Source organism: Pseudescherichia vulneris NBRC 102420, from assembly GCF_000759795.1.
GTDB classification, from domain to species: Bacteria; Pseudomonadota; Gammaproteobacteria; order Enterobacterales; family Enterobacteriaceae; genus Pseudescherichia; species Pseudescherichia vulneris.
The window spans coordinates 113,181-169,382 of record NZ_BBMZ01000015.1 but is presented as its reverse complement, the minus strand read 5'-3'; the positions used below and the strand labels follow the sequence as shown (position 1 = coordinate 169,382).

Annotated in this window: 56 protein-coding genes and 1 pseudogene (2 of these 57 running past the window's edge); 30 read left to right on the top strand and 27 right to left on the bottom strand. The window is 56.8% G+C overall.

Going from position 1 to position 56,202, the window contains the following annotated elements; genetic code table 11:
• The 4 genes in view from astB to EV102420_RS14485 are tightly spaced (each overlapping or abutting the next) and all read right to left on the bottom strand, a layout consistent with a single transcriptional unit that may run on beyond the window.
• A protein-coding gene (gene astB / locus EV102420_RS14500; RefSeq protein ID WP_042392984.1) for an N-succinylarginine dihydrolase crosses the window boundary here: on the bottom strand, positions 1-1,053 show its 5' portion. 273 nt of this gene lie to the left of the window's left edge; only the first 1,053 of its 1,326 coding nucleotides appear in the window; its start codon is at positions 1,051-1,053; its stop codon lies beyond the left edge, outside the window.
• Positions 1,050-2,528, bottom strand: coding sequence for a succinylglutamate-semialdehyde dehydrogenase (gene astD / locus EV102420_RS14495; RefSeq protein ID WP_042392980.1), 1,479 nt, complete (start codon positions 2,526-2,528; stop codon positions 1,050-1,052). Before astD ends, astB begins: the two co-directional genes overlap by 4 nt.
• Complete coding sequence (gene astA, locus EV102420_RS14490) at positions 2,525-3,559, bottom strand: arginine N-succinyltransferase (RefSeq protein WP_042392977.1); 1,035 nt, start codon at positions 3,557-3,559, stop codon at positions 2,525-2,527. The genes astD and astA overlap by 4 nt, the downstream gene beginning before the upstream one ends.
• On the bottom strand, positions 3,556-4,776 hold the full coding sequence (locus EV102420_RS14485) for an aspartate aminotransferase family protein (RefSeq protein ID WP_042392974.1): 1,221 nt from the start codon (positions 4,774-4,776) through the stop codon (positions 3,556-3,558). The genes astA and EV102420_RS14485 overlap by 4 nt, the downstream gene beginning before the upstream one ends.
• 409 nt (positions 4,777-5,185) lie before the next feature.
• Here EV102420_RS14485 and xthA point away from each other — a divergent pair, with 409 nt between their 5' ends.
• Positions 5,186-5,992: an exodeoxyribonuclease III gene (gene xthA / locus EV102420_RS14480; RefSeq protein WP_042392971.1), complete on the top strand. Its 807-nt coding sequence runs from the start codon at positions 5,186-5,188 to the stop codon at positions 5,990-5,992.
• 60 nt (positions 5,993-6,052) lie between these two features.
• Here xthA and EV102420_RS14475 read toward each other — a convergent pair whose 3' ends face one another.
• A complete protein-coding gene (locus tag EV102420_RS14475; RefSeq protein WP_042392970.1) occupies positions 6,053-6,322 on the bottom strand; it encodes a YnjH family protein in 270 nt (89 codons plus the stop codon).
• Positions 6,323-6,549: 227 nt separating this feature from the next.
• Between EV102420_RS14475 and gdhA the strand changes: the two genes are divergently transcribed.
• Positions 6,550-7,893 (top strand): NADP-specific glutamate dehydrogenase, encoded by a 1,344-nt coding sequence (gdhA, locus tag EV102420_RS14470; RefSeq protein ID WP_042392967.1) that lies wholly within the window; start codon positions 6,550-6,552, stop codon positions 7,891-7,893.
• Here the strand turns inward: gdhA and EV102420_RS14465 are convergent.
• From EV102420_RS14465 to EV102420_RS14455, 3 genes are read right to left on the bottom strand one after another with little or no spacing between them, the layout of a single operon-like run.
• Positions 7,890-9,824, bottom strand: coding sequence for a DNA topoisomerase III (locus EV102420_RS14465; RefSeq protein WP_042392964.1), 1,935 nt, complete (start codon positions 9,822-9,824; stop codon positions 7,890-7,892). The two genes, gdhA and EV102420_RS14465, sit on opposite strands and share 4 nt — an antisense overlap.
• Positions 9,824-10,867, bottom strand: coding sequence for a selenide, water dikinase SelD (selD, locus tag EV102420_RS14460; protein WP_042392961.1), 1,044 nt, complete (start codon positions 10,865-10,867; stop codon positions 9,824-9,826). Before selD ends, EV102420_RS14465 begins: the two co-directional genes overlap by 1 nt.
• 53 nt (positions 10,868-10,920) lie before the next feature.
• Positions 10,921-11,472 carry an NAD(P)H nitroreductase gene (locus EV102420_RS14455; protein WP_042392959.1) on the bottom strand — a complete coding sequence of 184 codons (552 nt, stop codon included), beginning with the start codon at positions 11,470-11,472 and terminating at the stop codon, positions 10,921-10,923.
• A gap of 163 nt (positions 11,473-11,635) precedes the next feature.
• Between EV102420_RS14455 and sppA the strand changes: the two genes are divergently transcribed.
• The 3 genes from sppA to pncA are packed head-to-tail and all read left to right on the top strand — an operon-like array spanning position 11,636 to position 15,213.
• Positions 11,636-13,489 (top strand): signal peptide peptidase SppA, encoded by a 1,854-nt coding sequence (sppA, locus tag EV102420_RS14450; protein WP_042392956.1) that lies wholly within the window; start codon positions 11,636-11,638, stop codon positions 13,487-13,489.
• Between the two features lie 55 nt (positions 13,490-13,544).
• Positions 13,545-14,561, top strand: coding sequence for an asparaginase (ansA, locus tag EV102420_RS14445; RefSeq protein WP_042392953.1), 1,017 nt, complete (start codon positions 13,545-13,547; stop codon positions 14,559-14,561).
• A 10-nt stretch (positions 14,562-14,571) separates the two neighbouring features.
• Complete coding sequence (gene pncA / locus EV102420_RS14440) at positions 14,572-15,213, top strand: bifunctional nicotinamidase/pyrazinamidase (RefSeq protein ID WP_042392948.1); 642 nt, start codon at positions 14,572-14,574, stop codon at positions 15,211-15,213.
• Between the two features lie 44 nt (positions 15,214-15,257).
• Here pncA and EV102420_RS14435 read toward each other — a convergent pair whose 3' ends face one another.
• The gene (locus tag EV102420_RS14435) at positions 15,258-15,530 is read right to left on the bottom strand and encodes a YeaC family protein (RefSeq protein ID WP_042392945.1); all 273 of its coding nucleotides are present in this window, start codon (positions 15,528-15,530) and stop codon (positions 15,258-15,260) included.
• 41 nt (positions 15,531-15,571) lie between these two features.
• A complete protein-coding gene (gene msrB / locus EV102420_RS14430; protein ID WP_042392943.1) occupies positions 15,572-15,985 on the bottom strand; it encodes a peptide-methionine (R)-S-oxide reductase MsrB in 414 nt (137 codons plus the stop codon).
• Positions 15,986-16,326: 341 nt separating this feature from the next.
• On the opposite strand from msrB, the gene gapA reads away from it, so the two are divergent.
• Together gapA and EV102420_RS14420 are read left to right on the top strand one after the other, a co-directional pair.
• Positions 16,327-17,322 carry a glyceraldehyde-3-phosphate dehydrogenase gene (gapA, locus tag EV102420_RS14425; protein WP_042392940.1) on the top strand — a complete coding sequence of 332 codons (996 nt, stop codon included), beginning with the start codon at positions 16,327-16,329 and terminating at the stop codon, positions 17,320-17,322.
• Between the two features lie 74 nt (positions 17,323-17,396).
• Complete coding sequence (locus tag EV102420_RS14420; protein ID WP_042392936.1) at positions 17,397-18,281, top strand: D-hexose-6-phosphate mutarotase; 885 nt, start codon at positions 17,397-17,399, stop codon at positions 18,279-18,281.
• Between the two features lie 45 nt (positions 18,282-18,326).
• Here the strand turns inward: EV102420_RS14420 and EV102420_RS14415 are convergent, their stop codons facing one another.
• Together EV102420_RS14415 and EV102420_RS14410 are read right to left on the bottom strand one after the other, a co-directional pair.
• Positions 18,327-19,181 carry an aldo/keto reductase gene (locus tag EV102420_RS14415; protein ID WP_042392935.1) on the bottom strand — a complete coding sequence of 285 codons (855 nt, stop codon included), beginning with the start codon at positions 19,179-19,181 and terminating at the stop codon, positions 18,327-18,329.
• Between the two features lie 122 nt (positions 19,182-19,303).
• On the bottom strand, positions 19,304-20,050 hold the full coding sequence (locus EV102420_RS14410; protein ID WP_042392932.1) for a MipA/OmpV family protein: 747 nt from the start codon (positions 20,048-20,050) through the stop codon (positions 19,304-19,306).
• A 444-nt stretch (positions 20,051-20,494) separates the two neighbouring features.
• On the opposite strand from EV102420_RS14410, the gene yeaG reads away from it, so the two are divergent.
• Positions 20,495-22,429 (top strand): protein kinase YeaG, encoded by a 1,935-nt coding sequence (gene yeaG, locus EV102420_RS14405; RefSeq protein ID WP_042392928.1) that lies wholly within the window; start codon positions 20,495-20,497, stop codon positions 22,427-22,429.
• A 126-nt stretch (positions 22,430-22,555) separates the two neighbouring features.
• Positions 22,556-23,839, top strand: coding sequence for a YeaH/YhbH family protein (locus tag EV102420_RS14400; protein ID WP_042392925.1), 1,284 nt, complete (start codon positions 22,556-22,558; stop codon positions 23,837-23,839).
• 1,160 nt (positions 23,840-24,999) lie between these two features.
• Here the strand turns inward: EV102420_RS14400 and yoaI are convergent.
• Positions 25,000-25,152, bottom strand: coding sequence for a small membrane protein YoaI (yoaI, locus tag EV102420_RS22510; RefSeq protein ID WP_165570667.1), 153 nt, complete (start codon positions 25,150-25,152; stop codon positions 25,000-25,002).
• A gap of 134 nt (positions 25,153-25,286) precedes the next feature.
• Between yoaI and EV102420_RS14390 the strand changes: the two genes are divergently transcribed.
• Positions 25,287-25,733, top strand: coding sequence for a DUF441 domain-containing protein (locus EV102420_RS14390; RefSeq protein ID WP_042392920.1), 447 nt, complete (start codon positions 25,287-25,289; stop codon positions 25,731-25,733).
• On the opposite strand, the gene EV102420_RS14385 is transcribed toward EV102420_RS14390, so the two are convergent.
• Genes EV102420_RS14385 through EV102420_RS14370 form a run of 4 tightly spaced genes read right to left on the bottom strand, consistent with a single transcriptional unit; the run spans position 25,716 to position 28,818 of the window.
• Positions 25,716-26,408, bottom strand: a complete 693-nt coding sequence (locus EV102420_RS14385) for an amino acid ABC transporter permease (RefSeq protein WP_042392918.1) — start codon at positions 26,406-26,408, stop codon at positions 25,716-25,718. The genes EV102420_RS14390 and EV102420_RS14385 overlap by 18 nt on opposite strands.
• Entirely contained in the window at positions 26,398-27,171 is a 774-nt protein-coding gene (locus tag EV102420_RS14380; RefSeq protein ID WP_042392915.1) for an amino acid ABC transporter permease, read from the bottom strand. Before EV102420_RS14380 ends, EV102420_RS14385 begins: the two co-directional genes overlap by 11 nt.
• Complete coding sequence (locus EV102420_RS14375; RefSeq protein WP_042392913.1) at positions 27,171-27,992, bottom strand: amino acid ABC transporter ATP-binding protein; 822 nt, start codon at positions 27,990-27,992, stop codon at positions 27,171-27,173. Before EV102420_RS14375 ends, EV102420_RS14380 begins: the two co-directional genes overlap by 1 nt.
• Position 27,993: 1 nt before the next feature.
• Positions 27,994-28,818, bottom strand: coding sequence for an ABC transporter substrate-binding protein (locus EV102420_RS14370; RefSeq protein WP_042392910.1), 825 nt, complete (start codon positions 28,816-28,818; stop codon positions 27,994-27,996).
• A gap of 192 nt (positions 28,819-29,010) precedes the next feature.
• Between EV102420_RS14370 and EV102420_RS14365 the strand changes: the two genes are divergently transcribed.
• Positions 29,011-30,198: a CynX/NimT family MFS transporter gene (locus tag EV102420_RS14365; protein WP_042392907.1), complete on the top strand. Its 1,188-nt coding sequence runs from the start codon at positions 29,011-29,013 to the stop codon at positions 30,196-30,198.
• Positions 30,199-30,216: 18 nt separating this feature from the next.
• On the opposite strand, the gene EV102420_RS14360 is transcribed toward EV102420_RS14365, so the two are convergent.
• On the bottom strand, positions 30,217-30,924 hold the full coding sequence (locus EV102420_RS14360) for a CTP synthase C-terminal region-related (seleno)protein (protein ID WP_042392904.1): 708 nt from the start codon (positions 30,922-30,924) through the stop codon (positions 30,217-30,219).
• Positions 30,925-31,090: 166 nt separating this feature from the next.
• Between EV102420_RS14360 and EV102420_RS14355 the strand changes: the two genes are divergently transcribed.
• A complete protein-coding gene (locus EV102420_RS14355; protein WP_042392902.1) occupies positions 31,091-31,588 on the top strand; it encodes a 2-thiouracil desulfurase family protein in 498 nt (165 codons plus the stop codon).
• Here the strand turns inward: EV102420_RS14355 and EV102420_RS14350 are convergent.
• Positions 31,585-31,890, bottom strand: coding sequence for a hypothetical protein (locus EV102420_RS14350; protein WP_042392899.1), 306 nt, complete (start codon positions 31,888-31,890; stop codon positions 31,585-31,587). The two genes, EV102420_RS14355 and EV102420_RS14350, sit on opposite strands and share 4 nt — an antisense overlap.
• Positions 31,891-32,138: 248 nt before the next feature.
• Between EV102420_RS14350 and EV102420_RS14345 the strand changes: the two genes are divergently transcribed.
• Together EV102420_RS14345 and EV102420_RS14340 are read left to right on the top strand one after the other, a co-directional pair.
• Complete coding sequence (locus tag EV102420_RS14345; RefSeq protein WP_042392897.1) at positions 32,139-33,167, top strand: GGDEF domain-containing protein; 1,029 nt, start codon at positions 32,139-32,141, stop codon at positions 33,165-33,167.
• Positions 33,168-33,412: 245 nt separating this feature from the next.
• On the top strand, positions 33,413-35,227 hold the full coding sequence (locus EV102420_RS14340) for a sensor domain-containing diguanylate cyclase (RefSeq protein WP_042392895.1): 1,815 nt from the start codon (positions 33,413-33,415) through the stop codon (positions 35,225-35,227).
• Here EV102420_RS14340 and EV102420_RS14335 read toward each other — a convergent pair.
• The gene (locus EV102420_RS14335) at positions 35,224-35,850 is read right to left on the bottom strand and encodes a LysE family translocator (RefSeq protein WP_042392893.1); all 627 of its coding nucleotides are present in this window, start codon (positions 35,848-35,850) and stop codon (positions 35,224-35,226) included. The genes EV102420_RS14340 and EV102420_RS14335 overlap by 4 nt on opposite strands.
• Before the next feature lie 193 nt (positions 35,851-36,043).
• On the opposite strand from EV102420_RS14335, the gene yncL reads away from it, so the two are divergent.
• On the top strand, positions 36,044-36,136 hold the full coding sequence (yncL, locus tag EV102420_RS21490) for a stress response membrane protein YncL (protein WP_072015273.1): 93 nt from the start codon (positions 36,044-36,046) through the stop codon (positions 36,134-36,136).
• Positions 36,137-36,206: 70 nt separating this feature from the next.
• Here the strand turns inward: yncL and EV102420_RS14330 are convergent, their stop codons facing one another.
• Positions 36,207-36,764 (bottom strand): histidine phosphatase family protein, encoded by a 558-nt coding sequence (locus EV102420_RS14330; RefSeq protein ID WP_042392892.1) that lies wholly within the window; start codon positions 36,762-36,764, stop codon positions 36,207-36,209.
• Positions 36,765-36,939: 175 nt separating this feature from the next.
• Here EV102420_RS14330 and EV102420_RS14325 point away from each other — a divergent pair, with 175 nt between their 5' ends.
• Positions 36,940-37,404 carry a DUF2243 domain-containing protein gene (locus EV102420_RS14325; protein ID WP_042392891.1) on the top strand — a complete coding sequence of 155 codons (465 nt, stop codon included), beginning with the start codon at positions 36,940-36,942 and terminating at the stop codon, positions 37,402-37,404.
• 12 nt (positions 37,405-37,416) lie between these two features.
• Positions 37,417-38,208: a cytochrome c oxidase assembly protein gene (locus EV102420_RS14320; protein ID WP_042393009.1), complete on the top strand. Its 792-nt coding sequence runs from the start codon at positions 37,417-37,419 to the stop codon at positions 38,206-38,208.
• 31 nt (positions 38,209-38,239) lie between these two features.
• Here EV102420_RS14320 and EV102420_RS14315 read toward each other — a convergent pair whose 3' ends face one another.
• Positions 38,240-38,710 (bottom strand): lysozyme inhibitor LprI family protein, encoded by a 471-nt coding sequence (locus tag EV102420_RS14315; protein WP_052512369.1) that lies wholly within the window; start codon positions 38,708-38,710, stop codon positions 38,240-38,242.
• 269 nt (positions 38,711-38,979) lie between these two features.
• Between EV102420_RS14315 and EV102420_RS14310 the strand changes: the two genes are divergently transcribed.
• Complete coding sequence (locus EV102420_RS14310; RefSeq protein ID WP_042392889.1) at positions 38,980-39,375, top strand: hypothetical protein; 396 nt, start codon at positions 38,980-38,982, stop codon at positions 39,373-39,375.
• A gap of 66 nt (positions 39,376-39,441) precedes the next feature.
• Here EV102420_RS14310 and icd read toward each other — a convergent pair whose 3' ends face one another.
• A complete protein-coding gene (gene icd / locus EV102420_RS14305; RefSeq protein WP_042392888.1) occupies positions 39,442-40,692 on the bottom strand; it encodes an NADP-dependent isocitrate dehydrogenase in 1,251 nt (416 codons plus the stop codon).
• Between the two features lie 120 nt (positions 40,693-40,812).
• On the opposite strand from icd, the gene rluE reads away from it, so the two are divergent.
• The 8 genes from rluE to EV102420_RS14265 all read left to right on the top strand — a co-directional run bounded on the left by rluE (position 40,813) and on the right by EV102420_RS14265 (position 48,632).
• On the top strand, positions 40,813-41,466 hold the full coding sequence (rluE, locus tag EV102420_RS14300; protein WP_042392887.1) for a 23S rRNA pseudouridine(2457) synthase RluE: 654 nt from the start codon (positions 40,813-40,815) through the stop codon (positions 41,464-41,466).
• Between the two features lie 10 nt (positions 41,467-41,476).
• A complete protein-coding gene (locus EV102420_RS14295; protein WP_042392884.1) occupies positions 41,477-41,935 on the top strand; it encodes an NUDIX hydrolase in 459 nt (152 codons plus the stop codon).
• 55 nt (positions 41,936-41,990) lie between these two features.
• Positions 41,991-43,097, top strand: coding sequence for a tRNA 2-thiouridine(34) synthase MnmA (mnmA, locus tag EV102420_RS14290; RefSeq protein ID WP_042392882.1), 1,107 nt, complete (start codon positions 41,991-41,993; stop codon positions 43,095-43,097).
• Positions 43,098-43,150: 53 nt separating this feature from the next.
• The gene (gene hflD, locus EV102420_RS14285; protein ID WP_042392879.1) at positions 43,151-43,780 is read left to right on the top strand and encodes a high frequency lysogenization protein HflD; all 630 of its coding nucleotides are present in this window, start codon (positions 43,151-43,153) and stop codon (positions 43,778-43,780) included.
• 19 nt (positions 43,781-43,799) lie between these two features.
• Positions 43,800-45,170 (top strand): adenylosuccinate lyase, encoded by a 1,371-nt coding sequence (gene purB / locus EV102420_RS14280; protein WP_042392877.1) that lies wholly within the window; start codon positions 43,800-43,802, stop codon positions 45,168-45,170.
• A gap of 137 nt (positions 45,171-45,307) precedes the next feature.
• A complete protein-coding gene (phoP, locus tag EV102420_RS14275) occupies positions 45,308-45,982 on the top strand; it encodes a two-component system response regulator PhoP (protein WP_042392876.1) in 675 nt (224 codons plus the stop codon).
• Positions 45,979-47,442 carry a two-component system sensor histidine kinase PhoQ gene (gene phoQ / locus EV102420_RS14270; RefSeq protein WP_042392873.1) on the top strand — a complete coding sequence of 488 codons (1,464 nt, stop codon included), beginning with the start codon at positions 45,979-45,981 and terminating at the stop codon, positions 47,440-47,442. The genes phoP and phoQ overlap by 4 nt, the downstream gene beginning before the upstream one ends.
• Before the next feature lie 68 nt (positions 47,443-47,510).
• A complete protein-coding gene (locus tag EV102420_RS14265) occupies positions 47,511-48,632 on the top strand; it encodes a ribosomal protein uL16 3-hydroxylase (RefSeq protein ID WP_042392870.1) in 1,122 nt (373 codons plus the stop codon).
• Between the two features lie 326 nt (positions 48,633-48,958).
• Here the strand turns inward: EV102420_RS14265 and EV102420_RS14260 are convergent, their stop codons facing one another.
• Both EV102420_RS14260 and pepT read right to left on the bottom strand, forming a co-directional pair.
• A complete protein-coding gene (locus EV102420_RS14260; protein WP_042392868.1) occupies positions 48,959-49,450 on the bottom strand; it encodes an REP-associated tyrosine transposase in 492 nt (163 codons plus the stop codon).
• Between the two features lie 6 nt (positions 49,451-49,456).
• Positions 49,457-50,683: pseudogene (gene pepT / locus EV102420_RS14255) on the bottom strand (peptidase T).
• A gap of 317 nt (positions 50,684-51,000) precedes the next feature.
• On the opposite strand from pepT, the gene potA reads away from it, so the two are divergent.
• The 4 genes from potA to potD are packed head-to-tail and all read left to right on the top strand — an operon-like array spanning position 51,001 to position 54,772.
• Positions 51,001-52,080: a spermidine/putrescine ABC transporter ATP-binding protein PotA gene (gene potA / locus EV102420_RS14250; RefSeq protein WP_042392866.1), complete on the top strand. Its 1,080-nt coding sequence runs from the start codon at positions 51,001-51,003 to the stop codon at positions 52,078-52,080.
• Positions 52,064-52,921: a spermidine/putrescine ABC transporter permease PotB gene (gene potB / locus EV102420_RS14245; RefSeq protein WP_042392864.1), complete on the top strand. Its 858-nt coding sequence runs from the start codon at positions 52,064-52,066 to the stop codon at positions 52,919-52,921. The genes potA and potB overlap by 17 nt, the downstream gene beginning before the upstream one ends.
• Entirely contained in the window at positions 52,918-53,724 is an 807-nt protein-coding gene (gene potC, locus EV102420_RS14240; RefSeq protein WP_042392862.1) for a spermidine/putrescine ABC transporter permease PotC, read from the top strand. The genes potB and potC overlap by 4 nt, the downstream gene beginning before the upstream one ends.
• Before the next feature lies 1 nt (position 53,725).
• Positions 53,726-54,772 carry a spermidine/putrescine ABC transporter substrate-binding protein PotD gene (gene potD / locus EV102420_RS14235; RefSeq protein WP_042392860.1) on the top strand — a complete coding sequence of 349 codons (1,047 nt, stop codon included), beginning with the start codon at positions 53,726-53,728 and terminating at the stop codon, positions 54,770-54,772.
• Between the two features lie 52 nt (positions 54,773-54,824).
• Here potD and cobB read toward each other — a convergent pair whose 3' ends face one another.
• Both cobB and nagK read right to left on the bottom strand, forming a co-directional pair.
• On the bottom strand, positions 54,825-55,646 hold the full coding sequence (gene cobB, locus EV102420_RS14230) for a Sir2 family NAD+-dependent deacetylase (protein ID WP_042392858.1): 822 nt from the start codon (positions 55,644-55,646) through the stop codon (positions 54,825-54,827).
• A 15-nt stretch (positions 55,647-55,661) separates the two neighbouring features.
• On the bottom strand, positions 55,662-56,202 hold the 3' portion of the coding sequence (gene nagK, locus EV102420_RS14225; protein WP_042392856.1) for an N-acetylglucosamine kinase. Its footprint extends 371 nt past the window's final position; 541 of the gene's 912 nt are visible here — the last part of the coding sequence; the start codon falls outside the window, past its right edge; its stop codon occupies positions 55,662-55,664.

Genomic DNA, 56,202 nt, shown 5'->3' with positions numbered 1-56,202 from the left:
GAACACCTTCAGATCGCGGATCGGATTATCCTCTGCCAACAGGCCGTTGAGGTAACGCCAGACGCCTGCATGCTCCTGCGACTCCTGGGGCACAACCAGCACCATTGAGCCATCCTCCCGGCTCAGGAGCTGGCTGTTAAACAGGTAGGTCGCCACGGCATCCTTCACCGATACCACCTCCTCCGGCACCTGAATTGCTTGAAATTCGGATACCCGCTCCGCCAGATGACTCAGCAGCCCGCACTGCTTAACAAACGCGCGTTCGTGGCAGAACAGCACCTGGCGGTTGCTTACCGCAATCACATCGTTGTGAAACACCCCCTCGTCAATGACCGTGGGGTTTTGCTGGGCGAACATCACCCGATCCGGATGAACCTGGTTAAGGCGCGCCACCGCCTGGCTCGCCTCCAGGGTCTGACGCGCAGGATAGCGCTCGGGTGCGGCGTGACCATGCTCCTCACGCCCGTAGATAAAGAGCTGTAGACCCGGCTCACCGTATTCGCCGCCGAGACGGTTATGGTTTGCCGCCCCCTCGTCGCCAAAGCGCGCCACCTGCGGCAGCGCCGGATGCACGGCGAAGCGTGCCTCGTCACGGAAAATAGCCCGCAACAGCGCCTCGGTGGTGGGCGCTTCGCTTGAACGGTGGAACTTGTTGTTCAGGTTAGCGACGGTAAGATGGACCCTGCCGTCCATGGCGTCGGCAGAGGGGCAGACCGTCGCCGCATTGGCGACCCACATGGATGAGGCCGAGCTGGCCGCTGAGAGCAGCTCCGGCGTCTGCGTGGCCGCTTTAGCTACCACCTGCTCATCGCTGCCGCTGAATCCCAGCTGGCGCAGCACCGCGACGTTGGGCCGCTCCTGAGGTGGGATCACCGCCTGAGGAAAGCCCGCGTCGCTGAGCGCCTTCATCTTCAGCAGGCCCTGTTTCGCCGCCAGCTTCGGGTTCGACACCTGATTACGGTGCTTTGTCGACGCCTCGTTACCAAACGAAAGCCCGGCATAGTGGTGGGTCAGCCCCACCAGGCCGTCAAAGTTTACCTCGTGCGCCTTCATGCTCCCTCCTCTGGCGAAAAGTGCAGCCCTGGGCTGAGCGTCTCTGGCAGGATCAAGCTGGGTGACTCCAGGCTCGCCATCGGCCACGCACAGTAGTCGGCGGCGTACCAGGCGCTGGGGCGATGATTGCCCGACGCCCCGATACCGCCAAAGGGTGCGGTGCTTGCCGCGCCGGTTAGCGGCTTATTCCAGTTAACGATCCCAGCCCGCGCCGCCAGCAGCAGCGCGTCAAATTTTTTGCGATCCGCCGAGACCAGACCGCAGGCCAGCCCGTAGCGGGTGGCATTCGCCAGCGTAACCGCCTCTTCCCAGCTATCGTAGCGCCAGACGCCCAGCAGCGGGCCAAAGACCTCTTCATCCGGCACGTCCGCGACGCCGGTGAGATCGATAATGCCGGGACTGAGCAGCGACGTTCCGGCCTTGAGACGCTTCGGTGCCAGCAGGGTTCTGCCACCGCGTGCCTCATGGGCCTGCCAGGCCTGGTAAACCTGCTCAGCGGCCTGCTCAGAGATCAGCCCGCCAATAAACGGCTGCGGCTCGGCGTTCCAGCTACCGGGTACGATACGGCCTGCTACCTCGACCAGGCGGGCAAGGAAGGCATCACCCTCCGCGCCGCGCTTCACCAGCAGGCGACGGGCGCAGGTACAGCGCTGGCCCGCGGTAATAAACGCTGACTGGATGGTCAGATGCACAGCGGCATCGCGATCCGCGATGTCATCCACGATCAGAGGATTGTTTCCCCCCATCTCAAGGGCGAGGATCTTCTCCGGCTGTCCGGCCAGCTGACGATGCAGCTGGTAGCCGGTGCTGGCGCTGCCGGTAAAGAGCAGGCCGTCAAGATCCGGCAGGTTGCTCAGGGCCTGGCCGGTTTCGCGCCCACCCTGTACCAGGTTGAGCACGCCAGCGGGAAGGCCCGCCTGCTCCCAGAGCTTGACCACCGCCTCGCCACTGTGCGGCGTCAGTTCGCTGGGCTTAAACACCAGCGTATTGCCCGCCAGCAGGGCGGGAATGATATGCCCGTTGGGGAGATGCCCCGGGAAGTTATAGGGCCCAAAAACGGCCAGCACGCCGTGGGGTCGATGGCGCAGGGTTGCCGCACCGTCTGCCATTTCCGTCTGCTGCTCGCCGGTTCGCACATGCCAGGCCTTTACGGAGATGGCGGCTTTGTTAATCATGGCCCCCACTTCGGTCGCCGCCTCCCAGCGTGGCTTGCCCGTCTCACGAGCGATGATTTCCGTCAGCGCGCCTTTATTCTCCTCCAGCAGCGCGGCAAATCTCTCCACCACGGCCTGACGGGCAGCAAAAGGCTGCGACGCCCAGCCGGGAAACGCGGTGCGGGCGGCCCGGCATGCCTGGGTCACCTGCTCGGCATCGGCATCGTTCCCCTGCCAGAGCCGATCGCCATTTACCGGATCCTGCTTCTCACGCCGAACGCCCTGACCGGTCACCCAGTCGCCGTTAATCCATAAGCTCATACTGTTTTCTCCTCGGCGCAAAGACGTACCAGGCGCACGGTGTCGCCCGGCTGGCATTTAAGCGCGTCCATCTGGGCGGCGCTCAGCACCAGCCGCTCGGTATCCGGATTAGCGGTCACCAGCATGACGCGAAACTGCTGATACTGCTCGTTAGCCACCATGCAGAGCGGCCACTCCCCTGGCGCGGGCTGCCCTTCGGCGACCTCCACCAGGCGGCTTTTGCGAATGGCGCGCACCCGGTCAATATCACACTCCAGCGTCGGCCCGCCGTCGAAAATGTCGATATAGTTGCGGTAGCGGAAACCCTCTTTCTCCAGCACGGCGCGCGCCGGGGCGGTTTGCGGATGCACTTCCCCAATCACCGCCTGGGCTTCTGCCGACAGGAACTGGGTATAGATCGGATGCTTGGGCATCAGCTCGGCAATAAACGCCTTCTGCCCGATACCGCACAGGCGATCGGCCCGGCTGAAGGACATCGAAAAGAAGGTTTTGCCCAGGCTGTCCCAAAACGGCGAGTAGCCATCCTCGCTGATCACGCCGCGCATCTCCGCCACCACCTTTTCGTTGAAGCGGTCGCGAAACGCAGCCATGAACATAAAGCGCGATTTAGAGAGTAGATAGCCGTTGCCCTCCTTTCGCCACTCGGGATCGAGAAACAGGGTGCACAGTTCGCTGCTGCCGGTATGGTCGTTGCTTAAAAACAGCGTAGGCAGCGCGTTGTAGACGTTGAGCTCTTTGGAGGCATGCACCAGGGTTCCGACGCGGTAGTTGTACCAAGGATCGTTCAGGCCGACCGCAACCTCAATGGCGCACACCCCAGCCACCGTGCCGCTGTCGGTATCTTCCAGCACAAACAGATAGCCCTGCTCGCTTTTTGGCAGTTCGCCCAGCCATGTCTGTCGCGCCCGCGTAATACGCGCCGCCAGCGTGGCCTCGTCGGCAGGCAGCGAGGTTAGCCCGCCGCCGGTTTTTCCCGCCAGCTGCATCAGGGCGGGTAGATCGCTATGCTCAATCGGACGGATCACCATCATGTTGCGTACCCCGCTAGAAATCGTTCGCAGGCGCGGGAGAAACGTTCCATACCCGTGCGGATCTCCTCCTCACTGATATTCAACGCCGGGGCGAAGCGCACCACGTTGCCCCCGGCGATCAGCACCATTGCGCCCTCTTCGGCGGCTAGCTGGGCTATCTGCTTGGCTTTACCGGCCCAGGCGGGATCCAGCTCGCAGCCAATGAGCAGGCCGATGCCGCGGATCTCTTTGAATAGCGCTAAACGGGCATTGATAGCCTGAAGTTGCTCGACGAATGCCTGCTGGCGCTGCTTCACGCCGTCCAGGAAGGCTTTGTTATTGACGTTATCCAGCAGCTCTCCCGCCACGGCAGCAGCCAGCGGATTGCCGCCGTAGGTGGTGCCGTGCGTGCCGACGGTCATCACGCTGGCGTACTCGTCCCGCGTCAGCATCGCGCCAATCGGGAAACCGCCCCCGAGGGCCTTAGCCGTGGTCAACACGTCGGGCGTCACGCCGTAGTGCATATAGGCATACAGCTCGCCGGTGCGCCCTACACCCGTCTGCACTTCGTCGAAAATCAGTAGCGCGTTATGGCGATCGCACAGCTCACGCAGCGCCTGTAAAAACTCTGGTTTCGCAGGCACTGCGCCGCCTTCGCCCTGAATAGGTTCAACGAGCACGGCGCAGGTATCATCGTTAATTAACGCCTGCGCGGAGGCGATGTCGTTGAACACCGCATGGTGGATATCCGGCGGCAGCGGAGCGAAATCCTGTGAGTAGGCAGGCTGCCCCCCCGCGCTGACGGTAAACAGCGTCCGGCCGTGGAAAGCATTTTTAAAAGCCACGATGCCGCTCTTCTGCGCACCATGGCGATCGTGCGCGTATTTACGCGCCAGCTTGAGCGCCGCCTCGTTGGCCTCCGCGCCGGAGTTACAGAAGAAGACCCGATCGGCAAAGGTGGCGTCGATAAGGCGTTTTGCCAGCCGCAGCGCCGGCTCGTTGGTGTAGCCGTTTCCGGTATGCCAGAACCGGGCCGCCTGCTCGCTCAGGGCGCGACACAGCCCTGGATGGGCATGGCCTAAGGCGTTAACGGCAATGCCGCCAGCAAAATCGATATACTCTTTCCCCTGCTGATCCCACAGGCGGGAACCCTCACCGCGAACGGGAATAAAAGGCGCAGGGGCGTAAACCGGCAGCATCCACTCATCGAAACTCTCACGCGTAACGGGCAAAGACATAGCCACCTCATCAGGTAAATGAAACGTTGTTAATATGTTAATTATTGTGAACATCGGCCCTGTGAATGTAGATTGCACGCATCGTGCCAGCCAGCGATAAAAATGCATAACGCCGGAGCGGCAACGAAATATCAATAAGTTACAGCAGAGCGCTATGCATTTAAATTGCATATAAAGTGAATAATATTGGTAAGAAGGCCGATAGCGGTGTCTGCGGGCAGCAGATTTATGCAGGTATAAAATTTAATTCTGGAAGTGTGATCGCAAGCGAAACTTACCACCGTTGCGTGCCCCGGTGCGGTGCAGACCGCCCTTTTTTAGGGCGTAATACGCATAAAAAATCCGGGGCGGATACGCTGCGATTTTTCTGTTAACATCTGGGCTTACTTATTGCTATGTGGCAGACAATATGAAATTTGTTTCTTTTAATATCAACGGGCTGCGTGCGCGCCCCCATCAGCTGGCGGCCATCGTAGAGAAACACCAGCCGGACGTGATTGGCCTGCAGGAGACAAAGGTTCACGACGACATGTTCCCGCTCGAAGAGGTTGCGAAGCTGGGCTACAACGTCTTTTATCACGGCCAGAAAGGGCATTACGGCGTGGCGCTGCTCACCAAAGAGACCCCTGTCTCGGTACGCCGTGGCTTCCCCGGTGACGACGGCGAAGCTCAGCGTCGGATCATCATGGCGGAGATCCCCTCGGCACTCGGCAATATCACGGTGATCAACGGCTACTTCCCACAGGGCGAGAGCCGCGACCATCCGACAAAATTCCCGGCCAAAGCGAAGTTTTACGCCGATCTGCAGAGCTATCTGGATAACGAGTTGCAGAAGGACAGCCCGGTGCTGATCATGGGCGATATGAATATTAGCCCTACGGATCTCGATATCGGCATTGGTGAAGAGAGCCGCAAACGCTGGCTGCGCGGCGGCAAATGCTCGTTCCTGCCGGAAGAGCGTGAGTGGCTGGGTCGCCTGCTGGAGTGGGGGCTGGTGGATACCTTCCGCCACGCGAACCCGGAAACGCAGGATCGCTACTCCTGGTTCGACTACCGCTCAAAAGGGTTCGATGACAACCGCGGGCTGCGTATCGATCTGCTGCTGGCCAGCCAGTCACTGGCGAGCCGTTGCCAGGAGACGGGCATCGATTACGATATCCGCAGCATGGAGAAACCCTCCGACCATGCGCCGGTATGGGCCAGCTTTACGATCTGAGTTGGACAACGGTAACGCCGGGTGGCGGCTACGCCTTACCCGGCCTACGGATCGCTACACCTACTCCCGTACCCGCCGCCAGACCAGCGGATTAGTGCTCAGCGTGCGCTCGTCGCGCTGGCACTGTAGCAGGACGCCTTCCGCCTTGATCACTGCCCCTTCAGAATAGTTCCGATCTTCATAGATACAGCACAGATTACAGGGCTGCGGGCGCTGCCCACCTGAGCTAAACACTTCCGGCGGGACGTTAACTTCCACATCGGGGCGGATGCGGTCGGCCTGTGCACCAGCGGATAACAGTCCAAGCAGAGCAATCACGTAACGGTTCATCGACGAATTTCCTTTTTTGTGCTGATTATCACTATAACGGTAAACCGTGCCGGTTCCTTTAATTTATCTGCCCATCGTTTTTAGTTATGACTCAGGCCCGCTTATAAATTTCCCTTAGCGGGTTAACTTTTCGCTTGCCTGGCAAAGCGGTGCGGGTGGTATAGTCGAAAACGATGCTAAAACGCTCACACAACGCACATAATTTATTATAAGAGGAACTTATCTCTATGGATCAGGCACGCTCTCTGGAATCATTTCTAACCCATGTCCAACGCCGCGACCCGCATCAAAGCGAGTTTGCTCAGGCCGTTCGCGAGGTGATGACTACCCTCTGGCCTTTCCTTGAGGCAAACCCGCGCTATCGTCAGATGTCGCTGCTTGAACGCCTGGTAGAGCCGGAGCGCGTGATCCAGTTCCGCGTCGTATGGGTTGATGATAAGAATCAGGTGCAGGTGAACCGCGCCTGGCGCGTGCAGTTTAACTCAGCCATCGGCCCGTTTAAGGGCGGTATGCGCTTCCACCCTTCGGTGAACCTGTCGATTCTGAAATTCCTCGGTTTTGAGCAGACCTTTAAAAACGCCCTCACCACTCTGCCGATGGGTGGTGGCAAAGGCGGCAGCGATTTCGATCCCAAGGGCAAAAGCGAAGGCGAAGTGATGCGATTCTGCCAGGCGCTGATGACCGAGCTATACCGTCACCTGGGGCCAGATACCGACGTCCCTGCAGGCGACATCGGCGTCGGTGGTCGTGAGGTGGGCTTTATGGCGGGGATGATGAAAAAGCTCTCCAACAACAGCGCCTGCGTCTTTACCGGCAAAGGGCTCTCTTTCGGCGGCAGCCTGATCCGCCCTGAGGCGACCGGCTACGGCCTGGTGTACTTCACCGAAGCGATGCTCAAGCGTCACGACCTGAGCTTCGAAGGGATGCGCGTGGCGGTCTCTGGATCCGGCAACGTCGCGCAGTACGCTATCGAAAAAGCGATGGAGTTTGGTGCCCGCGTGGTGACCGCCTCCGACTCCGGCGGCACCGTGGTAGATGAAGCTGGCTTCACGGCGGAGAAGCTGGCGCGCCTGTGCGAAATCAAAGCCAGCCGCGATGGCCGCCTGGCCGACTATGCCCGCGAGTTTGGTCTGGTCTGGCTGGAAGGCAAACAGCCGTGGTCCGTGCCGGTGGATATCGCCCTGCCGTGCGCGACCCAGAACGAGCTGGACGTTGATGCGGCCCGCCAGCTGATCGCCAACGGCGTGAAGGCGGTGGCGGAAGGCGCGAATATGCCTACCACCATCGACGCCACCGATCTGTTCCTTGAGGCGGGCGTGCTCTTTGCGCCGGGTAAAGCGGCCAATGCGGGCGGGGTCGCCACCTCCGGCCTGGAGATGGCGCAAAACGCCGCGCGTCTGGGCTGGAAGGCAGAGAAAGTGGACGCCCGCCTGCACCATATCATGCTGGATATTCACAACGCCTGCGTGGAGTACGGCGGGGAAGGCAAACAGACCCACTACGTGCGTGGAGCAAACATTGCCGGGTTTGTGAAGGTGGCCGACGCGATGATCGGCCAGGGTGTGATTTAAGTTTCGGCTTGCCCGGTGGTGCTACGCTTACCGGGCCTACGGCGTGTGAACTTCTTCTTATCGCCGCCGCCCGGCGCAACAATCCCTTTAAACTGGCGAACTGGCGTGCTGCGTGCCTGGTCGATCAGCTGATAGAGCGTGCCCACCAGCGGCTGCATAAAGTCCTGGTAGCGGCACTGCTTCTCGCTGATCTGCGTCAGGACCGACTCCCAGTGAGCGGTCATGTCCGGCCTGGCGGCCATCTCCGGCAGGGAGTGGATCAGCGCCCGCCCCGCGTCGGTAGAGAGAATGCTCCGCCCCTTCTTGTGCAGGAAACCGCGCTTAAAGAGCAGCTCAATAATCCCGGCGCGGGTCGCTTCCGTTCCCAGGCCATCGGTAGCGCGCAGGATCTTCTTCAGATCCTTATCCTGCACGAAGCGCGCAATCCCGGTCATCGCCGAGAGTAACGTCGCATCGGTAAAGGGCCGCGGCGGCTGCGTCTGACGCTCAACCACCTCACCCTTCTCGCACAGCAGCTCATCGCCCTTCTTCACCACCGGCAACGGCGTGCCGTCGTTCTCTTCATCACGCTCTTTGCTGCCGAGCAAGGTTCGCCACCCGGCCTGAGCCAGAAAGCGCGCCTTCGCCAGGAACTTACCGTTGGCGATATCCAGCTCGATCTCGCACTTGCGGAACACCGCGTCCGGACAGAACTGCATCAGATACTGGCGGGCAATCAGGCCATAAACCTTCGCTTCATTGTCGTGCAGGTTTACCGTGCTGCTGCGCGCCGTGGGGATAATAGCATGGTGGGCATCGACCTTTTTATCGTCCCAACAGCGGTTACGCCGATCCATATCCACCACCGGCTGCGGCAGCAGATCCGCGGCATGGACGCCAATGGCCTTCATGACGGAATGGCGTCCGGCGAAGTGCTCCTCCGGCAGATAGCGGCTGTCGGAGCGCGGATAGGTGATCAGCTTATGGGTCTCGTAAAGCTTCTGGCAGATATCCAGCACGTTCTGCGCGCTCAGCCCGAAACGCTTTGCCGCCTCGATCTGTAACGAAGAGAGCGAGAACGGCAGCGGCGCGGGTTCCGACTCCTGCTTGTCGTTATAGCGGGTGACGTGAGCGGGCTGGCCGGAGATGCGTTTAACCACGTGCTCCGCCAGGGTCCGGTTGAGCAGACGCCCCTCCTCATCCTGATGCGGCTCGCAGGCCTCGCTCGGCTGCCAGAGCGCGGTAAAGCGCTCCTCTTTCGGCGTAACGATATGCGCCTTTACCTCAAAGAAATCTTTGGCGACAAAGTTCTCAATCTCTTCATCGCGGCGCACCACCAGCCCCAGCACCGGGGTTTGCACGCGCCCTACCGAGAGCACGCCCTGGTAGCCCGCGTTGCGCCCCAGCAGCGTCCAGGCGCGGGTCATATTGATGCCGTAAAGCCAGTCAGCCCTTGCCCGCGCCAGCGCCGAGACGCAGAGCGGAATAAACTCGCTGTTGGCGCGCAGGCGGCCAATGGCCCGCTCTACCGCCTGCGGGTTGAGATCGTTAATCAAACAGCGCTGGACCCGCTGGCGCTTCTCCGCCGGAAGCTGGAGGTAGTCGAGCACCTCATCCACCAGCAGCTGGCCTTCGCGATCCGGGTCACCGGCGTGGATAATCTCGCTGGCCTCGCCGAGCAGACGCTTGATCACGTTGATCTGCTTGGTGACCGAAGCGCGCGGCTGCAGCTGCCACTTCTCGGGCACGATAGGCAGATCCGCCAGGTTCCAGCGGGCGTAGCGACTGTCATAGACATCCGGCTGCGCCTGCTCAAGCAGGTGACCGATGCACCAGGTCACCACCTGGCCGTTGCCACACTCGATATAGCCGTCGCCCTTGCGGTGCGGCTTGGGCAGCACATCGGCAATGGCGCGGCCCAGGCTCGGTTTTTCGGCAATAAACAACCGCATTAAACAATCTCAATCATAGGGCGACCGGCACGGGCCGTCACCAGCTCGCCGATGGCGCTCAGGGAGAGGTCCAACTCGGCGGCGGTGGCTTTCACCTCCGCCTCCGCCTCCGGCGAGACGGCCAGCAGCAAACCGCCGGAGGTTTGCGGATCGCAGAGAAGATCCCGCCACGCCTCTGGCATCGGCCCCATCAGGTGACCGTAGCTGGCAAAGTTGCGCTGCGTACCGCCCGGTACCGCGCCCTTGGCAATATACGCTTCTACGCCGGGCAGCTTGGGCACTGCCTCATAGCGTACCTGCGCCTGCACGCCCGCCCCCTGGCACACCTCGCTCAGATGGCCGAGCAGTCCAAAGCCGGTGACGTCGGTCATGGCTTTCACGCCAGGGATGTTAGCAAAGGCCGCGCCAGCGATGTTCATCTGGCACATGACGTCCCGGGCCAGCCCCTGGTGCTCCGGTTGCAGCAGCGATTTTTTCTCGGCGGTGGTCAGAACGCCAATCCCTAGCGGCTTGGTCAGGAACAGCTTGCACCCGGCCTCGGCGGTGCTGTTTTTCTTCACCCGTGCGGTCGGCACCACGCCGGTGACCGCCAGGCCAAAAATTGGCTCCGGGGCGTCAATGGAGTGGCCCCCGGCCAGCGCAATTCCCGCCTGCTGGCAGGCAAAGCGTCCGCCCTCGATCACCTTCCGGGCGATCTCCGGCGGCAGCGTGGCGATCGGCCAGCCGAGGATCGCGATCGCCATGATCGGCTTACCGCCCATGGCATAGATGTCGCTGATGGCGTTAGTGGCGGCGATGCGGCCAAAGTCGAAAGGATTATCCACGATCGGCATAAAGAAATCGGTGGTGCTGATGACGGAGGTCCCGTTGCCGAGATCGTACACCGCCGCGTCATCCCGCGTCTCATTGCCTACCAGCAGGTTCGGATCGACAAATTTCGCCTGCTCGCTGTGCAGAATGGTCTCCAGCACCTTTGGCGAAATTTTGCACCCGCAGCCTGCCCCGTGGCTGTACTGTGTTAAACGAATAGCCTGCTCGCTCATGGACATCTCCTGTCAATACGGTTCCTGACTCATTAATAGCGCTATGGTAGCGCTTAGAAATAGCGGACGAAAGGGGATGTGTCCGGGATGCTCACCGTGGTAGCGGCTTTTAGCTGCGGCGTGCCAAGGTAGAGGAAGCCCACGATCTGATCCTGCTCGCGGCACGCTAGCGCTTCGCGCACCACCGGGCTGTCGGTCAACGGCCCGCTGCGCCAGATGCCGTTAAAGCCCTGCGCCTGCGCCGCCATCTGCATCGCCATGACCGCGCAGCCTGCGGAGAGAAGCTGCTCCCAGCGCGGCACCTTCGGATGCGCTTCACAGTGTGCGACCACCGCAATGATGAGCGGAGCACGAAATGGCGCGCTGCGAGCCTTGTCGATACCCTTCTCATCCTGCCCGGCCGCGGTGGCCGCCCGGGTCAGCAGTTGGCTAAAGCGCTCGCGCCCTTCCCCCTCCACGATGAAAAAGCGCCACGGCTGCAACGTACCGTGGTCCGGCGCACGCATGCCGGCGCGCAAAATATTTTCCAGCATCTCGCCTGCCGGTGCAGGTTCAGCCAGCCGGGAGGCGCTACGACGGTTAACGAGCAGTTCAAGTGCGTCCATTAGTTAACTCCTGTCATCAAATTTGGGCATAAAATTAACATGCGCGGGAACTTTGTTACAGCGTCGAGGGTGATTCCTGCTGACAAGAGGCCGTCGGGTAATTAGGATAACCGCACATTCCCGCACGGGGTGCGGTGGTTGTTAAACAGGTTAGGGAGAAGACATGCGAACCCTTTGGCGTATTATTGCCGGATTCTTTAAATGGACGTGGCGAGCGCTCAATTTTGTGCGCGAACTGGTGTTCAACATTTTTTTCATCTTGTTGATTCTGGTAGGCGTCGGCATCTGGATGCAGCTGAGCTCTGGCCCGGCTGAGCATACCAGTCGGGGGGCATTGCTTCTTGATATCACGGGCGTGGTAGTGGATAAGCCCTCCAGCAGCAGCAAGCTCAGCGCGCTGGGTCGCCAACTGTTTGGCGCGAGCTCAGACCGCATGCAGGAGAACTCCCTGTTTGATATTGTGGAGACCATCCGTCAGGCACAGGCCGACCGCAATATTACCGGGATTGTCCTCGATCTGAAAAACTTTGCCGGAGGCGATCAGCCCTCTATGCAGTACATCGGTAAGGCGCTGAAGGCGTTCCGCGACAGCGGCAAGCCGGTCTATGCCATCGGGGATAACTACAGCCAGGGGCAGTACTATCTTGCCAGCTTTGCCAATAAAGTGTGGCTCTCGCCGCAGGGCGTGGTGGATCTGCACGGCTTTGCCACCAACGGTCTCTACTACAAGTCCCTGCTCGACAAGCTGAAGGTCTCGACCCACGTTTTCCGCGTCGGTACCTATAAGTCCGCCGTTGAGCCGTTTATCCGTGACGATATGTCCCCCGCCGCGCGCGAAGCGGACAGCCGCTGGATTGGCGAGCTGTGGCAGAACTATCTGGGCACGATTGCCGCTAACCGCCAGATTACCCCGCAGCAGGTCTTCCCTGGCGCGCAGGGCGTGCTGGATGGCCTGAGCAAAGTCGGCGGCGATACCGCTAAATATGCGCTGGACAACAAGCTGGTGGATACGCTGGGCAGCAGCGCCGATGCGGAAAAAGTGCTGGTTAAACAGTTTGGCTGGAGCGATGAGGATAAAAACTATCGCGCCATCAGCATGTATGACTATCCGCTGAAAAAACCGAGCGAGGTGGGCAGCAGCGTGGCGGTGATCTTTGCCAACGGCGCCATCATGGACGGGGAAGAGACGGCGGGCAACGTCGGGGGCGACACGACGGCCTCGCAGATCCGCGACGCCCGTATCGATCCTAATGTTAAAGCCATCGTGCTGCGGGTTAACAGCCCTGGCGGCAGCGTCAGTGCCTCGGAAGTGATCCGCGCCGAACTGGCCGCAGCGAAAGCGGCGGGCAAACCGGTGGTGGTCTCCATGGGCGGTATGGCAGCATCGGGCGGCTACTGGATCTCGACTCCGGCCAACTACATCGTGGCTAACCCCAGCACGCTCACCGGCTCCATCGGTATCTTCGGGGTGATCAATACCGTTGAGAAGAGCCTTGATGAGCTGGGCGTCCACACCGACGGCGTGGCGACCTCCCCGCTGGCGGATGTCTCGGTCACTAAAGCCCTGCCGCCACAGGTGCAGCAGCTGATGCAGCTGAGCATCGAAAATGGCTATCAGCGCTTTATCTCCCTGGTTGCGCAGGCGCGTAAATCGACGCCGGAGCAGGTAGACAAGATTGCTCAGGGCCACGTCTGGACCGGTGAGGATGCGAAAAACAACGGTCTGGTGGATGCGCTGGGTGACTTTGACGATGCCGTGGCGAAAGCCGCCGAGCTGGCGAAGCTGAAGCAGTGGCATATCGAGTACTACCAGGACGAGCCGACCCTCCTGGCCCGCATGATGGACGGCTTCTCCGGTGAGATCCGCGCCATGCTGCCGCAGGCCTTGCAGGCGTATCTGCCTGCCCCGCTGGCCGCGGCGGCGGATACGGTAAAAGCCGAGACCGATAAGCTGGCGGTGTTTAACGATCCGCAAAGCCGCTACGCGTTTTGCCTGACCTGCGCCAACATTCGATAACACATCTCCCCCCGCCATCGGGGGGATTTTCTTTGTGGTACAAGAACTGACAACCATGCAAAAAAAATCAATTTACGTCGCCTACACCGGCGGGACCATTGGTATGCAGCGCTCGGAGCAGGGCTACATTCCGGTCTCTGGTCATCTGCAACGCCAGCTGGCGCTGATGCCTGAGTTCCATCGCCCGGAGATGCCGGACTTTACGATCCACGAATACGATCCACTGATGGACTCGTCGGATATGACCCCAGAAGACTGGCAGCATATCGCGGACGATATTAAAGCTAACTACGATCGCTACGACGGCTTTGTCATTCTGCACGGCACCGACACCATGGCTTTCACCGCCTCGGCGCTGTCGTTCATGCTGGAGAACCTTGGCAAGCCGGTAATTGTGACAGGGTCACAAATACCTCTCGCTGAACTGCGCTCGGACGGGCAGATTAACCTGCTCAATGCCCTCTACGTGGCGGCGAACTTCCCGATTAACGAAGTGACGCTGTTCTTCAACAACCGTCTGTTTCGCGGCAACCGCACCACCAAGGCCCACGCGGACGGCTTTAACGCCTTTGACTCCCCTAACCTACAGCCGCTGCTGGAGGCCGGGATCCATATTCGCCGCCTCGGCAACCCTGGCGCGCCAGGCTGCAACGGCGAGCTGATTGTTCACCGCATCACCCCCCAGCCAATCGGCGTGGTCACGATCTATCCAGGGATTTCGGCCGACGTGGTGCGCAACTTCCTGCGTCAGCCGGTGAAGGCGTTGATCCTGCGCTCCTACGGCGTAGGCAACGCGCCGCAGAACGGCGAGTTTCTCCGAGAGCTGGAGGCGGCCAGCGCGCGCGGCATTGTGGTGGTGAATCTCACCCAGTGCATGTCTGGCAAGGTGAATATGGGCGGCTATGCCACGGGTAACGCCCTGGCGCATGCGGGGGTCATCGGCGGTGCGGACATGACGGTTGAAGCGACCCTGACTAAGCTACACTGGCTGTTGAGCCAGGATCTGGACGCCGACGCCATTCGTCAGGCTATGACCCAGAACCTGCGCGGCGAGCTAACCCCGGACGAATAAGGAGCCTGTGATGACGCAACGAGCACTCTTGCTGGTGGATATACAGAACGATTTCTGCGCCGGTGGTGCGCTGGCGGTGCCGGAGGGCGATAGCGTAGTGGACGTGGCTAATGCGCTGATTGACTGGTGTAAAGCCCGTGGCGATGCGGTGGTAGCCAGTCAGGACTGGCACCCGGCCGATCACGGCAGCTTCGCCAGCCAACACGGTGTAGAGCCCTATACTCAGGGAATGCTGGACGATCTACCGCAAACTTTCTGGCCCGATCACTGCGTACAGGGAAGCGAAGGGGCTGAACTGCATCCCCTGCTTCAGCAGAAAGCCATCGACGCGGTTTTTCACAAGGGTGAAAACCGGACCATCGACAGCTACAGCGCCTTTTTCGACAATGGCCATAAGCAGAAGACCGGCCTGGATGCCTGGCTACGCATGCGCGGCATCACCGAGCTTATCGTGCTGGGTCTGGCAACGGACTACTGCGTGAAGTTTACCGTGCTGGATGCCCTACAGCTGGGCTATCAGGTCAATCTGATTACCGACGGCTGCCGGGGAGTCAATATTGGCAAGCAGGATAGCGCCCAGGCGTTTATGGACATGGCGTCCGAAGGGGCGACGCTCTATACGCTGGCAGATTGGGTAGAGACGCACGCCTAATTATTGCCCGGTGGCGCTACGCTTACCGGGCGTTTACCAACGCATTACTTGAATGTCGCGATCGGTTTGGGCGCGATGCCAAACTCCTCTTTCAGCTGCTGTTTGCTCTTCGTCACCATCTGACCGTTGGTATCGATAGTCATATGCTGCGCATCGGTATTGTGACATGCCTGCCAGAGCATGACCAACTGCAGGCTGTTCTCTTTCTGTTCCGGGGTCAGCGCTACGCCATCAGGCCATTTCCCCGTCTCAACCGCGGTTGCCAAACGCTGATACACCTCAGGCGTCATGCTGGCAACAAGCTCATTAATTTCCATCGTTCACCCGCTCTCGTGGAATAATTTGCTGAATCGATTCTTTAGCCCTTAATCTGCTCGCCATCGGCCTCATCGTTGAAGCTCAGAGAGGCTGAATTTACGCAGAAACGCTCCCCGGTCGGCTGCGGGCCATCAGGGAAAACATGGCCTAAATGGGCGTCACAATTGCCGCAGCGGATCTCAATTCGCTGCATGCCATGTGAGTAATCGTTAAGATAACGGATCGCATTTTCACTCACCGGCTCATAGAAACTCGGCCAGCCGCAGCCGGAGTCATATTTGCTCTGGGAGTTGAACAGGGCAGCATCGCATACCAGGCAGTGGTAAACGCCTTCGCGCTTGTTATGCAACAGCTTACCGCTGAACGGCGGCTCTGTACCGTGGTTTTGCGTCACATAAAACTGCATTTCAGTAAGGCTGTTTTTCAGGTCATCCTGAGAGGATTCATTAGCCATATGCTTGCTTCTCGCTATAGGTTCATTTACATCTTTTGTCTGATTCTAACAAAACATTAACAGTGGCGTCCTGACTTTTGTTCTAAACTTAGGCGGTGCGAAAATGTAGCGGAGGAATTGTGATCTATTTCACGTTTTTATCCTGCATGCCCTTTAAAATCCACGCCGGCGACCCCATACGGGTTGTAGCTGATTGGAATAGTGAGACGACGTCGCCGCGCAAAGGTTATGCACAGGATTGATTTGTCGCAATGATTGACACGATTCCGCTTGACGCTGCGTAAGGTTTTTGTAATTTTACAGCCAACCTTTTATTCACTAACAAATAGCTGGTGGAATATATGACTATCAAAGTAGGTATCAACGGTTTTGGCCGTATCGGTCGCATTGTTTTCCGTGCTGCTCAGGAACGTTCTGACATCGAAATCGTTGGCATCAACGATCTGTTAGACGCTGACTACATGGCGTACATGCTGAAGTATGACTCAACTCACGGTCGTTTCAACGGCACCGTTGAAGTCAAAGACGGCCATCTGGTTGTTAACGGCAAAACCATCCGTGTTACCGCTGAAAAAGACCCGGCTAACCTGAAATGGGACGAAATCGGCGTTGACGTTGTTGCTGAAGCTACCGGTATCTTCCTGACCGACGAGACTGCTCGTAAGCACATCACTGCTGGCGCGAAAAAAGTTGTTCTGACCGGTCCGTCTAAAGACAACACCCCGATGTTTGTTAAAGGCGCTAACTTTGACAAATACGAAGGTCAGGACATCGTTTCTAACGCATCCTGCACCACCAACTGCCTGGCACCGCTGGCGAAAGTTATCAACGACAACTTCGGCATCATCGAAGGCCTGATGACTACCGTTCACGCGACTACCGCTACCCAGAAAACCGTTGATGGCCCGTCTCACAAAGACTGGCGCGGCGGCCGTGGCGCATCCCAGAACATCATCCCGTCCTCTACCGGTGCTGCTAAAGCAGTAGGTAAAGTACTGCCAGAACTGAACGGCAAACTGACTGGTATGGCGTTCCGCGTTCCGACTCCGAACGTATCCGTTGTTGACCTGACCGTGCGTCTGGAAAAAGCAGCGTCTTACGAAGAGATCAAGAAAGCTATCAAAGCCGCTTCTGAAGGCGACATGAAAGGCGTTCTGGGTTACACCGAAGACGACGTTGTGTCCACCGACTTCAACGGCGAAATCTGCACTTCCGTGTTCGATGCCAAAGCAGGTATCGCACTGAACGACAACTTCGTTAAACTGGTTTCCTGGTACGACAACGAAACCGGCTACTCTAACAAAGTACTGGACCTGATTGCTCACATCTCCAAATAAGATGTGACACTCAACTTAAGAGCGACTTCGGTCGCTCTTTTTTTTGGCTTAAGACAGAGGATTGAGAAACGAATATGATTAATAAAATTTTTGCTCTTCCGGTAGTCGAAAACATTACCCCGGTGATTTCCCGCCGTCAGCTGGACGAGCTGGAGTTGATTGTCATCGATCACCCGCAGGTGAAAGCCTCTTTTGCCCTGCAGGGCGCGCATCTGCTGTCGTTTAAACCGGCAGGCGAAGAGGACGTGCTGTGGCTGAGCGACAATACGCCGTTCAAAAATGGCGTGGCGCTGCGCGGTGGCGTTCCGGTGTGCTGGCCGTGGTTTGGCCCGGCGCAGCAGCAGGGTCTGCCCGCTCACGGTATCGCCCGCATCCTGCCGTGGACGCTTACCGCCCATAACGAAGATGAGAACGGCGTGGTGCTGACCTTTGAACTGCAAAGCAACGACGCAACCCGTCAATACTGGCCGCACGATTTCACCCTCTTTGCCCGCTTTAAGCTCTGCCAGACCTGTGAGATTGAGCTGGAAGCCCACGGTGAGTTTGAGACCACCTCCGCCCTGCACACCTACTTTAACGTGGGCGACATCAGTGCGGTGAAGGTGAGCGGGCTGGGCGATCGCTTTATCGACAAGGTAAACAACGCTCAGGAAGATGTCCTGGCCGACGGCGTGCAGACCTTCCCGGACCGTACCGACCGTGTTTATCTGAACCCGGAAGCGTGCAGCGTGATCCACGACGGCGCGCTGAATCGCACAATTGACGTGATCCATCACCATCACAGCAACGTGGTAGGCTGGAACCCAGGCCCGGCGCTCTCTGTCAGCATGGCCGACATGCCGGACGACGGTTATAAGACCTTTGTTTGCGTGGAGTCGGCCTGCGTAACCGTTCCGCAGAAAACCACCGAAGAGAAGCCGTCCCGCCTGGCGCAAACCATTCGCGTGAACAAGCGTTAATCAGTCAACACGCTATGCCCTCTCACCCAGAGAGGGCAATTTTCTCTACACCACATCCAGCGGCGTTTTGTGTCCCGGTGCCGGAAAGGCATGATCGAGTCGGTTCAGCTCATCTTCGCTCAGGGTTAACTCAAGCGCGGCAGCGTTCTCCTTCACATGCGCCACGCTCGCGGCCTTCGGGATCGCCATCACGCCTTGATGACGAATAACCCACGCCAGCAGCACCTGTGCGGCGCTTACGCCATGTCCGTGGGCGATCTCGCGAACGGTAGCGTTTTCCAGCAGGCCATCGCGCAGGCGTCCAGCCTGAGCCAGCGGACAGTAGGCCATCACCGGCAGAGCGTGCTGCTGGCACCAGGGCAGCAGATCGAACTCAATGCCACGGGAAGCGAGATGATACAGCACCTGATTGGTAGCGCAGGCTTGACCACCTTCAACGCGCCACAGCTGTTGCATATCGCTATAGTCCAAATTGGAGACGCCCCAGCGGCGAATTTTACCCTGGCGGATCAGGGTCTCCATCGCCTCTACCGTTTCGGCCAGAGAGTAGTTACCCCGCCAGTGCAGCAGATAGAGATCGAGATAGTCGGTGCCGAGACGGCGCAGGCTGGCTTCGCAGGCGGCAATCGCCTTTTGGCCCCCCGCATTCCACGGGTAGACTTTCGACACCAAAAACACCTCGTCGCGCCTGCCCATAATTGCTTCGCCTACCACCACCTCTGCACCACCGTCGGCGTACATTTCAGCGGTGTCGATAAGGGTCAGGCCGAGATCGATCCCTGCCCGAAGCGCTGCCACCTCGTTTTGTCGCTGACGGGGGTTCTCACCCATATACCACGAGCCCTGCCCGATCGCGGCCAGCGGCTGGCTGTCGGCAAACTGCACACGTTTTTCTGTCATGGTTTCCTCCGGGGTTTATTCTCCTGAAATGATTGACCTACCGTAAAACAAACAGGGCGCAAGCGCCCTGTTGATATGTCTGGATCGTGCACATGAAATGCACAATGCTTTGAGTATAAGCGTTAGAAGCTGTAAGTCACCCCGGTAGAGAAGACCCCGGCCCAGGACTTATCAACCATCGGGCTGTCTTTGATCTCATCACCCAGACGGGTATAGCGACCGATACCATATACGCTCCAGCTATCGTTCAGCTGGTAGCTGGCGCTCAGCTCCAGGTAAGGACTCCAGTCGCTGTCCGGATCGTAGGTACGCAGACCGCTGCTACGAGACTCATGTCCCGAAACGCCGTAGTAGTATTCGTTCTGGTTTTCGCTGCTCCACTCAGCACCAATCCCCGGTGTCAGCGTCAGGCCACCGTTGGTGTAGCGGTAGAGCCAGGCCAGATCCCAGCTGATACCGTTGCTGTTATCCAGCGTGTCGCCAGCCAGCGAGGTGCGTAAAAAACCGTACTGGGTGTTATGCACATAAGACAGACCCGCCATCAGCGTAGATTTACGCTTATCGAGCTGGCGCAGCTGCCAGTCATCGCTGTCTTTCGGCCGGAAGTGGAACGGATTGTAGTAAGCCGTAACGGAGAGCTTATCGCTCTCATCATTCCAGAGATAGTAGCCGCCGCCAAGGCCGTGGAACCAGAAGTTCTCGCCTTCGTAGTTGATCACCGGGACGGGGGCGACATCGCGATCGTAATCTTTATAAGGCGTCTCAAGCACACCGACACCCGCGCCAATCGACCAGGGGCCCGCTGCGTTTGCCGTTGCGGCACATGATGCGATAAATACACCAAGCGCCAGAAATTTGAGTTTGGTCACAATCCTTTCCTTCCTGTAGTCAAATAATCAGCGGGAGCAGTGTAACCGCCCGCCTCCGTCATCCCAAATTTTTTCACTGATTATTATATAACTGAACGCAACAGCATGCTTTTTTAGCATGACAACCTGCTTACGGATAGATGACAGAGAGATGAATCGTCTGCACCGCCCCTTATCTATAAAGAAAATAAATTCAGATGAGTTATTGATATGTCATTGAAATTAGATTGGCGTCCAATGCAAGTTTTGCAAATGCCATCTACGCTTAATTTTAAGAAGGTGTATCGCGGGCGCGTTAACTGCTGGCGTTCACAACCTGGCATAAGGGTTGCTGCATTCCGGTGCTGAAGTAGAGCTAGCGTCGTTCAGCTTATCTCTTCCGGGAGCCTCCACTATTCATATGAACGGCTCTTTTCTTGTGCTAAAACGAAAGGACGGCATGCCATGAATATATTCGATCACTATCGCCAGCGTTATGAAGCTGCCAAGGACGAAGAGTTCACCCTGCAGGAGTTTCTCACCATTTGCCGCCAGGATCGCAGCGCCTATGCAAACGCGGCAGAACGGCTACTGATGGCTATCGGCGAGCCCGTGATGGTAGATACTGCTCTGGAGCCCAGGCTTTCCCGTCTATTTTCGAATCGGGTTGTCGCACGTTACCCAGCGTTTGAAGAGTTTTATGGCATGGAGGATGCCATTGAGCAGATTGTTTCCTATCTGAAACACGCCGCACAGGGGCTGGAAGAGAAGAAACAGATCCTTTACCTGCTGGGACCGGTCGGGGGTGGTAAATCCTCCCTTGCTGAACGCCTCAAGGCCCTGATGCAACGCGTGCCCATCTACGTGCTGAGCGCCAACGGCGAGCGTAGCCCGGTTAACGATCACCCTCTGTGCCTGTTTAACCCGCAGGAAGATGCGCAGATCCTTGAGAAAGAGTACGGCGTTCCGCGCCGCTATCTCGGCACGATCATGTCCCCGTGGGCGGCTAAGCGCCTGCATGAGTTTGGCGGCGACATCACCAAGTTTCGCGTCGTGAAGGTATGGCCATCCATTCTGGAACAGATCGCCATTGCGAAAACCGAGCCCGGCGATGAGAACAACCAGGATATCTCCGCGCTGGTGGGTAAAGTCGATATCCGCAAACTGGAAAACCACGCCCAGAACGATCCCGACGCCTACGGCTACTCCGGCGCGCTGTGCCGTGCCAACCAGGGCGTCATGGAGTTCGTCGAGATGTTTAAAGCGCCTATAAAGGTGCTGCATCCGCTGCTGACGGCAACCCAGGAGGGGAACTATAACGGTACGGAGGGGATCTCCGCCCTGCCGTTCAACGGGATTATCCTGGCGCACTCGAACGAATCCGAGTGGGTGACGTTCCGTAACAACAAGAACAACGAAGCCTTCCTTGACCGCGTCTACATTGTGAAGGTGCCCTACTGCCTGCGCATCTCGGAAGAGATCAAAATTTACGAGAAGCTGCTTAACCACAGCGAGCTGACACATGCGCCTTGCGCGCCGGGAACCCTGGAGACGCTCTCCCGCTTCTCTATTCTCTCGCGCCTGAAAGAGCCGGAAAACTCCAGCATCTACTCCAAAATGCGCGTCTATGACGGTGAGAGCCTGAAAGACACCGATCCGAAAGCGAAGTCCTATCAGGAGTACCGGGACTACGCCGGAGTAGATGAAGGGATGAACGGTCTGTCGACGCGCTTCGCGTTTAAAATCCTCTCTCGGGTCTTTAACTTTGACCACGCAGAGGTTGCCGCCAACCCGGTTCACCTCTTCTACGTGCTGGAGCAGCAGATTGAGCGCGAGCAGTTCCCGCAGGAGCAGGCTGAACGCTATCTTGAGTTCCTCAAAGGCTACCTGATCCCGAAATATGCCGAATTTATCGGCAAAGAGATCCAGACGGCCTACCTGGAATCCTACTCCGAGTACGGTCAGAACATTTTTGACCGCTACGTGACCTATGCGGATTTCTGGATCCAGGATCAGGAGTATCGCGATCCGGATACCGGCCAGCTGTTTGACCGTGAATCCCTGAACGCCGAGCTGGAAAAAATCGAGAAGCCTGCCGGGATCAGTAACCCGAAAGACTTCCGCAACGAGATCGTCAACTTTGTGCTGCGCGCCCGCGCCAATAACAGCGGTCGCAATCCGAACTGGACCAGCTACGAAAAACTGCGCACGGTTATCGAGAAGAAAATGTTCTCGAACACCGAGGAGCTGCTGCCGGTAATTTCGTTTAACGCGAAGACCTCTACGGATGAGCAGAAGAAGCATGACGATTTTGTCGACCGGATGATGGAAAAAGGTTACACCCGCAAACAGGTGCGCTTGCTGTGCGAATGGTATCTGCGCGTTCGTAAATCGTCCTGATAGCCCGGAGCCCGGCGGCGCGTTGCTTGCCGGGCCTACAAAAGATGCGAACCGTAGGCCGGATAAGCGCAGCGCATCTGGCTTTACGCCGCAGCATAAAGTTGGCAAATGCAGTACGGGGGGCTTATGACCTGGTTCATCGACCGGCGTCTTAACGGCAAAAACAAGAGCACGGTTAACCGCCAACGTTTCTTGCGCCGTTATAAATCGCAAATCAAGCAGTCGATCTCCGAGGCGATCAACAAGCGCTCGGTGACCGACGTAGAGAGCGGCGAGTCCGTCTCGATTCCTTCAGAAGATATTAGCGAACCGATGTTCCACCAGGGGCGCGGTGGCCTGCGCAACCGTGTACATCCGGGGAACGATCACTTTGTGCAGAATGACCGTATCGAACGTCCTCAGGGTGGTGGCGGCGGTGGAGGCAGCGGCCAGGGTCAGGCCAGCCAGGATGGTGAGGGCCAGGACGAGTTTGTCTTTCAGATTTCGAAAGATGAGTACCTTGACCTACTGTTTGAAGATCTGGCCCTGCCGAATCTGAAAAAGAATCAGCATCGGCAGCTTAACGAATACAAAACGCACCGCTCGGGTTACACCTCCAACGGGGTGCCAGCCAACATCAGCGTAGTACGCTCGCTGCAAAACTCGCTGGCACGCCGGACGGCGATGACGGCGGGTAAACGACGCGAGCTGCGGGCGCTGGAGGAGGATCTTACTACCGTCTCTAAGAGCGAGCCGGCACAGCTGCTCGAAGAGGAGCGGCTGCGCAAGGAGATTGCCGAGCTGCGGGCGAAGATTGAACGTGTGCCTTTTATCGACACCTTTGACCTGCGCTACAAGAACTATGAGAAACGTCCAGAGCCTTCAAGTCAGGCGGTGATGTTCTGCCTGATGGACGTCTCTGGCTCGATGGATCAGGCGACCAAGGATATGGCCAAGCGTTTCTATATTCTGCTCTATCTCTTCCTGAGCAGAACCTATAAGAACGTAGAGGTGGTCTATATCCGCCACCACACGCAGGCTAAAGAGGTCGACGAGCATGAGTTCTTCTACTCACAGGAGACCGGCGGGACGATTGTCTCCAGCGCCCTGAAGCTGATGGATGAGGTGGTTAAGGCGCGCTACGATCCGGCGCAGTGGAACATCTATGCGGCGCAGGCGTCGGATGGCGATAACTGGGCTGATGATTCACCGCTGTGTCATGAGATTCTTGCGAAGAAAATATTGCCGGTGGTGCGCTACTACAGCTATATCGAGATCACCCGTCGGGCGCATCAGACGCTCTGGCGTGAGTATGAGCACCTGCAGGCGACGTTTGAGAACTTTGCAATGCAGCATATCCGCGATCAAGAGGATATCTACCCGGTGTTCCGCGAACTGTTTCACAAGCAAACGTCAGATTCTCACAGCTAACATCTACCTAGCCGGTAAAGCGATTTACCGGCTGCCCGGCGGCGCTCCGCTTGCACGGGCCTACAAAACCATGCAGAACCTGTAGGCCGGGTAAGGCGTAGCCGCCACCCGGCATCTCTGAACGTAGAGCCTTAACGATCTTTAACGTCTACAGATCCTTTAATGCCATCACCGCCATCATCTTTAAGCCATAGGTATGGCGAATAGGCATTTTATTTTCTCCTTACTGTGTTGACTAACTTTACTATGATGAAATACAAAATAATTGAAGAGAGGAAGTTAAAGAAAATTAAAACATAATCATAGCTAAAATAAATGTCTTCCGGTGCAGGTTTAGAGCTAAACCAGTATGCAATTTTGATTGCAGTAACGTTGCTGATCATTGGATGTTCAGAGAAGTAACGAACATCCATCCATGACACGAAGCAAAAGAGAGCAATAAACCAAACCAGCTTTAGCAGGCTATGGGCAACTTTTAGAATAACCACTATCAATTACCTCAATTGTTCCGTATGAATCTAAATCCTTACCTAGTACTTTCTCTTTTTTTGTATACATTGATCGTACACATTTACTGGTAGAAAAAGAAAGGATGTTTTTATGAAGGTTTTAAAAAAACTAACCAGCATTAAGCAATAGATTATTTACTGAAACAACAGGCTCTTATTGGTTGTTTTTATTAGACTTTTAGATGATTTTAACCCAAGTAAATCAAAGTTTACGGCATATTTACATTCACCAAAAATATAGGCACCTACGATTTTTATTTGTTTCGCTCGCAATCTAACCAAATTAATTGATTAAAAATATAGCACGAACCGCACTAAAAATAAGATCTATTTATGCTTATATGATGAACCTTAGAAACTACTGCTGGATACCAAGGATACTTCATAGATATTTCGTTTCGCCTCAGCCTTAGAAACATAGTAACGGTAGCCCTACTTTTCGTGGTTTGGTTTGTCGCCTGCGCTACGCTTTGGGCGCAAATCTTCCCAATTGAAAACGTCTACTCGCTTGCCCAAATGCTTAGCATCTACGGTGATGAGAACATTTATGATCTGACGGCAGCTCTCAGCATGATGTTCTCAGGAGCGGTTTCGCTGGTGCTAACATGGCTGTCTATTGTGTTTTTAAGACGTCACGCTAGCTACTTAACATCACCCCATCCGCTCCAAAATAAGCACCGACGCGACCAGCACGGCGATGATGCCTAAAAAGGATGAGGTAATAATCAGCGTCTCGGTCAGCATCGGATCGTTCATTTTGTCGTCTCTGTTCTGCGCGATACAGCATTCATAATAGAGCGACATGAACATTCGATGACAGCCAAAGTGGTTTTAAATGAAACTTTTAGGAACTTTCGCAGCGGGGAGAAAAAGTTCTGTTGGCACACGCAGATACGGTAAAGTAAGCGAGCTTATATTTTTGTCTGGAACCTTCTTTTATGTTCGATACCACTCTGTTTATCCTGCTGGGGCTGACTGCCCTCGGATTTATTAGCCACAACACCACCGTTGCCATATCGATCATGGTGCTGATTATGATCCGCATGACCCCGCTGAACGTCTATTTTCCGTGGATTGAGAAACAGGGCCTGACCATCGGGATTATCATCCTGACCATTGGCGTGATGGCTCCAATCGCCAGCGGCACGCTACCTCCCTCAACGCTGCTGCACTCCTTTGTAAACTGGAAGTCACTGATCGCCATTGCGGTAGGGATCTTTGTTTCGTGGCTTGGCGGACGCGGCGTGGCGCTTATGAGCGCGCAGCCCTCGCTGGTGGCAGGGCTGCTGGTAGGGACGGTACTGGGCGTGGCCCTGTTCCGGGGCGTGCCGGTCGGGCCACTGATTGCGGCGGGTCTGGTGTCGCTGCTACTGGGCCGCCAGTAGGCTGCGGCGCTGCCAGCGCTTAACCGCGTGCTCCAGCAGGGTACAGAGCAGGTAGTAGACCAGCCCGGTAAAGATAAATAGCGCCGCCGGGTAGACCTGTACGCGGTTGTTAACCTGCCCCGCAACGGTAGTGAGCTCCGGAACGTTGACGATAAACGCCAGCGACGTGTCTTTCAGCAGCGCAATCAGCAGCCCCACATAGGAGGGGAGCGCGTTGCGCAGCGCCTGCGGAAGCAGCACCCAGCGCAGCAGCTGCACGCTGCTGAAACCGCCTGCCAGCGCCGCCTCATGCTGCCCCTTGGGCAATGAGCCGATAGCAGCCAGCGTGGAGTACATCACCGAGGCGGAGGTAAACCACGCCAGCGCCAGGGTTACGGTCACCGCGCCGGGCAGATCGGCTCCGGTCAGCATCGGCAGCAGAAACCACAGCCAGAAGATGACGAAGATCAGCGGAATGCCACGGATGATCTCCGCCCAGGCAAACAGCACCCGGCGCGGCCAGCCCTTGAAGCGCCAGGCAAAGCAGGCCAGCGCGATCCCGCCAGGAAAGGCCAGCAGCGCCGCCCCGAGGGTCATCAACACCGACAGCAGCACGCCGCCCGGCTCGCCCTGAGCAGCACGGCCCAGCAGCAGATAGTCCAGATTATCAGTAATCACCGTGATATTAGCGATCATCCTGCACCTCCTTGTGCGCCAGCGCCCTCTCCTGCCTCGATGCACGCCACCACATCGGGGCGTTAAATAGCAGGCTCATCACCAACCCCAGCAGCAGATAGAGCACGCTGCCAACGGCAAATGCCTCCAGAGCATGGGCGTTGTAGCTCTCAATCTGCCGGGTCTGATAGGTCAGCTCGGCAAAGCCAATTCCGGTCGCCAGCGAGGAGAGCTTCATCAGGTTCAGATACTGTCCCACTACCGGCTGCCAGGCGTTGCGTAATCCCTGGGGCAGCAGCACCCAGCGAAACAGCGCCAGCTCGCTAAATCCCTGCGATTTCGCCGCCTCAATCTGTCCCTTCGCCACGGCATGCAGCCCGGCCTGGATCTCCTCGACCAGAAAGGCCGCGGTAAACAGGCCCAGCGCCCAGGCGGAACTGAGAAACTCCGGCGTAAACCACCAGACATCGCCCGGCAGGATGCTAAAGGCGTGATCGTCATTAACATACTGGCGAAAACCCAGCGGCAGCAGGTTCCAGGCGGCAAAGTACCAGAACAGCAGCTGAACCAGCAGCGGCGTATTGCGAAACAACGACACCCATACCGCCACGATGCCGCGTCCCACCGCGCCTCCCGCCAGACGGAGGGCCAGCAGCAGCACGGTCAGCGCCGTGGCCAGCACGATGCCAGCGACGGTCACCCAGACAGTGGTGAGAAAACCGGAATAGATCCACTGCGCAGGCTGGCCGGTAAGCACCCCGGCCCAGTCGAGATGGATGTGCATTACAGCTCCCTGCTTTCAGCGTGCAGCGGGTTAAGCACCTTCTGCAGGAAGCGCTGCGCCCGTGGGTGCTGCGGCGCGGTAAAGAACTGCTCCGGTGAAGCCTGCTCAAGGATCTCGCCGCCGTCGATAAAGATCACCCGGTCAGCGATCTCGCGGGCAAACTGCATTTCGTGGGTCACCACGATCAGCGTCATGCCGCTGTGGGCCAGGCTACGCATGACCTGTAACACCTCGCCAATCGTTTCGGGATCGAGCGCCGAGGTCGGCTCGTCAAACAGGATGATGTGCGGCTTTGCTGCCAGCGTGCGGGCGATTGCCACCCGCTGCTGCTGGCCGCCGGAGAGCTGGGACGGCAGGTGGTGGGCTTTATCGCGCAAGCCGACCCGCTCCAGCAGCGCCAGCGCCGTCTCCTCCGCATCACGCGGGGACTGGCCGTGCACTTTGGTTAGCGCCAGAGTGATGTTATCCAGCGCGTTAAGATGGGCATAGAGGTTGAACTGCTGGAAGACGAAACCCACATGACGACGCAGCTCGCGCAGCGCCTTGCCTTTCAGGGTGCTGGTGGGTTTACCGTCAACGTAGATTTCGCCCCCGCTTACCGTCTCAAGCTGGTTAATCAGACGGATTAGCGTTGACTTACCCGAGCCGGACGGCCCGCAGACGGCAAGCACCTCGCCAGCGCGCACCTGAAGATCGATCTGCTTTAACACCGGGTGATCGCCATAGCGCTTGCTGACCTGGCGGAATTCGACCGTGCCCGCCTGCACGGGAAACGCCTCCGTGGCACTGGCCACAGAGGCGGAGAAAAGACCTGCAAACATATTACTTCGCTTCTATTTTAAAGCTGCGCGGCTGGGGCGTTTTGGTCTGCGGACCAAACCAGGCATCGTAAATTTTGGCCGCGTCGCCGCTCTGCTCAAGCTTCACCAGCTCGCTGTTTACCGTGTTCAGCAGTGCCGTTTCACCTTTGGGTACGCCCACGCCAATCTCCTCTTTAGAGAGCAGATCCGGCAGGATTTTAAACTTGGCTTTATCTGGCGCTTCCGCCAGCAGGCCAGCCAGAATAGTGCTGTCCTGGGTGATCGCCTGCACGTTGCCGTTACGCAGAGCGGTCAGGGCCAGCGGAATATCGTCATAGGCCAGCACGCGCGCCTGCGGGAAGCGCTGATGCAGCGCCTGCTCGCCGGTGGTGCCTTTTACCGCACCGATACGCGACTTGCCGTAGGCGTCCAGCTTATCCGCGCCGTCTGCCGCCACCAGGAACTGCTGGCCGGTAACAAAGTACGGCGTGGAGAAGTCGATAACCTGCGCACGCTCTGGCGTAATGGTGATGTCGGCAACGATCAGATCAACCTTGCCAGACTGCAACAGCGGAATACGGTTCGCCGGGTTAGTCGCAACCAGCTCCAGCTTGACACCGAGGCTTTTCGCCAGCGCTTTTGCAAAGTCGACGTCATAGCCCACGATATCATGGGTTTTGGGATCGACTGCGCCAAACGGCGGGTTTGCATCAAAGGTGGCGACTTTCACCACGCCAGCCGACTTAATGTCGGCCAGTTTGTCAGCGTGAGCGGCAAAAGAGAGTGTTGAAAGGAGCGCCAGCGTGGAGAAGGTCCATGCTTTTTTAGTCTGTGTAAACGTTGCCATGCTTAATCCCTGTTATCCCTTGTTATAAGTATTAAGCGCTACGTTCACATAAGCTTTGGCGTCAGACAAATATCAAAAAGTGCATTACATATCCATAAATAGAATAAGGCTATATACGCAGGCGCTGTCCGTTGCTTTCATCGCAGCGAAAAAGCGTTATCCTATCGGCAACGTATTCAATCTGAGAAAACAATGACTAGCCTGACCTCCTCCGGCCGCAAGCAGGGACTGCTGCTGATTGCCGGGATCTTAATGATTGCCACCACCCTGCGCGTGACTTTTACCGGTGCCGCCCCGCTACTGGATGCTATTCGCGCCGACTACGGCCTGACCACGGCGCAAACCGGACTTCTGACCACCCTGCCGCTGCTGGCCTTTGCCCTTATCTCCCCGCTGGCGGCCGGTGCCGCCCGCCGCTTTGGCATGGAGCGCAGCCTCGCCACCGCGCTGATCCTTATTTGTGCAGGTATTGCCCTGCGCTCGCTGCCGTCTGCGACGCTGCTGTTTATCGGTACGGCGATTGTCGGCTGCGGAATTGCGCTGGGTAACGTGCTGCTGCCCGGCCTGATTAAGCGTGACTTCCCCGGCCAGGTCGCAAAGCTGACCGGTGCCTATTCCCTGACGATGGGGGCAGCCGCCGCGCTGGGTTCGGCGCTGGTTGTGCCCCTGGCGCTACACGGATTTGGCTGGCGGGGGGCGCTGCTGATGCTGATGGCGTTCCCACTCGTTGCCCTGCTGCTGTGGCTGCCTCAGACCGGCCGTCGGGCAGCAAGCAGCCTGACCCAAGCGGGTAGCCTGCAAAATCGTGGGATCTGGCGATCGGCGCTGGCCTGGCAGGTGACGCTCTTTCTGGGTATCAACTCGCTGATCTACTACGTGGTTATCGGCTGGCTACCGGCGATCCTGCTGAGCCTGGGCTACAGCGAAACCCAGGCGGGTTCTCTGCATGGCCTATTGCAGCTGGCAACCGCCGCGCCAGGCATTGTTATTCCGCTGATCCTGCATCGCCTGCGCGATCAGCGCAGCATCGCCGCGCTGGTGGCGCTAATGTGCGCCGTCAGCGCCGCCGGGCTGTGGCTGGTTCCCGCCCACGCGGTGCTGTGGACGGTCATCTTTGGTTTCGGCTCGGGCGCGACGATGATCCTCGGTCTGACCTTTATCGGCCTGCGTGCCAGCTCGGCGCATCAGGCGGCGGCGCTCTCCGGCATGGCGCAGTCGGTGGGCTACCTGCTGGCGGCGTTTGGTCCACCGCTGATGGGCAAGATCCACGACGCCAGCGGCGACTGGCGCATTCCGCTGATCGCCTGCGCTCTGCTCGCGGTGGTAATGGCCGTGTTTGGCGTCTTCGCCGGACGCGATCGCGAGATCGACGCCCGGTAAGAGAGAGGTGATGAGAGATTAGTTACTGGCGACGCGCAGCAGCGCATGCACCAGCGGCGCGGGACGTCCGCTTAGCGCGGCACGCTCGTGCTGGAACAGCGTCGCAACAAAGAACGGGTGCGTGATCAGCTCAACGGCGCGCACTTCGCCCTCCTCATCCCAGCCGGTGACGCGCAGATCGGTCTTATCCAGCTCGGCGGCAAACTCTGGCGACACCCCATAGTTACAGTGATAGCCCTCATCAATGGCATCTTTGCCGTAGGCGCGGGCAATCAGCGTATTAGAGCGCAGCTCGATAGTGCCGGTCTGCTCCACCAGCGAGCAGGCCAGCGGCGTCACCACCATCCGTCCTTCACTGTCGGTTTCAGCATGCGCCGCATCGTCCCAGCCCATGACGTTGCGCGCGTACTCAATTAACGCATGCTGGAATCCGCCGCAGGTACCGAGAAACGGCACGCTGTTCTCGCGGGCATAGCGAATCGCCGTGAACGCGCCCTGAGCATTTTTATAGGGGCTAGCGGGTACAACCCAAATGGCGTCGTAGCCTACCAAATCCTCTTCGCTGGCGATCTCATCGGTTGCCAGCCAGTCATAGTCAGCCGTCAGTTCCTGCACGGCGGCGGCATCATCAATCGCCAGAGGGATCGCCTGATGCGCAACAACGTCAGGGTTATAGTCGCCTACGAGGGCAATACGTAGCGTTTTTTTCAAAGGAGTGTGTTCCATGCGGGAGTCCTTATGTCAGGGGCAAATTACGGATAACACAAGGAGCCTCAGATTACCGATCTTTTACAGGTATCACAATACCTTAAAATAGGTGGGCGACGGATGACAGCATTTTTCATACTGCTGTATTACCCTGTGGCTATTGTCACCTTGCCCTATGTAGACCATGAAAACCAAGATCCTCGTGAGCGCCTGCCTGATGGGCTTTAAGGTGCGCTACAACGGCAGTGAAAAGCAGGCGGTAGAGGCCACACTGGCGCGCTGGCAACAGGAGGGACGGCTGGTGATCCACTGTCCTGAGCTGGCAGCCGGTCTGCCGGTGCCGCGTCTGTCGGCGGAAATTAGCGGCGGTACTGGGATCGACGTAATGCGTAATGCGGCCCGCATTACAGAGAGCGACGGTACCGATGTGACCGGGCACTATCAGCTGGCCGCCTGGCTGGCACTACGTGCGGCGCAGGAGGCAGGCTGTCGCGCCGCGCTGTTAACCGACGGCAGCCCGACCTGCGGCAGCCGCGCTATTTACGACGGCAGCTTTAGCGGTCAGCGCCAGCCGGGAATGGGCGTGGCCGCGGCACTGCTGGCTGAACACGGCATTAAGGTATTTTCAGAGCAGGAACTGCCCGCGCTCATTGCCTGGATCAACGCGCACGATGCAAATTAGCACCACTCGCGGGCTTCTTCTTCTTCCGGCAAGGAATCTGGCAGAAGCGGCATCAGGTGCTCGGCGCGAACAAACGCAAAACCGTGCTGGCCGTCAAAGGCCACAACGTCCCCGGTGACCAGCCATAGCGCACGTGGGGCGGTAACCGGCATGTCGGTCATCACGCCGTTAACCGGGTTCAGGAAACGGTCTCCCGGCTGGCACAGCGCAAACAGCTCCACGGATTTACCAATATTGCGGCGTCCAGCTGGAGTTTGTGCGCCAATAATCATTGCCAGGCTGCCCGGTTTTAACTGAAACATAGCTCTCTCGTTCACAGAAAAATAGAATTTGCGGTTAGGATAATTCCTAAGCGAAATTTTACTCCGAGAGACAGGTCATTGTCACCACAGTAATTCATGCCTGCGATCAAAACCTCAGCTGATTTCAGATAGAGGAGAAAACATGATATATGAATCCGCCACTTTTCATGGTTTACTATGCGGACAGCGTAAATATTAACCATAACGTATAAGGGTTTTTTGCCTCTATACCGGAGTAAAAGATAGTCATGTCAGATATTATTCTGGCTCGCGTCTCGGAAACGCTCGCAAGTGAACAAACCGTTGAAAGTCTGGTTCGCCAGCTGCTGGAGATGCTTGAGCTGGTAACCGAGATGGAGTCAACCTACCTGACCAAAATCGATATTGATGCCCGCCTGCAGCACATCCTGTATGCCCGAAACAGTAAGCAGATGAATATCCCTGAGGGGCTCTCTGTGCCCTGGGGCGATACGCTCTGCAAGCGCGCTCTGGATGATGAGTGCTTTTTCAGCAATGACGTGGCTACGCACTGGAGCGACTGCGGCCCTGCTCGCGCGCTGGGCATCAAAACCTATCTCAGCACGCCCGTTCATCTGGCGGATGGGACGCTGTACGGCACGCTCTGCGCGGCCAGCGCCGAAACCCATGCGCTAAGCGTGCGGGCAAATCAGGTTCTGCAGCTCTTTGCCGGGCTGATCTCTCAGGCGATCCAGAAGGAGTCGCTGGTGGCGCAGCTGCGGGAAGCCAACGCGGCGCTGATTTCCCACTCCTACACCGATGCGCTCACCGGCTTGCCTAATCGACGGGCGATATTCGATAACCTCACTACCCTTTTCTCGCTGGCGCGCCATCTGGATGTGCCGGTGATCATCGCTTTTATCGATCTCGATAACTTTAAGTCAATCAACGACAGCTTTGGCCATGACGTGGGCGATCTCTTTTTAGTCCAGGTGGGCCAGCGGATCATACGTCAGTGCGACGCCAACGACATCGCTGGCAGGCTGGGCGGCGATGAGTTCATGCTTGCCTGTCCAGGTAGCGCACGCGGGAAAAGCGACGAGACCTATCTTAGCGAGCTGAAAGCGCGCTTGAGCGGTCACATTACCGGCGACTATAGCCTGGGGGATGTACGGATCTATTACCCCGGTGCCAGCATTGGTATTGTTGAGGTTGACCCGACGCAGACCGACGCCGATACTGCCCTGCGCATGGCCGATGTCGCCATGTATCAGGAGAAGAAAGGGCGGCAAAAAAGCCCCTTTATCGTTCTGGATTAATTCAATATTTAAAGATCTTTCAGGAGCATGGCGTGAAAAAAACAACGGTTATTATGCTGATCGTGGCGATTGTTGTCGTTGCCGGTACGCAGTTGGGCTGGTGGTAATCCCTCTCGTATACCCTATTTCTTTATATCGTCTACCTGCGCTGGCTAGTAGATGAGATATTAATTTAGTGTTACAAATAATATTGCGTCGGTACGGATTTTACTGTTTTAGATCCTCATCTGAGCAGGAGCTCATACATGTTCAGCGGACTCAGCAAGAACGAAACCAAAAGGCTGGCGGCGCTTGCCCTCTTACGCAAGCACGACAAAGCGCGAGATACCGCTCTTGGCGAGTTTGCGAGTCTGGCCAGCGATATAATGGGCGTTAATAGCTGCTTCGTCACTATTTTCGACGACCAGTACCAATATATTAAATATGTAAAGAACATCTCCCAGCTGCCCATAAAATCCGCGATCCCTGAAACGATGTGTCAATATGCCGTTACCAGCGCCGAGCCGGTTTTCTGCTCCGACACCCGTACCGACAGTCGCTTTGCCGATCATTTTCTGGTTACCACAGGACAGGCCATCTTCTATGCCGCTGCTCCCCTACAAACAAAGGACGGGTTTGTACTGGGTACGCTGTGCGTTAGCCATACTCAACCGGTCACGGCTACCTCGGCGCAGATTGAAAACTTCCTGCGCATTGCCGCCCTTGCCAGCACCTATCTTGAAGCTTGGTATTCGCTGGGCCGCGTGGATGGCCTGACCGGATTGCCTAACCGTCAGTCTCTTTTAAAAGAGATAGAGACGCTGGTGCTGGATAACAACACGCAGCCCTGGTCGCTGATCCTCTTCGACTGTATTGATATGCCCCGCGCCTATGAACTGACGCGCTATCTTGGTCTACCTGCGGTAGAGAAGATGCTGCGTGGATTTGGCCCCCTGCTGCGCCTGCGCCTGAAGCTGCCTTCGCGAATGACGCTGTTTGCCTTTGCGCCAGGACGTTATGCCGTGCTCGTAGACGCCGCGATCGGCCAGACGCTAATCCAAAGGGCAGGTTGTCTACCGGATATCGATGCGCAGATCCGTGGCGACATTGGTATTCACCTGAAGGTAAGTACCGGCTACGTCAACTTCATTCCGCAGGATAACGATCCGCATGAAATTTTGCGCCAGGGCATCAGCGCCCTGCATGAGGCGATGCGCGAGCAAATTCCTGTTCTGGCCTTCGATCCTCTTCTCGATCAGAAGCGCAATAACCACTTCCGGCTGCTGCACGATCTGAGCGAAGCAATCAAAGCGCCGGATCAGCTCTATATGGTCTATCAGCCGAAAATTTCACTGCATACCGGCCTGACTCAAGGCTGTGAAGCACTGCTTCGCTGGCATCATCCGGTACAGGGCAACGTGCCGCCATCTACCATTGTTCAGCTGGCAGAGAAGACCAGCCTGATGACGGATATTACGCAATGGGTCATCAAAACCGTGATTATCCAGCTCCAGGCCTGGCGCAAAGCCGGAATCGACCTGCCTATTTCCATTAACGTCACGGTAAGCGACTTCTCGCGCCGGGGTTTTGCTGACGAGCTGGAGAAGAGCCTGATGGGTGCCGGGCTTACGGTAGCGGATCTGCGTATCGAATGTCTGGAGACCGAGAAGGTGCTGGAGAGCGATGAAGCACTGTACGAGCTGGGTCAGTTGAAAAAGAGAGGCTTTAAAATCCTGCTGGATGATTTCGGCGCAGGCTATAGCAACATCAGCTATCTGCGACGCATTCCCTTCGACGTGATAAAGCTCGATCGCTCGCTGATCAGCCAGATTGTCTCCGACTCCGATAGCCGAATTATCGCCCGCAACGTCATCTCGATGCTGAAGGATTTGAACTATCTGGTTCTTGCTGAAGGAATTGAAGACAGGCAGACGGCTATGATGCTGAAGGAGTACGGCTGTGACGAGGCGCAGGGGTATTACTTCTCCAGGCCGATTTCCGCAGCGGAGATCCCGGCCTGGCTGGCAAAGGGCAGCGCAGTGGATAAGCTGCCCGGCCTACTGCGACATGGAACCTATTAGCGTTTACTCAGCGCCAGCTTAGCGGCAAAGAGAATAAACAGCGTGCCGGTGGTGCGATCCATCCAGCGTATTACCGCGCTGCGTTTCAGGAAACGACCGAGCGGACGCGTCGCCAGAATCAGCACCGTTGACCAGGTCTGCCCCAGCACAACATGGATCGCCACCAGCCCAAAGGTCCAGGCGATGAGAGGCTGACCGTGGGGAATGAACTGCGGTAAAAAGGAGACGTAGAAGACGCCCATCTTGGGGTTTAGCAGATTACCCAGCAGCCCCTTCATAAACCCGTTCTGCCTTGCCTTGGGTGCCTCGCCCTCTGCCGCCGCGGTTAACCCGCCTCCGCGGCTCAGCAGCATATTTACTCCCAGCCAGCAGAGGTAAGCCGCGCCGCAGTATTTCAGAATGGAATAGGCCAGCTCAGAGACGGCGATCAGCGCCCCCAGACCAAACGCCACCATCGCGCCCCAGATAAAGCACCCGGCATTAATACCCAGCGCAACTTTAAACGCCTGGGCTCGACTCTCGACCGAGGCGGTACGCAGGACCAGTGCGGTATCCAGCCCAGGGGTCAGGGTAAGCAGAGCAGCGGCCAGCGTAAACGCCAGCAGGGAGTCATATAGGGTCAAGCTGTGTCTCCATGGATATGTAAAAGATGCCTAATCATACTTTACGTCAGGCAAGTGCGGTCTATACTTCTCTCATTGTAAATGCCCGGCAATGTTCATGAAATGATTGCCCTCTGGCACACACCATTTTTGGTAGTTTTTAGTTCATTGAATTGGTTTAAACTCTCCGTCACGTAACCGAAAGGACGCAACGATGAATGTATCAAGCAGAACGGTAGTCTTGCTGAATGTGTTAGCTGCAGCAGGTCTCTTTCTGACCCTTTACTCTAAGTACAACTGGTTCTGATACTGTTTCAGAGCGGGTTGTAGGGTGATAATAGAAAACGGGAGCCGACTGGCTCCCGTTTTTTTATAGTTTAAAAAGTGGGTAATGCGTATCTCACCGTCCCCCAGTAACCCGATTCCCCATCCGTAACTTTTTTCCAACCTGCGCGTTCGAGCTCTTTGGCTATCAGCTTGTTCATTATGCCGTGCCCCATGCTGAAAACCTGTTCGTGCTCATGGGCGAGTGCTGTCAGGTGATCCGCGACTCTTTTAGCGCGCTGTTGAGCATCTGCGCATGACTCACTCTTTGACGACGCACCCGCTAGCCAGAGCAGCCTGAAGAATACCAGCCAGAGTGAAGGCGGCAGTTTAATCGCCGGTACGTTAAAGATCGGAAGTGGGGCCTCGCTCAACTCATTTAAAATGAAATTTGGCTTTACGCCCAACGTATGAAGAGAAGAAACAGCGCGAGGCAGCGGACTGCTCACAATAAGGTTACTGTTTTGGCACGCTGCTTTTGCGGCAGATGCAGGCGATCCAGAAATACGTGACGCATCGTAGGCAGATACCCACTCCCGCATACCTGTCGCATTTACCCTGCCAGACTTTTTCAAATCGGGTTTGCCATGCCTGACTAACGTAATCTCCATTGCGGATACCTTCCTTCTCATTATCAAACAGCTCTAATAAATCAGCAGATTAGCATTTTCAGTGGGAGAGCAGGAAACTTTGTCAAAAGGACAGATAACGCGCAGTGCCCCTCCGGCATCCGATTATTTTCAGCTACGCTTCTTAAGTAAAATTTTAATTTTCTCAGGAGAGCGCATGCCGCCATTAACGTCCCCGCTTAACGCCGACCTCAAACGTTCCCTGCTCGCCACCCTTCCGCTGGGCATAGGTATGATGGCGGCAATTGATGAGGTGGTCTTCCATCAACTTCTGGCCTGGCATCACTTTTTTGACTGGGGCACCCCGGCGTTCAGCCTGCTGTCGGATGGGTTGCTGCACTCCGCAGAGCTGATTCTATTTGTGCTCGGTTTTTTTATGTTTACCAAGCTCTATCGTCGCGGCGTGCTTAATCGAACGGCAGCATGGGCGGGCTTCGTTTTGGGGATGGGGGGTTTTCAGCTGTTTGACGGCATTGTCGATCACAAGCTGCTCAGGCTGCATCAGATCCGCTACGTTGAAAACGTTCTGCTTTACGATGTTATCTGGAACGGGGCTGCCCTGCTGCTGTTGCTGGTAGGCTATCTGCTCTTTCGCCGCGCGCGCCGTACGGCCAGGGGTTAAGTCGTGGAGCCGATGATGCATCATCCAGAAGGCGCACCTTCAGCCGCGCTGTTTATTCTTCTGGTCATTGTTCCTGTAGCGCTGCTTGGCTTGTATCTGTTCGCCGCTTTGCGGATACGCCGTACCGCCCGCTGGAGCGGCTGGCGCATCGCCAGCTTTACCGCCGGAACCCTGCTGATTGTGGCCGCCATGCTGCCGCCGCTGGCAAGCTGGGCCCATCACGATCTGCGCGGTCATATGGTGCAGCATCTCTTTTTAGGTATGTTTGGGCCGCTTGGACTGGTATTTGGCGCGCCGGGGTCGCTTTTGCTGCGCAGCGTTTCAGCCCGAACGGCTCGCGGTATTATGAATTTTCTTCGCATCCGTCCGATACGTTTTTTGATCCACCCGGTTACCGCTGCGTTTCTGGATATAGGCGGCATGTATCTGCTTTATCTAACGCCCTTTTACACGTTGAGCATGGGCGACCCCGTGCTATTTGTTTTGCTACACGTGCATTTTGTCCTCTCCGGCTACCTGTTTACCTGGTCTGTCGCCGGGCCGGATCCTGCCCCCCATCGTCCGTCGAGAAATCTACGGCTGATAGTGATTTTCTTAGCTACCGCCGCGCATGCAATCCTCGGCAAACTGATGTACGGCTATGGCTACCCGCAGGGCACCTCGGCCAGTATTGAGGAGATTCAGGCAGCGGCGCAGTGGATGTATTACGGCGGCGACCTGGCCGAGTTTCTCATTATCATCGGCTTTTTTGCGGCCTGGTTCCGCCAGCGCAGCGCCCTGCCAGGTGCTTTGAAGGGGTATTAATGCCGACGAGAGGAAAGCATTGGGGCTCCATTTACTCAACGCTAAAATAGTTTAGCTCTTCAATTCGCCTCTTCTTCATATTGATTCTGCACTGAATGAGTAACACGGGATACAAAGGCGCAGAGGCGCTTATCCTGGACGTGGCAAGTTCACAAAACTGCGCGCTCTCTTTCTGCCAGTTTTTTTGATTGCTGATAAATGCCTCTTTGTTTTGTTTGACAATGTCAGAGTTGCTATTTTCATAATCAACGTTGGGTAGAAGCCAATCATCAGACTGAACTGTAGCTAACGATCTATCAAAAGCGGCCTTCATTGCTTTATCTACTTCGCTCTCTTCATCTTTAAGACAATCAATGTACGTTGATAAATCGTCATTGCCTGACCTTTTACTTTGGCAAAACTCGCTCTCTGGGCCAGTTAACATTTCTTCTATCCCGGCGGCAAAAAGCGGCTGGGCAGTTAATAATAAAATGACCAGTAGTTTTTTCCTGATGAAGAACATTAAACTCTTTCAACCCTATGAGCAATTTCTGAGAATAATGCTACGCTTGCCTAAAGACCGATTCTTTGATTTCAATCAGAAATAATGGCAGAATGACTCTCGTTTACAGCATTCTGCTCTGTAAATCCTCATGATAATTAGCGCTTATCGTTATTAACTCTCTTAATATCCACCACACTTTTTGCGTAACGCCATTGAATTTGTTAATAGTAAAGTGTCATTATCTTTCACAACTGAGCAGTCGCCAACTTTACTGGGCTGGATAATAGATGTTGGAACATATACTAGCGAGGTTAGGGTTATTTATCGGGCTTTTCGGTAGTATTCTTATTTTTATCTCTTTCCTAATTTACTTGGCTAACAAAAAAAGCTATGAAAATTTAGTTTCACTTTTTAAAGAAAAATATACGTTTCCAGCGCCAGGTTCATTTTATCATATGTTGGGTTTTTTCGGTGTTTTTCCAGTAAGCAGGTTTTTTATCAAACTGAGTAAGAAGAAAAAAATTTCCTTTCTTAAACAGAGCGATCCGGCCTATAGCTTTTTTGAAGAAAATGATTTAAAAATCCAACCGTGGATGAATTATCTATCTTATATGTGGGTTACAGCAACGGTAGCTTACCTGATTTCTGCAATAGCAGGTGTTATTTTATCTCTTATCCATTAGTCAGCATCCCAGCCATAAAAAAAGGGAGCACACCGGCTCCCTTTGTCATCTAATCCAAAGTCTGGATTACATGTTTTCGATGATCGCGTCACCAAACTCTGAGCATTTCAGCAGCTTAGCGTCGTCCATCAGACGTTCAAAGTCATAGGTCACGGTTTTATTGTTAATCGCGCCTTCCATGCCTTTAACGATCAGGTCTGCGGCTTCGAACCACTCCATATGACGGAGCATCATCTCTGCGGAGAGGATGATTGAGCCTGGGTTCACTTTGTCCTGACCTGCGTATTTCGGTGCAGTACCGTGGGTTGCTTCGAACAGCGCGCATTCGTCGCCAATGTTCGCGCCCGGTGCGATACCGATCCCGCCAACCTGGGCTGCCAGGGCGTCGGAGATGTAGTCACCGTTGAGGTTCATACAGGCAATCACGTCGTACTCGGCCGGACGCAGCAGGATCTGCTGCAGGAACGCATCGGCGATCACATCTTTAATGATGATCTCTTTGCCGGTGTTCGGGTTTTTGATCTTCTGCCACGGGCCGCCGTCGATCAGCTCACCGCCGAACTCTTCCTGTGCCAGCTGGTAGCCCCAGTCTTTGAAGGCGCCTTCGGTGAACTTCATGATGTTGCCTTTGTGCACCAGGGTCACGGAGTCACGATCGTTGGTGACCGCATACTCAATGGCAGCGCGCACTAAACGCTTAGTACCCTCTTCCGAGCACGGCTTGATGCCGATACCGCAATGTTCCGGGAAGCGAATTTTCTTCACGCCCATCTCTTCGCGCAGGAACTTGATCACTTTCTCAGCGTCAGCGCTGTCGGCTTTCCACTCAATACCGGCATAGATATCTTCGGAGTTCTCACGGAAGATCACCATGTCGGTCAGTTCCGGGTGTTTAACCGGGCTTGGCGTACCCTGATAATAACGTACCGGGCGCAGGCAGACATACAGGTCCAGCTCCTGGCGCAGGGCGACGTTCAGGGAACGAATACCACCGCCGACTGGCGTCGTCAACGGACCTTTGATTGCTACACGATACTCACGGATCAGATCCAGGGTTTCGGTCGGCAGCCAGACGTCCTGGCCATACACCTGGGTCGATTTCTCACCGGTATAAATTTCCATCCAGGAAATTTTACGCTCACCGTTGTAGGCCTTTTGCACAGCGGCATCAACCACCTTGATCATCGGCGGCGTGACGTCCACACCGATACCATCACCTTCGATAAACGGGATGATCGGATTGTTTGGCACGTTCAGCTTGCCGTCTTGCAGGGTGATCTTACTACCTTCCGCCGGAACAACTACTTTGCTTTCCATTCACCTCTCCTTCGAGTTCGAGCGTGTTTTCGTTCTGCTGTTTTGTTAATAAATTGTAATGGGCCTGTCAATACTAACTGATTGTCGGCTGGCATGAAAGGCGCAAGTTATTCCGCTATAATGCGGCAATTGATAACATCTGAAAATACCATGCGCAAAACTTCTTTTATAGATCACCGGGTTAAGCGATTCAGCTCACAACAACCCACTCAACGTCACGGCAAAAACCACCCAAAGCGGGTGATTTTGTTCAATAAACCCTACGATGTGTTGCCGCAGTTTACCGACGAGGCCGGGCGCAGCACGCTGAAGGATTTTATCCCCGTCGCCGACGTCTACGCCGCAGGCCGTCTGGACCGTGATAGCGAAGGGCTGCTGGTGCTGACCAACGACGGCGCACTGCAGGCGCGGCTAACGCAGCCGGGCAAGCGCACCGGAAAGATCTACTACGTTCAGGTGGAAGGCGAACCCGGCGAGGACGCGCTAGCGGCGCTGCGCAACGGGGTGACGCTCAACGATGGCCCCACCCTACCTGCCGGCGTCGAATTGGTTAGCGAGCCTGACTGGCTGTGGCCACGTAATCCGCCGATCCGCGAGCGAAAATCCATTCCTACCGCCTGGCTGAAAATCACCCTCTATGAAGGGCGTAACCGCCAGGTGAGACGCATGACCGCGCACGTAGGTTTTCCCACGCTGCGCCTGATCCGTTACGCTATGGGAAATTACACGCTGGATAATCTCGCCAACGGTGAGTGGCGAGATATTGCTGAATAAGGATGAAAGTATGTTTAAACCGCACGTTACCGTTGCCTGCGTAGTGCATGCCCAGGGCAAGTTTCTGGTTGTTGAAGAGACCATCAACGATAAAGCGCTCTGGAATCAGCCTGCCGGACACCTTGAGGCCAATGAAACCCTGGTGCAGGCCGCCGCGCGCGAGCTGTGGGAAGAGACCGGCATTGATGCCATTCCCCAGCACTTTATTCGCATGCACCAGTGGATTGCGCCGGACAACACCCCCTTCCTGCGCTTTCTGTTTGCCATTGAGCTTAACGAAACGTGCGCTACCTGGCCTAACGATGGCGATATCGATCGCTGTCTGTGGGTCACTGCCGATGAGATTTTAACCGCCTCTAACCTGCGCTCGCCGCTGGTGGCGGAGAGTATCCGCTGCTACCAGAGCGGTCAGCGCTACCCGCTGGCGCTGATCGGCGAATTTAACTGGCCTTTTACAAGTGATGCCTGAGGCGCGCTGGCATGATAGAATACGCCGCCTTGAAGTTTAATGTCGCGAGTATTCTATGTCTGAAAGCCCAAAAAAAGTGATCGTCGGGATGTCCGGCGGTGTCGACTCTTCCGTCTCTGCCTACCTGCTGCAACAGCAGGGTTATAAGGTGGAAGGCCTGTTCATGAAGAACTGGGAAGAGGATGACGGCGAGGAATACTGCACCGCCGCCGCCGATCTTGCGGATGCGCAAGCGGTGTGCGACAAGCTCGGCATTGAGCTGCACACCGTAAACTTTGCCGCAGAGTACTGGGATAACGTCTTTGAGCACTTCCTCGAAGAGTACAAGGCTGGCCGCACGCCAAACCCGGATATCCTCTGTAACAAAGAGATCAAATTCAAAGCCTTCCTGGAGTTCGCCGCCGAAGATCTCGGCGCGGACTATATCGCTACTGGCCACTACGTGCGCCGGGCAGACATCGATGGCAAAAGCCAGCTGCTGCGCGGGCTGGACGGCAACAAAGACCAGAGCTACTTCCTCTATACCCTCGGCCACGAACAGATCGCCCAGAGCCTCTTCCCGGTCGGCGAGCTGGAGAAGCCCGAGGTGCGTAAAATTGCCGAGGAGCTGGGTCTGATCACCGCTAAGAAGAAAGATTCCACCGGGATCTGCTTCATCGGTGAGCGCAAATTCCGCGAGTTCCTGGGGCGCTACCTGCCTGCCCAGCCGGGTAAAATCATTACCGTTGACGGGGACGAGATTGGCGAGCACCAGGGGCTGATGTATCACACCCTTGGCCAGCGTAAGGGCCTTGGCATCGGCGGCACCAAAGAGGGCAGCGAAGATCCATGGTACGTGGTCGATAAAGACGTTGAGAACAACGTGCTGATCGTCGCCCAGGGTCACGATCACCCGCGCCTGATGTCGGTGGGCCTGATTGCCCAGCAGCTGCACTGGGTCGATCGCAACACCTTTACCGGCACGCTGCACTGCACGGTAAAAACGCGCTATCGCCAGACGGATATCCCCTGCACCGTCACCGCACTGGATGACGAGCGTATCGAGGTCCGTTTTGACGAGCCGGTGGCTGCCGTTACGCCAGGCCAATCCGCTGTCTTCTACAGCGGGGAAGTGTGCCTGGGCGGCGGCATTATTGAGCAGCGTCTGCCGCTGCCGGTTTAACGTAGAACATTCTCCCCGTGGCGCGTATGGCTGCGGGGATACAAGGAGTGAGTGTGGCGAAGAACTATTATGATATCACCATCGCGCTGGCAGGGATCTGCCAGTCGGCTCGTCTGGTGCAGCAGCTGGCGCACCAGGGAACCTGCGATTCCGACGCCCTGCATGTCTCGCTGAACAGCGTTATCGATCAGAATCCGGACTCCACGCTGGCGGTGTTTGGCGGTAGTGAAGCCAACCTGCGCATGGGTCTCGAAACCCTGCTGGGCGTGCTCAACGCCAGCAGCCGCGAAGGGCTGAACGCCGAGCTGACCCGCTACACGCTGAGCCTGATGGTGCTGGAGCGTAAACTCGCCGCCAGTAAAGGCGCGATGGATAACCTTGGCAACCGCATTGCCGGGCTGTCACGCCAGCTCGAACACTTCGATCTGCACTCCGACACCCTGTTAAGCGCGATGGCCGCGATCTATGTTGATGTCATTAGTCCCCTCGGCCCGCGTATTCAGGTTACCGGCTCCCCGGCAGTGCTGCAAAGCGCTCAGGTGCAGGCGAAAGTTCGCTCCTCGCTGCTTGCCGGGATCCGCGCCGCCGTGCTCTGGCACCAGGTGGGCGGTGGTCGTCTGCAGCTGATGTTTTCCCGTAATCGTCTGTCTACGCAGGCGAAACAAATTCTTGCTCATTGTTAACGTCCCGGAGTTTTGTCTTATGGAATTATCCTCACTGACCGCCGTTTCCCCTGTCGATGGACGCTACGGCGATAAAGTCAGCGCACTGCGCGAGATCTTCAGCGAGTTCGGCCTGCTGAAGTTTCGCGTTCAGGTAGAAGTACGCTGGCTGCAAAAGCTGGCGGCACATGCAGCTATCAAGGAAGTTCCTGCTTTTGCTGCCGACGCAAACGGTTACCTAGATAAGATTGTCGCGGAGTTCAGTGAAGAAGACGCCGCACGCATTAAAACCATTGAGCGCACCACTAACCACGACGTGAAAGCGGTCGAGTATTTTCTGAAAGAGAAAGTGGCTGACGTACCGGCTCTGCATGCGGTCTCTGAGTTCATCCACTTCGCCTGCACCTCGGAAGATATCAACAACCTCTCTCACGCTCTGATGCTGCATACCGCGCGGGAAGAGGTGGTTCTGCCCTACTGGCGCAAGATTATCGATGCGGTAAAAGATCTGGCGGTACAGTATCGCGATATCCCGCTGCTCTCTCGCACCCACGGCCAGCCGGCCACGCCGTCAACGATGGGCAAAGAGATGGCCAACGTGGCCTACCGCATGGAGCGTCAGTTCCGCCAGCTTGCTCAGGTGGAGATCCTCGGTAAGATCAACGGCGCGGTGGGTAACTATAACGCCCACATCGCAGCCTACCCGGAAGTGGACTGGCACCAGTTCAGCGAGGAGTTTGTGACCTCCCTTGGCATCCAGTGGAACCCCTACACCACCCAGATCGAGCCGCACGACTATATCGCCGAGCTGTTTGACTGCATGGCGCGCTTCAACACCATCCTGATCGACTTCGACCGTGACGTTTGGGGGTATGTCGCCCTGAACCACTTCAAGCAGAAGACCATCGCCGGTGAAATCGGCTCGTCCACCATGCCGCACAAGGTTAACCCTATCGACTTCGAAAACTCCGAAGGCAACCTGGGCCTCTCCAACGCGCTGCTCCAGCACCTGGCGAGCAAACTGCCGGTCTCCCGTTGGCAGCGCGATCTTACCGACTCCACGGTGCTGCGTAACCTTGGCGTGGGCATCGGCTACGCGCTGATCGCCTATCAGTCAACCCTGAAAGGCGTGAGCAAGCTGGAAGTGAACCGCGATCGTCTGCTCGACGAACTGGATCACAACTGGGAAGTGCTGGCTGAGCCGATCCAGACGGTGATGCGCCGCTACGGTATCGAAAAGCCATACGAGAAGCTGAAAGAGCTGACCCGCGGCAAGCGCGTTGATGCCGAAGGCATGAAGCAGTTTATCGATAGCCTGGCGCTGCCAGAGGAAGAGAAAACCCGCCTCAAAGCCATGACCCCTGCCAACTACATTGGCCGAGCCATCACTATGGTTGATGAGCTGAAATAATCCCCTGCCTTTTAGCCCGCTCTCGTTTAGTGAGCGGGCTGCTTCTCCGCTGGTTTACTCTCCGTTGATTTCAATCGCATCATAATTACGTATTCGCGTTAAACTATTTACAACAAGAATTTATGGGAGCCCGGACAATGCGCGTACTCGTCGTAGAGGATAACTCTTTGCTGCGCCACCACCTCAAAGTTCAGTTGCAGGAGCTGGGGCACCAGGTCGACGCCGCCGAAGATGCAAAGGAAGCGGATTACTACTTAAATGAACACCTTCCCGATATCGCCATCGTCGATCTCGGCCTGCCGGATGAGGATGGACTGTCGCTGATCCGCCGCTGGCGTAGCCATGATGTCGCCCTGCCCGTGCTGGTGCTCACCGCCCGCGAAGGGTGGCAGGATAAGGTTGAGGTGCTGAGCGCCGGGGCTGATGATTACGTCACCAAGCCGTTTCATATTGAAGAGGTGGCCGCTCGAATGCAGGCCCTGATGCGCCGCAACGGTGGTCACGCCTCGCAGGTTATCTCTATGCCGCCGTTCCAGGTCGATCTTTCGCGTCGGGAGCTGTCCATTGACGATGAGGTGATCAAGCTGACCGCCTTCGAGTACACCATTATGGAGACGCTGATCCGCAACAGCGGCAAGGTGGTGAGCAAAGATGCCCTGATGCTACAGCTCTACCCGGACGCCGAGCTGCGAGAGAGCCATACCATCGACGTGCTCATGGGTCGCCTGCGCAAAAAGATCCAGGCCCAGTATCCCCATGAGGTGATCAATACCGTGCGCGGCCAGGGCTATCTGTTCGAACTGCCTTCATGAAGAGGCTTCGGCGGCACCTGCTGCCGCTCTCCCTGCGGGTCCGCTTCTTGCTCGCCACGGCAGCCGTCGTACTGGTGCTCTCCCTCTCCTACGGTATGGTGGCGCTGGTGGGCTACAGCGTCAGCTTCGACAAAACCACCTTTCGTCTGCTGCGCGGCGAGAGCAACCTTTTCTATACGCTCTCTAAGTGGGACAACCAGCGCTTTAGTATTGAGATACCTGAAAATCTGAATCTGCAAGGTCCCACCGTGGCGCTGATCTATGACCAGCAGGGGCAGCTGCTGTGGTCCCAGCGCAGCGTGCCGTGGTTGGTTCAGCGCATCCGCCCTGAGTGGCTAAAGAGCGATGGCTTCCATGAGATCGAGGCCGACGCCGACGCCACCAGCACCCTGATCAGCGGCGATCCCTCGGCGCAGAAAGCCCTCAGCGATCTGCGCGCGGACGACAACGATAGCGAAACCACCCACTCGGTGGCGGTGAACTACTTCCCGGCGACGGCCCATATGCCACCGATGACCATTGTGGTGATCGACACCGTGCCCGATGAGCTTAAGCAGGCGCATCAGGTGTGGAACTGGTTTATCTACGTGGTGATGGCTAACCTGCTGCTGGTTATTCCCCTGCTGTGGATAGCCGCGCGCTGGAGCCTGCGCCCTATCGAAGCGCTGGCTAAAGAGGTGCGCGAGCTGGAGGAGCACCACCGTGAGCGCCTGAACCCCGTCACCTCACGCGAGCTGGTCAGCCTGGTGCGTAACCTCAATCGCCTGGTGAAGAGCGAGCGCGAGCGCTACGACAAGTACCGTACCACCCTCACCGATCTGACCCATAGCCTGAAAACCCCGCTGGCGGTATTGCAAAGCACGCTACGCTCGTTACGCAGCAATAAGCTGAGCGTGAACGACGCCGAGCCGGTGATGCTGGAGCAGATCAGCCGTATCTCCCAGCAGATTGGTTACTATCTGCATCGGGCCAGCATGCGCGGCGGCAGCGTTATGCTCAGCCGCGAGCTGCACCCGGTGGCGGCCATGCTGGATAGCCTCACCTCGGCGTTGAATAAGGTCTACCAGCGTAAAGGAGTGGCGATTACCCTCGATATCTCCCCAGAAATTAGCTTTGTCGGCGAGAAAAACGATCTGATGGAGGTGATGGGTAACCTGCTGGATAACGCCTGCAAATATTGCCTGGAGTTTGTTGAGGTCTCCGCCCGGCAGTCTGACGATCGACTGCATATCATCGTTGACGATGATGGCCCCGGCATTCCTGTAAGCCTGCGGGAGACCATTTTTGACCGTGGTCAGCGGGCCGATACGCTGCGCCCCGGCCAGGGAGTAGGCCTAGCCGTCGCCCGGGAGATCGTGGAGCAGTACGGCGGGGAGATCGTGACCGGGGAAAGTCCGCTTGGTGGCGCGCGGATGGAGGCTATATTTGCCCGCCAACAGGAGAGCGCCGGGGATAATTAACGAATTAAGCATCCAGCCAGGCCGCCATCCGTTATAATCCGAGTCAGACACAAGACCAGGAAACTCATATGGAATATCAATTAACACTCGACTGGCCCGATTTTATTCAGCGTTACTGGCAAAAGCGCCCGGTAGTGCTGAAGCGCGGCCTGGCCAACTTTATCGATCCCCTCTCGCCGGACGAGCTGGCTGGGCTGGCGATGGAGAGCGAAGTCGACAGCCGCCTGGTCAGTCATCAGGATGGTAAATGGAACGTCAGCCACGGTCCGTTTGAGAGCTACGATCACCTGGGTGAAACCAACTGGTCGCTGCTGGTGCAGGCGGTGGATCACTGGCACGAGCAGAGTGCTGCTCTGATGCGCCCCTTCCGGGCGCTGCCGGACTGGCGTATTGACGATCTGATGATCTCGTTCTCGGTACCGGGCGGCGGCGTGGGCCCGCATCTCGACCAGTACGATGTGTTTATCATTCAGGGCACCGGCCGCCGCCGCTGGCGCGTGGGCGATAAGGTGCCGATGAAGCAGCACTGCCCGCATCCGGATCTGCTGCAGGTCGATCCTTTTGAAGCGATCATTGATGAAGAGCTGGAGCCGGGTGATATCCTCTATATTCCCCCTGCCTTCCCGCACGAGGGCTACTCCCTTGAAAACTCAATGAACTACTCGGTGGGCTTCCGTGCGCCAAGCGGTCGGGAGATGATCAGCGGCTTTGCGGACTATGTTCTGCAGCGCGAGCTGGGCAGCCATCGCTATAGCGATCCGGACGTACCGTCGCGTGAGCATCCGGCGGATATTCTGCCTCAGGAGCTGGATAAGCTGCGCGGAATGATGCTTGAGCTGATTAATCAGCCGGCACAGTTCCAGCAGTGGTTCGGTGAGTTTATCTCCCAGTCGCGCCACGAGCTGGACGTCTCTCCGCCGGAGCCGCCCTATCAGCCGGATGAGATCTACGATGCGCTGCAGCAGGGTGACAAGCTGGTGCGTCTCGGCGGCCTGCGCGTGCTGCGCGTTGGCGAAGAGATATTTGTAAACGGTGAGAAGGTCGATTCCCCGCACCGCCCGGCCCTCGCCGCGCTGGCAAACCATATCGTGGTGACCGCCGACACCCTCGGCGACGCACTGGACGACCCGTCGTTCCTCGCCATGCTCGCCGCGCTGGTTAACAGCGGCTACTGGTTCTTCGAAGATTAATTGTCGGTAACGTAACGCCCGGCGGCGCGCCGCTTGCCGGGCCTACAAAAACACCGCAGCCTCACTACCGTAGGCCGGGCAAACGCAGTGCCGCCCGGCGGTTCAGTGCCAATACATCAACGCCCGGCGCCGCGCCGCTTGCCGGGCCTACAAAAACACCCCAGCCTCAACACCGTAGGCCGGGCAAACGCAGTGCCGCCCGGCGGTTCATTGCTAACACATCAACGCCCTGCGGCGCGCCGCTTGCCGGGCCTACAAAACCGCCGCAGCCTCAACACCGTAGGCCGGGCAAACGCAGTGCCGCCCGGCGGTTCATTGCCAACAGATCAACGCCGCTCTCCGGCGGTAAACTCGCTATAATTCCCCGCCCAATCCAACGGATACAATCCGTTCTGCACGTCTCGATGGAAGGTGGAATAAGGCCAGTCTTGCACCCGCGTGACCCAGCCGTGCTTTACCGGATTGATATAGATGTAATCCATATGCCGCCGGTAATCCTCTTCATTGCGTAAGGTATGCTCCCAGAATCGGGGCTGCCAGATTCCATTTGTTTGCAGCATCCGGGTGAAATGCTTTTTGATGTCGCGCCAGCGGCCCGAGTAATCACTGTCTTCAGCCGGGAGCGTCCAGATACAATGCATATGCTCGGGCAGAACAACCCAGCCGTTAATCAAAAACGGCTTACGACGCTTCACCTGCGCCGTTGCCAAACGCAATGCGTCAATATGCCTGACCAGCAAATCGCTATAGCGGTTGCGCAGGTTCACGGTGAAAAACCAGCTTCCGCCGGGAACGTAATGACGACAATAGTGTGACAAGCGCCGTCACCCCCGTTTCGCGGTCAGCTCCGCAATCCGTACGATCACCCGCACCGCTTTCTCCATCCCTTCCAGAGTCACAAACTCGTGCTTGCCGTGGTAGTTATAGCCGCCGGTAAAGATATTCGGGCACGGCAGCCCCATAAAGGAGAGCTGTGCGCCATCGGTACCGCCGCGAATCGGCTTGAGCTGCGGCTCAATATCGCAGTCGCGCATTGCCTGCTGGGCGATATCGATAATATGCGAATGCTCAGCCACCTTCTCGTGCATGTTGTAGTAGCTGTCCTCGATCACCAGTTCGATATAGCAGTCGGGATGCAGCCCCTTGCCGACCTTTTTGGCGATCTCCATGATCTTGCGTTTGCGCGCTTCAAAGTTCTTACGATCGAAATCGCGAATGATGTAGTGCATCTCCGCGCGATCGACCGCCCCCTTCATGCTGGCGAGATGATAAAAACCTTCATAGCCCTCGGTGGTCTCCGGGCTCTCATCGGCAGGAACCAGGGCGTGAATACGCGTCGCCAGCGTCAGGGCGTTCACCATTACCCCTTTTGCCGTGCCAGGGTGCACGTTGTTACCGACAATTTTAATGGTCACCGAGGCGGCGTTAAAGTTCTCAAACTCCAGTTCGCCCACGCCGCCACCGTCCACGGTATAGGCCCACTGCGCGCCAAACGCCGGGACGTCGAAGTGCTTCGCCCCTTTTCCCACCTCTTCATCCGGAGTAAAGGCCACGCGGATCTCGCCGTGAGGTACGTTCTGCTTAATCAGCACTGCAAGCGCGGTCATGATCTACGCCACGCCGGCTTTGTCATCCGCACCGAGCAGGGTTTTACCGTCGGTGGTGATCAGCGTCTGACCCAACAGCTGATGCAGCACCGGGAACATCACCGGAGAGAGGATCTCATCTCCTACGCCAAGGGCGATATCGCCGCCGCGGTAGTTCTCAACGATCTGCGGATTAACGTTCTTGCCGGTAAAGTCTGGGGAGGTATCGACATGAGAGATAAACCCAATGGTGGGGATATCGCCCTCTACGTTTGCGGGCAGCGTCGCCATCACCGTGCCTTTGTCACTCAGCGTCACGTTGATAAGTCCCATCTCATTAAGCTGATCGCGAAGCAGCTCTAATAGCTTCCACTGTCCCTCTGTGCTTGGAACCTGTCTGACACCCGGTTTCGACTGCGTATCTAACGAAACATAGTGTAAAAAACGCTCAAGTAATTTTTCCATGCGGCCACCCTCACTTTTTGTCACAACATTATCAAGACGCGCGACACGACATGTATTGCGTCAGGTCACTTTTAGCTTGTAAACCCCGTATTTTATTACACCCTTAATAGTGGCTGAGAAATTACCAGGCGGGATAAGAAATAAGAACAAGGTTTGGCGATTTCAGTGGTTTGCCGTAGAATGCCAGGCCTTATTCATGTGCCAAAACCCAAGGTGGTTAATCACAAACCCCGCATCGGTAAGCCATCCGCTGCGTCTACACGGGACAGAGTCAAAAATTGAATACACAACCACGTTCGCTTTCACCGCTGGTACAAATGGCGGGAATTCGAAAAAGTTTTGATGGTAAAACCGTTATTTCCGATCTTAACCTGACCATCAACAACGGCGAATTCCTGACGCTGCTTGGCCCTTCTGGCTGCGGTAAAACTACCGTCCTGCGCCTGATTGCAGGCCTGGAGAGTGTCGATACAGGCCGCATCACTCTCGATAGCGATGATATAACGAACGTTCCAGCAGAACATCGCCATGTTAACACCGTCTTTCAAAGCTACGCCCTTTTCCCGCACATGACGGTGTTCGAAAACGTCGCCTTTGGCCTGCGGATGCAGAAGACCCCGGCGGATCAGATTACCCCTCGCGTGACCGATGCCCTGCGTATGGTGCAACTGGAAGAGTTTGCCCAGCGTAAGCCGCACCAGCTCTCTGGCGGCCAGCAGCAGCGCGTCGCCATCGCCCGGGCGGTGGTCAACAAGCCGCGCATGCTGCTGCTGGATGAGTCCCTCTCGGCCCTCGATTACAAGCTGCGTAAGCAGATGCAGAACGAGCTGAAGGCATTGCAGCGCAAGCTTGGCATTACCTTTGTCTTCGTTACGCACGATCAGGAGGAGGCGCTGACCATGTCCGATCGTATCGTGGTGATGCAGAATGGCAAAATCGAGCAGGACGGCACCCCGCGTGAGATCTACGAGGAGCCGAAAAACCTCTTCGTGGCCAGCTTTATCGGCGAGATCAATATCTTTAACGCGACGGTGATCGAGCGTATTGATGCCCAGCGCGTGCGGGCCAACGTCGAAGGCCGCGAGTGCAATATCTACGTTAACTTTGCCGTCACGCCGGGCCAGAAACTCAACGTGCTGCTGCGCCCGGAAGATCTGCGCGTCGATGAGATCAACGACGACAATGAGATTGAAGGACTGATTGGCTACGTACGCGAGCGCAACTACAAAGGCATGACCCTGGAGTCGGTGGTCGAGCTGGAAAACGGCAAGATTGTGATGGTCAGCGAATTCTTTAATGAAGACGATCCCGATTTCGACCACTCGCTGGATCAGAAGATGGCGATCAACTGGGTAGAGAGCTGGGAGGTCGTACTGGCTGATGAAGAGCACAAGTAAATTCCAGAATGTGGTGATCGCCACTGTCGTCGGTTGGCTTGTGCTGTTTGTCTTTCTGCCCAACCTGATGATCGTGGTGACCAGCTTTTTAACCCGCGACGACGTATCCTTCGTTAAGCTGGTCTTTACGCTGGATAACTACACGCGCCTGCTCGATCCGCTCTATTTTGACGTGCTGCTGCACTCGCTCAATATGGCGCTGATCGCCACCCTCGCCTGCCTGGCGCTCGGCTATCCATTTGCCTGGTTCCTGGCGAAGCTGCCGCAGAAGGTGCGCCCGCTGCTGCTCTTTCTGCTGATTGTGCCGTTCTGGACCAACTCGCTGATCCGTATCTACGGCCTGAAGCTGTTTCTCAGCACCAAGGGCTATCTCAATGCCTTCCTGCTTGAGCTGGGAATTATTGATACGCCGCTGCGCATTATGTTTACCCCCAGCGCGGTCATTATCGGCCTGGTCTATATCCTGCTGCCCTTTATGGTGATGCCGCTCTACTCCAGCATTGAGAAGCTGGATAAGCCGCTGCTGGAGGCCGCGCGGGATCTCGGCGCAAGCAAGCTACAAACCTTTGTCCGCATCATTGTGCCGCTGACCATGCCGGGCATTATCGCTGGCTGCCTGCTGGTGATGCTCCCGGCGATGGGGCTGTTTTACGTCTCGGATCTAATGGGCGGTGCGAAAAATCTGCTGATCGGCAACGTGATCAAGAGTCAGTTCCTTAACATTCGCGACTGGCCATTCGGTGCGGCGACCAGCATCACCCTGACGGTAGTGATGGGTCTGATGCTGCTGGTCTACTGGCGTGCGATGCGCCTGCTGAATAAAAAGGTGGAGCTGGAGTGATGGGTCGACTGCTGCGCGGCGGTTTTATGACCGCCATCTACGCTTATCTCTATATCCCGATCGTTATTCTGATCGTTAACTCCTTTAACCAGGCGCGCTTTGGCATCAACTGGCAGGGCTTTACCACTGACTGGTATAGCCTGCTGATGAACAACGACAGCCTGCTGCAGGCGGCCCAGCACTCGCTGACCATGGCGGTGCTGTCGGCGACCTTTGCTACGCTGATCGGCTCCCTGACGGCGGTTGCGCTCTACCGCTACCGTTTTCGTGGCAAGCCGTTCGTCAGCGGTATGCTATTTGTGGTGATGATGTCTCCGGATATCGTGATGGCGATCTCGCTGCTGGTGCTGTTTATGCTGCTCGGCATCCAGCTGGGCTTCTGGTCGCTGCTGTTCTCGCACATCACCTTCTGCCTGCCGTTTGTAGTGGTGACGGTCTATTCACGGCTGAAAGGCTTCGACGTGCGGATGCTGGAGGCAGCGAAGGATCTGGGGGCCAGCGAAATCATTATCCTGCGCAAGATCATTCTGCCGCTGGCGATGCCCGCCGTGGCCGCTGGCTGGCTGCTGAGCTTTACCCTGTCAATGGATGACGTGGTTGTCTCGTCGTTTGTAACCGGGCCAGGGTATGAAATTCTACCATTGAAGATCTACTCAATGGTGAAAGTCGGCGTCTCACCGGAGGTGAACGCGCTGGCGACCATTCTGCTAGTACTCTCGCTGGTTCTGGTCATTGCCAGCCAGCTTATTGGACGCGATAAAACCAGGGGCCTGAAAACTGGCTCCGCAATCAGGGGACGTTAAAATGAAAAACTGGTCACGCCACCTGCTCGCCGCGGGGGCTTTGGCGCTCAGCGTGAGTGCCGCCCATGCCGAGGATAATAAGACCCTCTACTTCTATAACTGGACTGAGTACGTGCCGCCGGGCCTGCTGGAGCAGTTCACCAAGGAGACCGGTATCAAGGTGATCTATTCGACCTACGAGTCGAACGAGACCATGTATGCCAAGCTCAAAACCTATAAAGACGGCGCTTACGATCTGGTTGTACCCTCCACCTACTTTGTCGATAAGATGCGTAAAGAGGGGATGATCCAGAAGATCGACAAGAGCAAGCTGACCAACTTCGGCAACCTCGATCCTGAGGTGCTAAACAAGCCGTTCGATCCGAGCAACGACTACTCGATTCCTTACATTTGGGGCGCGACGGCGATTGGGGTGAATAGCGAAGCGATCGATCCTAAGAGCGTCACCAGCTGGGCCGATCTGTGGAAGCCGGAGTATAAGAGCAGCCTGGTGCTGACCGACGACGCCCGGGAAGTGTTCCAGATGGCGCTGCGCAAGCTGGGCTATTCGGGTAACACCACCGATCCGAAAGAGATCGAGGCCGCCTACCACGAGCTGCAAAAGCTGATGCCAAACGTGGCGGCCTTCAACTCCGATAACCCGGCGAACCCCTATATGGAAGGTGAAGTGAACCTGGGGATGGTCTGGAACGGTTCTGCCTACGTGGCGCGCCAGAGCGGTACGCCGCTGACGGTGGTGTGGCCTAAAGAGGGCGGCATCTTCTGGATGGACAGCCTGGCGATCCCGGCCAACGCCAAAAACGTGGACGGTGCGCTCAAGCTGATCAACTTCCTGCTGCGCCCGGACGTGGCAAAACAGGTCGCGGAAACCATTGGTTACCCGACGCCTAACCTGGCGGCACGCAAGCTGCTTACCCCGGCGGTGGCCAACGATAAGTCGCTCTATCCGGATGCCGAGACCGTGAGCAAAGGCGAGTGGCAGAATGATGTTGGCCAGGCCAGCGCTATCTATGAGAGCTACTACCAGAAGCTGAAAGCGGGCCGTTAATCCGCCCTACCTGTACATACGCCCGGCGAGCCTGCCGGGCCTACAGGATCCGTTACAGCCCTTTCAGCAGCCGATCAACAAACTCCGGCACCACCTGACTCGCCAGCCCGTAGTGCTTCTCTTCGAATTCGCTGCCCACCTGGCTCGGTTCAAGGTTCAGCTCGACGGTGTGCGCCCCCTGTAACTTCGCCTCATGCACAAACCCGGCAGCGGGATAGACGTGCCCGGAGGTGCCGATGGCGATAAAGATATCCGCCAGCGCCAGCGCGCTGTAGATCTCATCCATGCCCAGCGGCATCTCGCCAAACCAGACCACGTGCGGGCGCAGCGGTGACGGGAACTGACAGCAGTGGCACTTATCTTCCGGTGAGATATCCCCCGTCCACTCCAGCACCTGTCCGCTGGAGGCGCAGCGCACCTTCAACAGCTCGCCGTGCATATGCAGCACGTTCTTGTTACCGGCGCGCTCGTGCAGGTTGTCGATGTTTTGGGTGATCAGCAGAAAGCGATCCCCAAGGGCCTCTTCCAGCCCGGCCAGCGCCAGATGCGCGGCGTTGGGCGCAATCTCCGGCTGCTGCAGCTGGCGACGGCGTGCGTTATAGAACGACTGCACCAGCTCCGGGTTACGGGCAAACCCCTCCGGCGTGGCGACGTCCTCTACATGGTGCTCCTCCCACAGCCCGTCGGCGGCGCGGAAGGTACGAATGCCCGACTCGGCGGAGATCCCCGCCCCGGTCAACACGACCACTCTTGGTTTTTCCATCACTTCGGGTACCACTCTGTCTCTGAAAAAGATGCGCTGGCGTAGCCGCTCGCGCAAACGACGTTTGTTGCGGCGAAAACGGCTTAGTCGGCTAAAACGACGCGACTGCATATCGGCCTCTTGTGCTTAATCGGTGAGATGGAGGAAGGCTGCGCCACGCATGCCGCCCGCGTCGCCGTGTCGGGCCCGCTCAATGCGCGGCACCCGGGCAACCGGCAGCAGACGCAGCGGCAAGCGGTCGGACAACAGCGTGGTCAACGCAGCAAAGTTTGACAACCCGCCGCCGATGACCAGCAGATCCGGATCTACGATGGTCAATATCGTCCCCAGGCAGGCGGCCAGCAGCTCAACGTAGCGAGCCACATGCGCACGTGCCCCTTCATCACCTTGTTCCCATAGAGCGATTATTTCAGGTGCGTTCAGAGATTGATCGTAGAAGTGATTGTAGAGCCATGCAAAGCCGCCGCCGGAAAGATAGTTCTCAATGCAGCCCAGCTGGCCGCAGCCGCAGCGCAGTAGAGGAATATCATGCCCAAGAATTTCAAGGGCATCGACGGGGAGACGAATGTGGCCAAACTCGCCGGTAATATAGCTGTGACCGGGAATAGATTTGCCGTTGAGCACCAGCCCACCGCCCACGCCGGTGCCGAGGATCAGCCCCATCACC

Bases quoted from the DNA above. Each gene is read 5' to 3' on its own strand.
- astD (WP_042392980.1), bottom strand. From the start codon at position 2,528: ATGAGCTTATGGATTAACGGCGACTGGGTGACCGGTCAGGGCGTTCGG.
- astA (WP_042392977.1), bottom strand. From the start codon at position 3,559: ATGATGGTGATCCGTCCGATTGAGCATAGCGATCTACCCGCCCTGATG.
- EV102420_RS14485 (WP_042392974.1), bottom strand. From the start codon at position 4,776: ATGTCTTTGCCCGTTACGCGTGAGAGTTTCGATGAGTGGATGCTGCCG.
- xthA (WP_042392971.1), top strand. From the start codon at position 5,186: ATGAAATTTGTTTCTTTTAATATCAACGGGCTGCGTGCGCGCCCCCAT.
- EV102420_RS14475 (WP_042392970.1), bottom strand. From the start codon at position 6,322: ATGAACCGTTACGTGATTGCTCTGCTTGGACTGTTATCCGCTGGTGCA.
- gdhA (WP_042392967.1), top strand. From the start codon at position 6,550: ATGGATCAGGCACGCTCTCTGGAATCATTTCTAACCCATGTCCAACGC.
- EV102420_RS14465 (WP_042392964.1), bottom strand. From the start codon at position 9,824: ATGCGGTTGTTTATTGCCGAAAAACCGAGCCTGGGCCGCGCCATTGCC.
- selD (WP_042392961.1), bottom strand. From the start codon at position 10,867: ATGAGCGAGCAGGCTATTCGTTTAACACAGTACAGCCACGGGGCAGGC.
- EV102420_RS14455 (WP_042392959.1), bottom strand. From the start codon at position 11,472: ATGGACGCACTTGAACTGCTCGTTAACCGTCGTAGCGCCTCCCGGCTG.
- sppA (WP_042392956.1), top strand. From the start codon at position 11,636: ATGCGAACCCTTTGGCGTATTATTGCCGGATTCTTTAAATGGACGTGG.
- ansA (WP_042392953.1), top strand. From the start codon at position 13,545: ATGCAAAAAAAATCAATTTACGTCGCCTACACCGGCGGGACCATTGGT.
- pncA (WP_042392948.1), top strand. From the start codon at position 14,572: ATGACGCAACGAGCACTCTTGCTGGTGGATATACAGAACGATTTCTGC.
- EV102420_RS14435 (WP_042392945.1), bottom strand. From the start codon at position 15,530: ATGGAAATTAATGAGCTTGTTGCCAGCATGACGCCTGAGGTGTATCAG.
- msrB (WP_042392943.1), bottom strand. From the start codon at position 15,985: ATGGCTAATGAATCCTCTCAGGATGACCTGAAAAACAGCCTTACTGAA.
- gapA (WP_042392940.1), top strand. From the start codon at position 16,327: ATGACTATCAAAGTAGGTATCAACGGTTTTGGCCGTATCGGTCGCATT.
- EV102420_RS14420 (WP_042392936.1), top strand. From the start codon at position 17,397: ATGATTAATAAAATTTTTGCTCTTCCGGTAGTCGAAAACATTACCCCG.
- EV102420_RS14415 (WP_042392935.1), bottom strand. From the start codon at position 19,181: ATGACAGAAAAACGTGTGCAGTTTGCCGACAGCCAGCCGCTGGCCGCG.
- yeaG (WP_042392928.1), top strand. From the start codon at position 20,495: ATGAATATATTCGATCACTATCGCCAGCGTTATGAAGCTGCCAAGGAC.
- EV102420_RS14400 (WP_042392925.1), top strand. From the start codon at position 22,556: ATGACCTGGTTCATCGACCGGCGTCTTAACGGCAAAAACAAGAGCACG.
- yoaI (WP_165570667.1), bottom strand. From the start codon at position 25,152: ATGTCGCTCTATTATGAATGCTGTATCGCGCAGAACAGAGACGACAAA.
- EV102420_RS14390 (WP_042392920.1), top strand. From the start codon at position 25,287: ATGTTCGATACCACTCTGTTTATCCTGCTGGGGCTGACTGCCCTCGGA.
- EV102420_RS14385 (WP_042392918.1), bottom strand. From the start codon at position 26,408: ATGATCGCTAATATCACGGTGATTACTGATAATCTGGACTATCTGCTG.
- EV102420_RS14380 (WP_042392915.1), bottom strand. From the start codon at position 27,171: ATGCACATCCATCTCGACTGGGCCGGGGTGCTTACCGGCCAGCCTGCG.
- EV102420_RS14375 (WP_042392913.1), bottom strand. From the start codon at position 27,992: ATGTTTGCAGGTCTTTTCTCCGCCTCTGTGGCCAGTGCCACGGAGGCG.
- EV102420_RS14370 (WP_042392910.1), bottom strand. From the start codon at position 28,818: ATGGCAACGTTTACACAGACTAAAAAAGCATGGACCTTCTCCACGCTG.
- EV102420_RS14365 (WP_042392907.1), top strand. From the start codon at position 29,011: ATGACTAGCCTGACCTCCTCCGGCCGCAAGCAGGGACTGCTGCTGATT.
- EV102420_RS14360 (WP_042392904.1), bottom strand. From the start codon at position 30,924: ATGGAACACACTCCTTTGAAAAAAACGCTACGTATTGCCCTCGTAGGC.
- EV102420_RS14355 (WP_042392902.1), top strand. From the start codon at position 31,091: ATGAAAACCAAGATCCTCGTGAGCGCCTGCCTGATGGGCTTTAAGGTG.
- EV102420_RS14350 (WP_042392899.1), bottom strand. From the start codon at position 31,890: ATGTTTCAGTTAAAACCGGGCAGCCTGGCAATGATTATTGGCGCACAA.
- EV102420_RS14345 (WP_042392897.1), top strand. From the start codon at position 32,139: ATGTCAGATATTATTCTGGCTCGCGTCTCGGAAACGCTCGCAAGTGAA.
- EV102420_RS14340 (WP_042392895.1), top strand. From the start codon at position 33,413: ATGTTCAGCGGACTCAGCAAGAACGAAACCAAAAGGCTGGCGGCGCTT.
- yncL (WP_072015273.1), top strand. From the start codon at position 36,044: ATGAATGTATCAAGCAGAACGGTAGTCTTGCTGAATGTGTTAGCTGCA.
- EV102420_RS14330 (WP_042392892.1), bottom strand. From the start codon at position 36,764: ATGGAGATTACGTTAGTCAGGCATGGCAAACCCGATTTGAAAAAGTCT.
- EV102420_RS14325 (WP_042392891.1), top strand. From the start codon at position 36,940: ATGCCGCCATTAACGTCCCCGCTTAACGCCGACCTCAAACGTTCCCTG.
- EV102420_RS14320 (WP_042393009.1), top strand. From the start codon at position 37,417: ATGATGCATCATCCAGAAGGCGCACCTTCAGCCGCGCTGTTTATTCTT.
- EV102420_RS14315 (WP_052512369.1), bottom strand. From the start codon at position 38,710: ATGTTCTTCATCAGGAAAAAACTACTGGTCATTTTATTATTAACTGCC.
- EV102420_RS14310 (WP_042392889.1), top strand. From the start codon at position 38,980: ATGTTGGAACATATACTAGCGAGGTTAGGGTTATTTATCGGGCTTTTC.
- icd (WP_042392888.1), bottom strand. From the start codon at position 40,692: ATGGAAAGCAAAGTAGTTGTTCCGGCGGAAGGTAGTAAGATCACCCTG.
- rluE (WP_042392887.1), top strand. From the start codon at position 40,813: ATGCGGCAATTGATAACATCTGAAAATACCATGCGCAAAACTTCTTTT.
- EV102420_RS14295 (WP_042392884.1), top strand. From the start codon at position 41,477: ATGTTTAAACCGCACGTTACCGTTGCCTGCGTAGTGCATGCCCAGGGC.
- mnmA (WP_042392882.1), top strand. From the start codon at position 41,991: ATGTCTGAAAGCCCAAAAAAAGTGATCGTCGGGATGTCCGGCGGTGTC.
- purB (WP_042392877.1), top strand. From the start codon at position 43,800: ATGGAATTATCCTCACTGACCGCCGTTTCCCCTGTCGATGGACGCTAC.
- phoP (WP_042392876.1), top strand. From the start codon at position 45,308: ATGCGCGTACTCGTCGTAGAGGATAACTCTTTGCTGCGCCACCACCTC.
- phoQ (WP_042392873.1), top strand. From the start codon at position 45,979: ATGAAGAGGCTTCGGCGGCACCTGCTGCCGCTCTCCCTGCGGGTCCGC.
- EV102420_RS14265 (WP_042392870.1), top strand. From the start codon at position 47,511: ATGGAATATCAATTAACACTCGACTGGCCCGATTTTATTCAGCGTTAC.
- potA (WP_042392866.1), top strand. From the start codon at position 51,001: ATGGCGGGAATTCGAAAAAGTTTTGATGGTAAAACCGTTATTTCCGAT.
- potB (WP_042392864.1), top strand. From the start codon at position 52,064: ATGAAGAGCACAAGTAAATTCCAGAATGTGGTGATCGCCACTGTCGTC.
- potD (WP_042392860.1), top strand. From the start codon at position 53,726: ATGAAAAACTGGTCACGCCACCTGCTCGCCGCGGGGGCTTTGGCGCTC.
- cobB (WP_042392858.1), bottom strand. From the start codon at position 55,646: ATGCAGTCGCGTCGTTTTAGCCGACTAAGCCGTTTTCGCCGCAACAAA.